The 47,790-nt window shown below is 34.8% G+C and carries 31 protein-coding genes, 2 tRNA genes and 1 pseudogene; 19 read left to right on the plus strand and 15 right to left on the minus strand.

Annotated features, from left to right (window positions below; genetic code table 11):
* Positions 1–137 precede the first annotated feature (137 nt).
* The 3 genes from zntB (at position 138) to mgtA (ending at position 6,852) form a co-directional block, all read left to right on the plus strand.
* Positions 138–1,139 carry a zinc transporter ZntB gene (zntB, locus tag B9N71_RS01825; RefSeq protein ID WP_051634328.1) on the plus strand — a complete coding sequence of 334 codons (1,002 nt, stop codon included), beginning with the start codon at positions 138–140 and terminating at the stop codon, positions 1,137–1,139.
* 143 nt (positions 1,140–1,282) lie between these two features.
* Positions 1,283–3,169, plus strand: a complete 1,887-nt coding sequence (locus tag B9N71_RS01830) for a DNA topoisomerase III (RefSeq protein ID WP_085163908.1) — start codon at positions 1,283–1,285, stop codon at positions 3,167–3,169.
* A gap of 974 nt (positions 3,170–4,143) precedes the next feature.
* The gene (gene mgtA, locus B9N71_RS01835; protein ID WP_065589908.1) at positions 4,144–6,852 is read left to right on the plus strand and encodes a magnesium-translocating P-type ATPase; all 2,709 of its coding nucleotides are present in this window, start codon (positions 4,144–4,146) and stop codon (positions 6,850–6,852) included.
* Positions 6,853–7,194: 342 nt separating this feature from the next.
* Here the strand turns inward: mgtA and B9N71_RS01840 are convergent, their stop codons facing one another.
* Entirely contained in the window at positions 7,195–7,416 is a 222-nt protein-coding gene (locus B9N71_RS01840; protein WP_034914830.1) for an HP1242/YdcH family protein, read from the minus strand.
* Positions 7,417–7,584: 168 nt separating this feature from the next.
* On the opposite strand from B9N71_RS01840, the gene B9N71_RS01845 reads away from it, so the two are divergent.
* Complete coding sequence (locus B9N71_RS01845; protein WP_085163909.1) at positions 7,585–9,108, plus strand: helicase HerA-like C-terminal domain-containing protein; 1,524 nt, start codon at positions 7,585–7,587, stop codon at positions 9,106–9,108.
* Positions 9,109–9,156: 48 nt separating this feature from the next.
* A complete protein-coding gene (locus tag B9N71_RS01850) occupies positions 9,157–10,230 on the plus strand; it encodes an AI-2E family transporter (RefSeq protein ID WP_085163910.1) in 1,074 nt (357 codons plus the stop codon).
* Between the two features lie 35 nt (positions 10,231–10,265).
* Here the strand turns inward: B9N71_RS01850 and bcp are convergent, their stop codons facing one another.
* Both bcp and hemL read right to left on the minus strand, forming a co-directional pair.
* Positions 10,266–10,742: a thioredoxin-dependent thiol peroxidase gene (bcp, locus tag B9N71_RS01855; protein ID WP_065559949.1), complete on the minus strand. Its 477-nt coding sequence runs from the start codon at positions 10,740–10,742 to the stop codon at positions 10,266–10,268.
* 61 nt (positions 10,743–10,803) lie between these two features.
* Positions 10,804–12,096, minus strand: coding sequence for a glutamate-1-semialdehyde 2,1-aminomutase (gene hemL, locus B9N71_RS01860; RefSeq protein WP_085163911.1), 1,293 nt, complete (start codon positions 12,094–12,096; stop codon positions 10,804–10,806).
* 159 nt (positions 12,097–12,255) lie between these two features.
* Between hemL and erpA the strand changes: the two genes are divergently transcribed.
* The 9 genes from erpA (at position 12,256) to tkt (ending at position 22,149) form a co-directional block, all read left to right on the plus strand.
* Positions 12,256–12,594 (plus strand): iron-sulfur cluster insertion protein ErpA, encoded by a 339-nt coding sequence (erpA, locus tag B9N71_RS01865; RefSeq protein ID WP_034914816.1) that lies wholly within the window; start codon positions 12,256–12,258, stop codon positions 12,592–12,594.
* Between the two features lie 210 nt (positions 12,595–12,804).
* A tRNA-Leu gene (locus B9N71_RS01870) sits at positions 12,805–12,892 on the plus strand.
* A gap of 18 nt (positions 12,893–12,910) precedes the next feature.
* Positions 12,911–12,986 (plus strand) — tRNA-Gly (locus B9N71_RS01875).
* Between the two features lie 956 nt (positions 12,987–13,942).
* Positions 13,943–14,869, plus strand: coding sequence for a hypothetical protein (locus B9N71_RS01880; RefSeq protein ID WP_085163912.1), 927 nt, complete (start codon positions 13,943–13,945; stop codon positions 14,867–14,869).
* 977 nt (positions 14,870–15,846) lie between these two features.
* Complete coding sequence (locus B9N71_RS01885) at positions 15,847–16,089, plus strand: FeoA family protein (protein WP_065589913.1); 243 nt, start codon at positions 15,847–15,849, stop codon at positions 16,087–16,089.
* Positions 16,086–18,413 carry a Fe(2+) transporter permease subunit FeoB gene (feoB, locus tag B9N71_RS01890; RefSeq protein WP_085163913.1) on the plus strand — a complete coding sequence of 776 codons (2,328 nt, stop codon included), beginning with the start codon at positions 16,086–16,088 and terminating at the stop codon, positions 18,411–18,413. The genes B9N71_RS01885 and feoB overlap by 4 nt, the downstream gene beginning before the upstream one ends.
* An 83-nt stretch (positions 18,414–18,496) precedes the next feature.
* Complete coding sequence (locus tag B9N71_RS01895) at positions 18,497–18,733, plus strand: FeoC-like transcriptional regulator (protein ID WP_065575337.1); 237 nt, start codon at positions 18,497–18,499, stop codon at positions 18,731–18,733.
* A gap of 321 nt (positions 18,734–19,054) precedes the next feature.
* On the plus strand, positions 19,055–20,005 hold the full coding sequence (gene tal, locus B9N71_RS01900; protein WP_065589915.1) for a transaldolase: 951 nt from the start codon (positions 19,055–19,057) through the stop codon (positions 20,003–20,005).
* 137 nt (positions 20,006–20,142) lie between these two features.
* Positions 20,143–22,149: a transketolase gene (gene tkt / locus B9N71_RS01905; protein ID WP_085163928.1), complete on the plus strand. Its 2,007-nt coding sequence runs from the start codon at positions 20,143–20,145 to the stop codon at positions 22,147–22,149.
* A gap of 72 nt (positions 22,150–22,221) precedes the next feature.
* Here tkt and B9N71_RS01910 read toward each other — a convergent pair whose 3' ends face one another.
* The 5 genes and pseudogenes from B9N71_RS01910 to B9N71_RS01930 form a co-directional block, all read right to left on the minus strand.
* The gene (locus tag B9N71_RS01910) at positions 22,222–23,793 is read right to left on the minus strand and encodes a phosphoethanolamine transferase (RefSeq protein ID WP_085163914.1); all 1,572 of its coding nucleotides are present in this window, start codon (positions 23,791–23,793) and stop codon (positions 22,222–22,224) included.
* Between the two features lie 316 nt (positions 23,794–24,109).
* Positions 24,110–25,498 carry an MATE family efflux transporter gene (locus B9N71_RS01915; protein ID WP_085163915.1) on the minus strand — a complete coding sequence of 463 codons (1,389 nt, stop codon included), beginning with the start codon at positions 25,496–25,498 and terminating at the stop codon, positions 24,110–24,112.
* Positions 25,499–25,506: 8 nt separating this feature from the next.
* Positions 25,507–25,683 (minus strand): annotated as a pseudogene (rimO, locus tag B9N71_RS01920) (30S ribosomal protein S12 methylthiotransferase RimO); the annotation flags it as partial.
* Positions 25,684–25,751: 68 nt separating this feature from the next.
* Positions 25,752–27,068 (minus strand): 30S ribosomal protein S12 methylthiotransferase RimO, encoded by a 1,317-nt coding sequence (gene rimO / locus B9N71_RS01925; RefSeq protein ID WP_370738291.1) that lies wholly within the window; start codon positions 27,066–27,068, stop codon positions 25,752–25,754.
* 329 nt (positions 27,069–27,397) lie between these two features.
* Entirely contained in the window at positions 27,398–28,324 is a 927-nt protein-coding gene (locus tag B9N71_RS01930; protein ID WP_085163918.1) for a siderophore ABC transporter substrate-binding protein, read from the minus strand.
* A 167-nt stretch (positions 28,325–28,491) separates the two neighbouring features.
* On the opposite strand from B9N71_RS01930, the gene B9N71_RS01935 reads away from it, so the two are divergent.
* A complete protein-coding gene (locus tag B9N71_RS01935) occupies positions 28,492–30,462 on the plus strand; it encodes a TonB-dependent receptor domain-containing protein (RefSeq protein ID WP_034911754.1) in 1,971 nt (656 codons plus the stop codon).
* Between the two features lie 520 nt (positions 30,463–30,982).
* Here the strand turns inward: B9N71_RS01935 and mmuM are convergent.
* The 5 genes from mmuM to mfd all read right to left on the minus strand — a co-directional run bounded on the left by mmuM (position 30,983) and on the right by mfd (position 40,016).
* On the minus strand, positions 30,983–31,924 hold the full coding sequence (mmuM, locus tag B9N71_RS01940; RefSeq protein WP_085163919.1) for a homocysteine S-methyltransferase: 942 nt from the start codon (positions 31,922–31,924) through the stop codon (positions 30,983–30,985).
* Positions 31,911–33,314: an S-methylmethionine permease gene (gene mmuP, locus B9N71_RS01945; protein WP_085163920.1), complete on the minus strand. Its 1,404-nt coding sequence runs from the start codon at positions 33,312–33,314 to the stop codon at positions 31,911–31,913. Before mmuP ends, mmuM begins: the two co-directional genes overlap by 14 nt.
* A gap of 89 nt (positions 33,315–33,403) precedes the next feature.
* Positions 33,404–34,696, minus strand: coding sequence for a DUF945 family protein (locus B9N71_RS01950; protein ID WP_085163921.1), 1,293 nt, complete (start codon positions 34,694–34,696; stop codon positions 33,404–33,406).
* Between the two features lie 313 nt (positions 34,697–35,009).
* Positions 35,010–36,521: a YdgA family protein gene (locus B9N71_RS01955; protein ID WP_085163922.1), complete on the minus strand. Its 1,512-nt coding sequence runs from the start codon at positions 36,519–36,521 to the stop codon at positions 35,010–35,012.
* Positions 36,522–36,557: 36 nt separating this feature from the next.
* Complete coding sequence (mfd, locus tag B9N71_RS01960) at positions 36,558–40,016, minus strand: transcription-repair coupling factor (protein WP_085163923.1); 3,459 nt, start codon at positions 40,014–40,016, stop codon at positions 36,558–36,560.
* 158 nt (positions 40,017–40,174) lie between these two features.
* Here mfd and lolC point away from each other — a divergent pair, with 158 nt between their 5' ends.
* The 3 genes from lolC to lolE are packed head-to-tail and all read left to right on the plus strand — an operon-like array spanning position 40,175 to position 43,325.
* Positions 40,175–41,377, plus strand: a complete 1,203-nt coding sequence (gene lolC, locus B9N71_RS01965; RefSeq protein ID WP_034911788.1) for a lipoprotein-releasing ABC transporter permease subunit LolC — start codon at positions 40,175–40,177, stop codon at positions 41,375–41,377.
* Positions 41,370–42,074, plus strand: a complete 705-nt coding sequence (lolD, locus tag B9N71_RS01970) for a lipoprotein-releasing ABC transporter ATP-binding protein LolD (RefSeq protein ID WP_065590452.1) — start codon at positions 41,370–41,372, stop codon at positions 42,072–42,074. The genes lolC and lolD overlap by 8 nt, the downstream gene beginning before the upstream one ends.
* Positions 42,075–42,086: 12 nt before the next feature.
* Entirely contained in the window at positions 42,087–43,325 is a 1,239-nt protein-coding gene (gene lolE, locus B9N71_RS01975; protein ID WP_085163924.1) for a lipoprotein-releasing ABC transporter permease subunit LolE, read from the plus strand.
* A 54-nt stretch (positions 43,326–43,379) separates the two neighbouring features.
* Here the strand turns inward: lolE and B9N71_RS01980 are convergent, their stop codons facing one another.
* Positions 43,380–44,111 (minus strand): rhomboid family intramembrane serine protease, encoded by a 732-nt coding sequence (locus B9N71_RS01980; protein ID WP_085163925.1) that lies wholly within the window; start codon positions 44,109–44,111, stop codon positions 43,380–43,382.
* A 43-nt stretch (positions 44,112–44,154) separates the two neighbouring features.
* Complete coding sequence (locus B9N71_RS01985; protein ID WP_085163926.1) at positions 44,155–44,649, minus strand: GNAT family N-acetyltransferase; 495 nt, start codon at positions 44,647–44,649, stop codon at positions 44,155–44,157.
* Between the two features lie 579 nt (positions 44,650–45,228).
* Between B9N71_RS01985 and B9N71_RS01990 the strand changes: the two genes are divergently transcribed.
* Entirely contained in the window at positions 45,229–46,830 is a 1,602-nt protein-coding gene (locus tag B9N71_RS01990; RefSeq protein WP_085163927.1) for a hypothetical protein, read from the plus strand.
* Positions 46,831–47,790 lie beyond the last annotated feature (960 nt).

The following is a 47,790-nucleotide window of genomic DNA, read 5'->3' on the forward strand; positions in this document are numbered from 1 at the left end:
TCAGGTTTAACCTGTGTCAGTATGAGCTTAACGGATTGGTTTTAATGCCTTAAATAAAATAATAAAACGCTAGTTGATGGCTCCAATTTAAGCTAAATTAGGTATATAATTTGAAAAAACAATAAATGGGATCGGTAATGACTAGTCAAAATAGTGTAAGTTCTATTTCTGTTTCACATCTTTTAGAAGCTAAACCAGCTTTTTGTTGTCAGTTAGATGGTAAAGGCAAAGCGCTACCACTTAATGAACAGAGTAAACCTTCAATTTCACAACCATTTTGGATTCATTTAGATTTTGCTAAACAAGAAACCATCAATTGGGTAAATAATACAAATCTAGTTCCAGATTTGATTAAAAATGAATTGCTAAAACCTAAGCAAATATCCAAGGAAATTCGTTTTGAGTCTGGTGTTTTAGTGGTTTTAAAAGGTGTTAATTTTGTTCCCAATGAGCTTCCCGATCCTATTGTTACCTTTCGTTTTTATATAACTGATAACATGATTATTTCAACACGACATCAACAAATTTCGGCTATTGCTGAATTAAAGGATCATCTAGAAAAGGGCATTGGTCCTGTAGATGTGGCGGATTGGTTGATTCAAATGTCTGATTTAATTAGTGATCAAGTTAATTTATCTTTTGATAGTGTTCACAATAAAATCATTAAGTTAGAGGAATCTGTTTTAAACCAACGTATCTTTTCTTATAAAGAAATTGGTCGAGTTCGTAAACAGTTGATCGTTTTACGCCGATTGTTATCACCACAACGCGATATTTTTGTAAAAATTTCGACTGAAAGAATATCGTGGATTGACGATAACGATCGCCAACGCTTGCATGATATTTCCTATCAACAAAATCATTATGTATCTGATATTGATAGCTGTTTATTAAGAATAGCTTCAATTATGGAACAAATTAATAGCTTCTTGGCTGAATCAACCAATAAAAGAATCTATTTAATGTCACTCTTTACCATAATTTTTACACCCATTACGTTTTTAACCAGTTTGCTTGGTGTCAATTTAGCCGGCATTCCTTTTAGTAGTGAAGGTTGGTCTTTTGTAGGGTTAATATTATTGCTTGTTATTATTTGTGTTATTTCAGTTATTTGGCTTAAATACAAAAAATGGTGGTAATAAAGCATCTTTAAAAATGGATGAAAATTTATGAATGTTTATAAAGTTGGGTATAAGGATATAATTGACTTTTTATTTAAAACCATAAAATTAATACTGATTCAAACTTATCTTGTTTGAAATTTTAATGAATAATTATTCTTATGCAACCTAATCAATCTTATCGTTTATTTATTGCCGAAAAGCCCAGCTTAGCAAGGGCTATCGCTGACGTATTACCTAAACCTCTTCAAAAAGGTAATGGTTTTATTAAAGCGAGTAATGGTGATGTGGTTAGTTGGTGTATTGGTCATCTCCTTGAACAAGCCACTCCAGAGGTTTATGATCCTCGATATAAGAAATGGGTGATTAATGATTTACCCATAGTGCCTGAAAAATGGATATTAATGCCTAAAGGCAATACAGAAAAACAATTTAATATTTTGGTAGATTTGATTAAGTCAGCAGAGCAAATAGTACATGCTGGTGACCCAGATAGGGAAGGGCAGTTACTAGTTGATGAAATTTTAAATTATTGCCAATTATCGCCAGATAAGCGCAAAGCAATTCAACGCTGTTTAATTAGTGATTTGAATGCCAGCGCTGTTGAAAAATCATTGCAACAATTACGCAACAATCAAGATTTTATTCCTTTATCAACTTCGGCATTAGCAAGGGCTAGAGCCGATTGGCTATATGGAATTAATATGAGTCGTCTTTGTACCATTGTTGGTCAAAAAAACGGTTATCGGGGGGTTTTATCAATTGGGCGAGTACAAACTCCTATTTTAGGGTTAGTGGTTAGGCGAGATTTAGAGATAGAGCAATTTGTACCTAAACCATTTTATGAAGTTTTTGCAGTGCTACAAACCAAAGATAATGAAATATTTAAAGCTAAATGGCAACCTAGCGAAGCTTGCTCGCCTTATCAGGACGAAGAAGGACGTGTTTTAGTTAAAAAATTGGCCGAAAATGTTTGTCAGCGTATTAATAAGCAATCAGGCACAATTGATAAAGTTAGTAATAAAAAGAAAGAACTTGCGCCACCAATGCCATTTAATTTATCGGCACTGCAAATTGAGATGGCTAAAAAAAATGGGCTAAGTGCCCAAGATGTGCTTGATATTTGCCAATCGTTATATGAAAAACACAAATTAATTACTTATCCAAGATCAGACTGTCGCTTTTTGCCAGAAGAACACTTAAAACAAATTACAGGTGTAAAGTCTGCCATTGAAAATAATTGTCCAGAACTACAAACCGCAATTAATAATGCTGATTATACTTTACGCACTAAAGCTTGGAATGACAAAAAAGTGGAAGCACATCACGCTATTATTCCAACGTTGCGTAAAGCTAAAATGGAAAACTTAACTGACAACGAAAAGGCGGTTTATCAAGTTGTGGCAACGCAATATTTAGCTCAATTTTATCCAGCATATAAATATGCTGAATTGCAAATTGATGAAGATATTCAAGGCGGAAAATTTATTTCTAAAGCTAACCAAATGCTTGATGAAGGTTGGAAAGTTTTATTTAGAACTAAAAACCATCAATCCCCAACCGATATGAATGACAATGAAAGTAATGGTTTATTAACTAAATTAGTTAAAAAGGGTGAAACCGTGCAATGCATTGATACTGAACTGGTTAGCAAAGAAACTCAGCCACCAAGACAATTTACTGACGCAACACTGTTGTCTGCGATGACGGGGATTGCCAGATTTGTTAAAGATCCCGAAATCAAAAAAATACTACGCGAAACAGATGGTTTAGGTACAGAAGCAACAAGGGCAGGTATTATTGAATTGTTATTTAAACGTCAATTTTTAATTCGTCAAGGCAAAGCAATTCGCTCAACCGAGGTGGGTAAAAATCTGATTTTATCACTACCAGATATAATGTCGATGCCAGACATGACCGCCCATTGGGAATTGCAATTAAACGAAATTAGCAAAAAAGAGTTTTCGTACCAACAATTTATGTATCAACTTAATTTATCACTGTTAGATCTTGTTAATCAGTTAAAGAATGCAAGGTTGAATATTTAAGGTTAATATCTATATAAAAAACAGGATGAAATTTAATAATACTGTTCATTCTGTTTATTAATATAGCCATACTAATTAAATAATAATTTTAAGTGCTTTTTCTTTTTGTTATTTTTATAACTCGATCAAATATCAGCATATATTAATAATATTATCCAAGTTAGCCGTTTTGAGTACATTTTTCTTAAATAAATGTGATAAAAGAAATCACAAAATAATTACCAAATTGGACTGATTATTATTGAGTAATTCAGATAGTTCCCTTTAAAATATTTACGTTAGTTAATAGGGTAGCGATTGTATATTCTATCAGATAATAGGGTTATCAATTTTATATAAAGTAAAGATGAAAACGGCGATAAGTGCCGTTTTTCAACAACTGTATTTATTTTTTCGTGATATAGGTTGACTTCTAATCCTTAAAGGAGTATAAAGAGCCCGCCTTTTGAGCTTTTCTTCCTTTTTTAGCTATTATGGAAGTTAAAAACGAGGGTGAAGGGAAGTTGAAATATAAAGTGAAGAGTTCAATTTACAGGAGAAATATGGACACTCAATCGGGTCACCCCAAGACTAGGGGAGACAAATTTAAACACATCATTATCGGTTAATGAACCTGTCTAAATAACCATTTTTTCAGTTCACAAACCGAAATTGATAAAACGGTAACGGTGAACGATATGTATTTTTTTACACGCTATCACACAAATTCAAAACACCAATGCGCGCAAAGTTTAATGGTGCGTGTTTTACATCTTTCAGAAAAACATTTAGAACCACCGAGTTGTATCTAAATTCTTAATTAATTCTGTTTGCTAATCAAATTTAATGCTCAGCCCAAGCTATAAGAAATAGCTTTATAGGCTACTTTTGATATGCACTAAATTTTAGTTAATCACAAAATTTAATTATTTATTGTTATTTAGTAACAATAAGTTGGCCTACTTTTGCCAAAATTATGAATATAGGTACTTATGATGACAAAAAATACATCAAAAACTAAAGCACAAAATAGTGTAGATATTAAAGCTATCAACGAAGCTCAAAGCAGTCTTGATAGTATTTTAGCTAAATTTCAATCCAGCCTTTCAGGATTAACACAAGAAAGTGCAAAGTCGAGAATTGAAACATATGGAAAAAATGAAGTTGCACGCGAAAAGGTACCATCAGTTTTAGTACAACTATTAATGGCGTTTAATAATCCATTTATATTTGTATTATTAGCGTTAGCTATTGTCAGTTTTGTGACTGATTTTTGGTTACCTTTGCAAAATGGTGAAGAGACAGATTTAACCAGTATTATCATTATTCTAACTATGGTATCACTGAGTGGATTATTGCGTTTTTGGCAGGAATTTAGATCGAACAAAGCGGCTGAGGCGTTAAAATCGATGATTCGCACAACAGCAACGGTGCTAAGACGTGCGCATAAAGATATGAGCCCAGAACGTATTGAAATTCCATTAAGTGAAATTGTTCCTGGGGATATTGTTTACTTGTCGGCTGGAGACATGATCCCAGCAGATATTCGATTGATTGAATCTCGGGATTTATTTGTTAGCCAAGCCGTATTAACAGGCGAATCAATTCCTGTTGAAAAGTACGACACATTAGGTGCTGTAACACAAAAAACATCCGATAATATCGAAACATCAAACATCAACAAAGATAATTTGCTTGATGTTAATAACATTTGTTATATGGGAACCAACGTTGTTAGTGGAACCGCCACAGCCATTGTTGTTGCAACAGGAGGGGATACTCATTTTGGCTCATTGGCAAAATCAATTGTAGGATCTCGTGCTGAAACTTCGTTTGATCGCGGTGTTAATAGTGTTAGCTGGTTGCTTATTCGCTTTATGCTAATTATGGTGCCAATTGTATTTTTTATTAATGGTTTTTCAAAAAATGATTGGGGCGATGCTGCACTTTTTGCATTAGCCGTGGCCGTTGGCTTGACGCCTGAAATGTTACCAATGATTGTGAGCGCTAATCTAGCAAAAGGCGCTGTTGGTATGGCAAAACGTAAAGTAGTTGTTAAAAGACTTAACGCAATCCAAAATTTTGGGGCGATGGATATTTTATGTACTGACAAAACGGGGACATTAACACAAGATAAAATTATTTTAGAGCATCACCTTGATATAAAAGGTCAAGTCGATTCATCTGTTTTGGAACTTGCATGGCTTAATAGTTATTATCAAAGCGGCATGAAAAACTTGATGGATAAAGCGATTATTCGTTTTGCCGAAGAAAAGACCAGCATGAAAAAGGTTGGTGTTAGCTTATACAAAAAAATTGATGAATTACCATTTGATTTTGTACGCCGACGTTTATCGGTGGTGGTACAAAATGGTGATGATAACCATTTGATGATTTGTAAAGGCGCAGTTGAAGAAATGCTGTCTATTGCCAGTTACGTTTATGAAAATGACGAATATTTACCATTAAACGATGAACGTAAACAAGCTTTGATCGCATTAGCACATGAATATAATAAAGAAGGTTTTAGAGTATTAGCCGTTGGAGTAAAAAACATTCCGGCAAGTGAAACAAAACCACAATACACCGTGCAGGACGAAACTGCGCTCGCCATTCGTGGCTTTTTAACTTTTTTAGATCCACCAAAAGAAAGCGCATTTGAAGCTATTTCGGCATTGAATGAGCATGGTGTGGGCGTTAAAGTTTTAACTGGTGATAACGAAATCATCACCATTAAAGTTTGCCGAGAAGTTGGTTTAGAACCAGGCACGCCATTACTTGGCACTGAAATTGAAAAAATGGATGATGTCGAGCTAAAAAAACAGATCGAACAGCACACTATTTTTGCAAAATTAACGCCGCTGCAAAAATCGCGAATTATTCGGTTGTTGCAAGATAATGGACATACAGTTGGTTTTTTAGGCGATGGTATTAACGATGCACCAGCACTTCGCGATGCAGATGTAGGGATTTCGGTCGATACTGCAACCGACATCGCTAAAGAATCTGCTGATATTATTTTACTTGAAAAAAGCTTAATGGTTTTAGAAGAAGGTGTAATATGTGGCCGCGAGACCTTTGGCAATATCATGAAATATCTAAACATGACAGCAAGTTCTAATTTTGGCAATATTTTTTCAGTATTGGTTGCTAGTGCGTTTCTACCATTTTTACCTATGCTAGCGATACATTTACTTATTCAAAACTTATTGTATGATATTTCACAACTCTCATTGCCATGGGACAAAATGGACAATGAATTTTTACAAAAACCACGTAAATGGAATGCGTTAAATATTAGACGTTTTATGATTTGGATTGGGCCTACATCGTCTATTTTTGATATCACAACTTATGCATTAATGTGGTTTGTATTTAGTGCTAATAGTGTTGAAGCTCAATCACTATTTCATTCAGGATGGTTTATTGAAGGGTTATTATCGCAAACTTTGGTTGTGCACATGCTAAGAACACAAAAAATTCCATTTGTGCAAAGCACGGCGGCATTTCCTGTTATTGTGATGACTTTGTTAGTTATGGCGATTGGTATTTATATTCCATTTTCTCCACTAAGTGGGTTAATTGGACTACAACCATTACCGTGGTCATACTTTCCATGGCTATTAGCAACTCTATTTAGCTATTGCTGCGTTGCACAATTAATGAAACGTATCTATATCAAACGTTTTGGACAATGGTTTTAATTAACTAATAACAGCTAAGTGATACTAATATCGCTTAGCTAATTTAAGAAGTATTTATTTAAAAAATACTAAAAATCAAAATGTTAAATATAAAATAATAACAAAGGAAATAATCTATGAAAACACCACATAAAAATTTAATTATGCTAATTAAAAGCCGAAAACAAAAAAAGCTCAAGCAAAATTAAGCAATTAAATATAAAATAGTTAGCGCAAGGATTTTAAGTTAACACATAATAAAAAACCCCAATTATTGGGGTTTTTGTTTAATTGTTTATTAGTTTATTAGTTTGAAATAAAACGATTAATTAAAATAATTACAAGTTGTAGGTAATTAAAAGTTTAGATAATTTCAGACGCTTTTTTTAGAATTTCATGAATTTCATCTTTAATTTTAAGTTTCTGTTTTTTTAATGCCTCTATCGTTTCAGCGGTATTGACAATAATTCCAGATTCAATATTTTTAATTTTTTGGTCGAGCTCATTATGTTGGTCGAATAATTTTTGAAAACGTAAATCGGTATTTTTTAATTTGGAAATTAATTCTCGATATTCTGGAAACATAGTGCCTCCTTATATGGGCTAGTTAGAATAATAACAATAGCAGCTATTGCTAATTCAGAATACAATATTATGCGTAGTTTTAATAGAAAAATTGTTTTAATAACCAAATATATTTTTATAACAAAACTGTTTTAATTGCAGAGTAAAAAACAACAAGGGAGTTATTCCATGAGTGAGTCGATTGTAGTTGCCAAAAGTCATGGTAAAGATTTATCAATTATTGCTGCATTAGCTAATCGTCATGGTTTAATTACTGGCGCAACTGGTACAGGTAAAACAGTGACATTACAAAAAATGGCAGAAGGTTTTTCAAAAATAGGTGTACCTGTCTTTCTTGCTGATGTTAAAGGCGACCTAACTGGGATTGGTGAAAAGGGCAAATTAACTGAAAAACTACAAGCTCGTTTAGCGAGTATTGAAGTTAATAATTGGCAAGCAGACTCGTCACCCATTGAATTATGGGATGTATTTGCTGAAAAAGGAATCCCCGTTCGTAGCACTGTGTCAGATATAGGGCCTATTTTGCTTGGTCAGTTACTCGATTTAAATAACGTTCAAGCAGGTGTGTTACAGTTGATATTTAAAATCGCTGATGATAACAATTTATTATTAATTGACTTTAAGGATCTTCGAGCATTAATTCAATTTGTTGGTGATAACGCTAAAAAATTTACCACACAATATGGAAACATTTCGCTATCGTCAATTGGCGCAATTCAACGTGGATTGTTAACTCTTGAACAACAAGGTGCCGAATTTTTCCTTGGTGAACCAATGCTTAACATTCAAGATTTAATGCAAGTTAATCCTAAAGGTTACGGTATAATTAACATCTTATCGGCCGAAAAGTTATATAACTCGCCAAAATTATATTCAGTCTTTTTATTGTGGCTATTGTCAGAACTTTTTGAGCATTTGCCAGAAGTAGGTGATCTTGATAAGCCGAAACTTGTCTTCTTTTTTGACGAAGCTCACTTACTTTTTAATAACATTTCGCCTGCATTATTAGAAAAAATAGAACAAGTGGTGCGTTTAATTCGCTCTAAAGGGGTCGGGGTTTATTTTTCTTCTCAGAATCCGAGTGATATTCCTGATACAGTTTTAGGGCAATTAGGCAATCGTGTGCAACATGCCTTACGCGCATTTACCCCAAAAGATCAAAAAGCTGTAAAAGTGGCTGCCCAAACTATGCGTGCCAATCCAAGTTTTGATACTGAAAAAGCAATAATGGAATTAGGCGTTGGCGAAGCTCTTATCTCGTTTCTAGATGAAAAAGGCAGTCCAAACATGGTTGAACGTGGTTATATTATTGCACCGAGTTCAAAAATGGGACCTATGTTGCCAGAAGATCAATTAACTATTATTCGCCAATCATGTTTTTACAACAAATACGCACAAACCATAGATCGACAATCCGCTTATGAAATACTGAAAAATGGATTTTCGTTAAATAACCAATCCGATCAAAACAGCAATGGTAGCGATATAAAAAGAGACGATGATAAAAATAATAAACAAAATAATGGTGGATTGCTAAATTTTTTAAGCACACTACTTTTTGGTACTAAGGGGCCAAGAGGTGGACAACATGATGGTATCACCCAAAAAATAGCTAAAAGCGCAACAAGGCAAGTTGTTAATCAAATCGGTAAACAGATCACCCGTGGTATATTAGGTGGTTTAAAAAAATAACCAAAACGAAGTTATTACTTAAAAAGTCAGCAAAATAGGAGTATTTTAATGTTAAAAATGTTCATAGAATGGTATAAAAAACGCTTTAGCGATCCGCATGTTGTTTCGCTAATGGCTGTTATTGTTGGCTTATTTGTTATTATCTATTTTTTCAATAAAATTCTTCTACCGGTTTTAATTGCGATTGTACTATCTTATTTACTTGATAGACCGGTTAACTATCTACATAAAAAAAACATACCAAGAACACTGGCAGTTGTAATGGTGTTACTGCTTTTTTTAATGATTGTATTAGTTGGATTTATGATTTTATTACCATTAATTTGGCAACAAAGCATTAGCTTAATCACTAATATTCCAAACATGCTAAATTTTGCAAACAACTTTTTAACCACCTTGCCTGAACACTACCCTGAACTAATTGATGTTGGCTTATTCGACTCGATCATCCAAGGTATTACCAACAAAGTTGTGCAAACTGGTAATTCGTTATTGCAATTTTCCATTGTGTCTTTATTAGGGCTAGTATCTGTTGCAATTAATGGGGTATTAGTGCCCATAATGATGTTTTTTTTATTAAAGGACAAAACAAAAATATGGGGATACTGTTCAAAAATCTTGCCTAAGAACCGTACAATTTTGAACAAAGTTGCTGCTGAAATGGATATGCAAATATCCAATTATATAGTAGGCAATGTACTACATATAATTATTTTATCCATTTGTGTCTATATTCCTTTTTGGTATTTTGGTTTAGATTATGGACTTTTATTAGCAGTGCTTGTTGGATTATCTGTATTAGTGCCTTACGTTGGTATTATTATTTCAAGTATTCCGGTTGTATTAATTGCTCTATTTCAATGGGGATTAAGCGCACAATTTGGTTATTTATTGTTTTTCTATGTATTAATACAAGCATTAGATGGTAATTTATTGGTACCTTGCTTATTTTCTGAAAAACTTAATTTACATCCATTAGTTATTATTTTAGCGGTAATTGTGTTTGGTGGTTTATGGGGATTTTGGGGAATATTTTTTGCAATACCTTTGGCTACATTGGTTAAAGCAATTATAAATGCATGGCCAAAATCAGACGAATTAAATACTATCAATAGCGAGTAAAAGCAGATTAATGGTTAATCTGCTTTTAATCAGAACTATTTGCTGTGTTTTTTAAGATAGTCTAAAACTACTTCGTGATGGTTAGCGGTTTTGAAATCATCAAACACTTTTTCGATTTTACCGTCTTTGCCAATTAAAAAGCTTATACGGTGAATCCCATCGTAGGTTTTTCCCATAAACTCTTTTTCGCCCCAAGTACCAAATGCTTGAGCAACTTCATGATTTTCGTCAGAAAGCAGCGTGAAATTTAACAGCTCTTTTTCGATAAATCGAGATAACTTCTCAGGTTTATCGGTACTTATACCAAGGATCACCACATTATATTTTTTGAACTCATCAGAACAATCTCGCAAATTACATGCTTGCACAGTGCAACCAGGTGTCATCGCTTTTGGGTAAAAATAAATTAAAACACGTTTGCCTTTAAAGTCATTTAAGCCTACAAGCTCTCCATCTTGGTCTGGCAACGAAAACTGAGGTGCTTTTTCACCTTCTTTAAGTGGATTAACCATATGATTATTACCTATTTTAATAGTTTAATTTTTAATTGGAAATATAAAAAGTGCCATACATCTAAACTAAGTTATTAAAAAAACGACTTGCTGCATCAATGGTATGATTGATCTCTTTATCTGTGTGCTTAAGTGACATGAAACCAGCTTCGAAAGCTGACGGTGCAAAATAAACACCTTCATTTAGCATATGATGATAGAATTTCTTAAATAATTCAACATTACACTGCATCACATCTTGATAAGTGGTTACTTCAGAAGCAGTTGTAAAGAATAATCCAAACATCCCTCCTACATAATTCAACACTAACGGCACATTATGCTTTTTAGCTACCGATAATAAACCATCAGCAAGCGATGCGGTTTTATCTTTTAACTCTTGATAGATTCCAACTTCCATTAACTTGGTTAACGTTGTGTAACCAGCTGCCATTGCAACGGGGTTACCTGAAAGCGTTCCAGCTTGGTATATTGGACCAGTTGGTGCTAATTGCATCATAATATCTGCACGACCACCAAACGCTCCAACAGGCATACCTCCACCAATAATTTTGCCTAAACAAGTTAAATCGGGCACAACATCATAATAATCTTGAGCTCCGCCCAGCGCGACTCGAAAGCCTGTCATCACTTCGTCAATGATTAATAACGTACCATACTTATCGCAAAGTGCTCGTAAACCGTGCAGAAACTCTTTTTGAGCTGGCACGCAATTCATATTGCCCGCAACTGGCTCAATAATGATGGCGGCAATTTGGTCGGGATATTGCTCAAATTGTTTTTTAACCGATTCTAAATTATTATAATCACAAACTAATGTATGCTTAACAAAATCATCAGGTACACCTGGTGAAGTTGGGTGACCAAAAGTAAGGGCACCAGACCCCGCTTTAACTAACAAATAATCAGCATGACCGTGATAACAGCCTTCAAATTTAATAATCTTATCACGTCCAGTAAAACCACGTGCAACACGGATGGCACTCATGGTTGCTTCAGTTCCCGAATTTACCATACGCACCATTTCAATTGAAGGCATTAATTGAGTAACCAAATTAGCAACTTTGGTTTCAATTTCGGTTGGTGCACCATAACTCAAACCGTTATGAACAGCGTTAATTACCGCATTAGCTACATCGGGGTCATTGTGTCCAAGGATCATCGGCCCCCAAGAACCGACATAATCAATGTAGGCTCTTTCGTCCGCATCATAAATATACGCACCGTTTGCACGCTCGATAAATAAAGGTGAACCACCAACGCCATTAAAGGCGCGAACAGGCGAATTAACGCCACCAGGCATAACTGATTGAGCCTGATGATAAAGTTTTTCTGATTTGAAATTGTTTTGCATAACTGAGATGATCTCTCTATAAAAATTTGTTGTATTTATTCATAAAATCAAAATAAATTCAAGCCAACTATGAGAAATTTATTTAATAGAAGTTTTCTATTTTGTATTTTCATTTAGCAAAGGTATATAATGCAAAGATCAATATATTAGGAGAAGAATATGAGCGATGCTTTACCGATTAACTTTACTGATGCTGCAGCCAACAAAGTTAAATCATTAGTCACTGAAGAAGAGAACCCAAACCTAAAATTAAGGGTGTATATAACAGGCGGTGGTTGTAGTGGATTTCAGTATGGTTTTACTTTCGATGAAAAGGTAAACGAAGATGACTTAGCTATTGAAAAAAATGGTGTATCTTTAGTTATCGATCCCATGAGTTTACAATATCTAGTTGGCGGCACTATCGATTATGTAGAAGGTTTACAAGGCTCTCGTTTTGTGGTTGATAATCCCAATGCAACAACAACATGCGGTTGCGGTTCATCTTTCAGTGTTTAAGCCATATTTAAGTTTTAAAAATACCAATAACGTTATGGGAAGATAATAAACCATAACTTTAATTTTTATAGAAAGATTAATAAAATCCATAAAAAGTGACAAACATTGAGCAGTTAAACAATAATTTTTAATTTTTAGTTGACGGCAAAATTAAGATGGGTAAAATGCACAGCATTCGAAACGCAATTACCTTTTGGTAATAAGTTTTGAGCCCGGGTGGTGAAATCGGTAGACACAAGGGATTTAAAATCCCTCGGCCTTTTTGGCCGTGCGAGTTCAAGTCTCGCCCCGGGCACCACTAACAAACAACTCTCATGCGGGAATAGCTCAGTTGGTAGAGCACGACCTTGCCAAGGTCGGGGTCGCGAGTTCGAACCTCGTTTCCCGCTCCAATAAAACATCTATTTAGTATAAAAGTAAATTTATATCCCATAGTGTGTTAACTAACGAAAGTTATTAGTTGTGTGCGAGGCACAAAAAACACAGCAAAAACATTGTAATAAAAACAGAAATTAGCTAATAATTACTTAAATTAAGTAAAATAAAAAACTTCAATAAAATCAATAGTCTACCTGAGCTATTTTAGAGAAAACACACAACACGGCAAGGTTAATTTACCTATCTTTTAACTGTGTCGGAGTGCTTTGCTGATAGACTGAGGGCAGCACGCCAAATAGGACTGTTTGGCGAGTTTGTGCTTTGTTATGGATGCCAATTTATCAGGAACAATTTGGCACTTCTGAGCAAAGCAAATAGGCTTAAAAAAGGCGAATTTCATAATGATTTGAGTAAATCATGCCGATGGTTAAGAGCGAGCGTGGGCGTTGGGTACCGTAGTTTATATTTTGTAGCCATGTGATTTGTAAGATGTTACGCTCAAAATTCTTAAATTAAACGTTATCACCAATATCAGTTATTCCGACAAAATTCAAAAGCTATAAAGCTAACACCCTATTTTAATTATAAAATTAACCTATCTATAAGACCAAATCGTTTTCATCTTTACATTTCTTTACAAAAAAGTCCGCTAAAAAACTAGCCAACTATTTTTTTATGGTTACACTTTTATCGCTATAGGAAAACAAGCTTATTAAATAAGTAAATAATTATAAAAATCTAAATAAAACAAATCATTACTTGACAGGTTAACCATAATGCATTATCATTTTAGACACCAGACACCAGACACCAGCACTGGCAAACCTATGTCTTAAATTTATCAAATAATCCTATTCGACGAGTTTTTTCACGAAACTTATTTATACCTTCCAAATTATTTCTCAACGAATTATCGAAATTATCGCTCAAATCACCTAAAACAGCTTTGTTAGTATCAGCACTGTTATTATTGTCATCGTCATGGAATGTACAGGCAAATGGTAAAAAGGTTAGAGCGGGTAATCGTAGTGATGCAATAATAATACCGTCGCCAGTTATCAATTATGTAAGGCCAAATCTAAATTTTGGTGACGACGAATATGCAGGCCAAGCTAGCTTATGGAATCCTGATAAGGGCTTTTTAGTACAATCAATTGATTTTGAATCAATTCATCCTGAATTATACAACCTCAATTTCCCGACCACAGGTATGCATAATTTATATTTTGATTTACTTATAACTGGAGTAAATATAAATAAATTGACATGGGAACCCGTTACTTTGGGGGGAATCACTGCGACAGTGACAAATGTTGTAGCTAATGATAGGTGGATCCCTGATGAAGATAAGGGACAAGTTGTCGCCCGTGTTAAGCTAACAGGTCCAGAGGCTAGAAATCAATGGTACAATCCTCATCCTAACCCAATTGCTAAGCCAAGGTTACCGCAGACGTTTGAGTTAGTGGGTAGGGATATTAGTACCGCTGATGAGGTAGTAAAATATGGATTTGTGTTAAAGCAGTGGTTCGTCAATCGGGGTGATCAATTGAAAACTTATAGTGACCAGTTAGCATGGTGTAATAGTTTGGGGTATCGAATGCCGAGGATAAGGGATTTAACCAATTCGAAGTGTGGTGTAGATAATAATTATTTCCCATGTATAAATAACATAGATGGGGCTACGCCGTCATCAGGTACTCTATTTTACCAGCGTCACATAAGAGCAGGATTTTTTACGGAATGGGGCCGCATGGACGACTACGCTGGTGCGGGCTTCGTTTTTTACGGCTACTGGACAGGCGACGCGGCAGGTAGCACCCGGTTCGCTGTCGACTCGGACGACGCCCGCGTCCGCCCAGCTAGCCACACCAATTATGCTGTTTGCATTGCGCCTTAGCTTTTAGCATTTAGTTCTTAATCTGTATGAAAACGCCGAGTTGTTTACACTTCATAATTAAAATAATCCTCTAAAGACTCATAAGGCGTTTTGCCTGAAATCGCTTTATGGGGTTTAATGATATTATAAAAATTAATAAAGCGTTTAAGTTTTTGTTTTCTATCTTTTGAATCGCTAAATATTTGCCGATTATGCTACATCGCAATTCAAAGTTTGTATCACTCTTTCGGCTTTCACATCGGTTTGACAGGTGGGATTGGTACATTTTTGCTTGATACAGCGATTATCACGCAGTTTATCTAAACAAATATTTATCTAACAAACAAAGACTGTCCAATTTTTGTCAAAAAGTTTCAGGAAAACACCGTGTTTAAGTAAAAAAACAAAAAAAATCATGTTAATACTAGAAAATAATTTTTCTAGTTTGCTGTTTCGTTTGATTTATAAGTAAAGATAAACCTTTGGTATCAACCTGTAGCATTTTGCTTGGATAGGTTTTGTAATAGCGTTTAGCCAAATCAATGGCCGTCGTTTTTTCTTTATGATATAAACGCCATATCGCTTGCTGGTGATAAAGCGCTAATTTTGTTTTTTACGACTAATTATTACAGTAGTTTCTCAAATTACCGTAAACAATATTAGTAATATCTTACACATAAGACATCAAATAATATGATGCCTATTGAATTAAAAACACGAAAACAGGCAGCTTAATTTTCTACGTGAGAGTGTACTAAGTTTGGGGTATTTACATCGTGAGTATTTATTTTACCTATTTAGAAACACAACACAGCGAAGGTTTGAGTTTGTATTTTTTATTGTTTAATTATATTTACTATTTTTTTACTGTTTATTTATTTTTGTTGAGAATAATTCGCATTTTTACACTAAAAATAACTTCATTTCTTTCTAAAATATGTATTTTTAATTTTATATGATTATTTATATCAGCACTGTTGTCATTTTTAGGAAGCGTAATGTCATTTTTTACTCTTAACCAGTTACCTTTAGGCCACGAGGCGGTTATTACTAGGTTGTTACCCGAATCGTTACCTTTTCGTCGAAAGTTACTTGCAATGGGGATTACACCAGGGTGTAAGGTTCTGGTTGTGCGAGTTGCACCATTTGGTGATCCGATTGAAATTAAAATGCGTGGATTTTGGCTTTGTTTGCGTCGTAAAGAAGCACAAGCTATTGAAGTTATGGAGGTAAGTAAATGAAGATAGCATTAATTGGTAACCCTAACTGTGGTAAGACGACATTATTTAATTTATTAACTGGCTCAAAGCAACGTGTAGGAAATTGGCCTGGAGTGACTGTTGAACGTAAGACAGGTGTTTTTACTTATCATAATGCACAATATGAAGTCGTTGATTTGCCTGGTACATATTCGATCGAACCAGACCCACTTAGTGTTTCACAAGATGAGCTTATCGCACGTCAGTTTGTGTTGTCTGATAGTGATAGTGTTATTATTAATATTATGGATGCAACTAATTTGCAACGTAGTCTGTATTTAACTTGTCAGTTAATTGATTTGCAAGTGCCAATGATTGTTGTATTAAATATGATGGATGCAGTTAAAGCCATGGGCGAACAGATTAATGTTGATATGTTGTCAACACTGTTAGGTTGCCCTGTTGTGGCATTATCATCAACCCAAAAAATGGGGCTATCGTGCTTTTTTCAACAAATCGAAAACATGGTAATCACGCCACAAGTAGCTCAACCGTCGATTGATTTGCTTGGCGATGATCAGCAAGCGGTGATTAATCGTTGTATTTGTGAGTTACCAGATGATAGTGTTGTGCATCAATTCAATCGTTGGCAATTGATGGATGCGTTATTAGATGATTCGCGTTATAACTTACTCGAATGCGAAAAAGAGATGTTTGCAAACTGCCGTTCATTGCTTGCAAAATGGTGTGATAATGAAATTGATGTGGCGCTTGCTAGTGCACGTTATGATACGATTGATACAATTTGTAAGAAAGTGATTGATAAACCACGTGAACTTAGTCGTCGATTTTCAGATATATTGGATAATATTACTTTAGGGCGTATTACTGGTATTCCGTTCTTTTTACTCGCAATGTATGCCATGTTTATGCTAGCAATTAATTTTGGGGCTGTGTTTATTGATTTTTTTGATGTGCTGTGTGGTACTATCTTTGTCGATGGCACAACGCAGTTACTTCATGCTATCAATGCACCGAATTGGCTTACGGCTGTTTTAGCTAATGGGATTGGCCGCGGCATTCAAACTGTTTCAACTTTTATTCCTGTCATTGGGGCGATGTTTTTTTGTTTATCTTTTTTGGAAGATTCTGGTTATTTGGCGCGAGCAGCAATGGTAATCGATCGGCTGATGCGTTGCATTGGTTTGCCGGGAAAAGCATTTGTGCCAATGTTAGTGGGATTCGGTTGTGGTGTGCCAGCCATTATGGGCACGCGAACGTTAGAAAGTACACGTGATCGTATTATGTCGATCTGTATGATTCCTTTTATGTCATGTGGAGCAAGATTGCCGGTGTATGCTTTATTCGCCGTGATATTTTTCCCTAAAAATGCTTCTTTAGTGGTGTTTGCCTTATATTTGCTTGGTGTAGTTGTGGCAATGATAACCGGATTTATACTTAAATTTACGCTATTAAAAGGTTCATTAACACCGTTTATTATGGAAATGCCAGTGTATCGTATTCCGACTTTAAGTAGTCTAATTAGTTTAACTTGGCAACGTTTAAAGTCGTTTATTTTTAAAGCAGGTAAAGCCATTGTGTTGATGGTAACAATATTAAGTATGCTTAATTCATGGGGGAGTGATGGTTCGTTTAGACACGAAAGTTCGCAGGACTCTATGCTTTCTGTTGTTAGCCAAACAATCACTCCAGCATTTGCACCAATGGGGATTAAACACGATAATTGGCCCGCAACGGTGGGAATTTTTACGGGTATTTTTGCTAAGGAGTCGGTGATTGCAACGCTTAATTCGCTTTATTCGATGGGCGATGACAATGAGCAAGCAACCAAGTCATTTGATTTATCACAAGGGATTGTAGATGCGTTGGCAACGATTCCTAAGAATTTAGTTGATCTATCAGATGCAGTATTAGATCCACTAGGGTTTAATACAGTTTCACAAAATATTGATTCACTTCAGTCTGATTTGGATGTAAATTCGGTAACAATTTCTCAAATCAAGGGCGCTTTTGGTTCGTCTTCGAATGCGATGAGTTATTTGATCTTCATTTTACTTTATACACCTTGTGCTGCTGCATTAGGAGCTGTGTACCGAGAGGCTGGTTTTAGATGGATGATATTTGTGGCAATTTGGACTTTTACTATCGCATGGCTAACAGCAACGATTTATTATCAATTTACTTTGCTTGGGCATTCTACTATGGCAGGTTGGTGGCTTTTGGGATGTAGTGTATTTATTGTTGTAGCACTATTGTTTATGCGTACTTTAGGGCGATATTCATCATTTAACCAACAAACGGAACCGAATCTACAACAGTGTAAAGAATCATCATGCTGTCAGTAAGTAGCTGGCTAGCTAATTTGTAAAAATATAGATAGAGAAAAGATTTGTGATTTTTCTGTAACTTTAATTATCGGATTATTGCTATGTTAATAACGTCGATTCGTGATTATGTACAATTAAAAGGTCGTGTACCATTGCAAGATGTTGCACGCCATTTTCGTTTACCTGAAAGTGCAGCTGAGCAGATGTTAGGGTTTTGGATTAAAAAAGGGATGATAAAGCTCATAGTACAAGATCAGCTATTGTTTTGCCAAACTAATAAGTGTCACTCTTGTTCAAACTGTCACTTAGCTGGTAATGTTGAATATGTTTGGGTTTAATTGAATCATGAATCAGTAACTTTTTACATTTATAATGTGTTGTCAATTATTTTGTTGCATCATAGATAAATGATGCTAATTAACGCTGATTTGATTTTGTGATTAAATTCACAAAATTAATTTTATTTGTATGGATAAGCTAGCAAACATGGATAAGTGATTCTATATTATCAAAGTCTGAGGCTACATTTTATGTTTTCAGCCTATCTGATTTTTGACAACAAGATAGATTAATGACCACCTCATGACAAAGTCGTTTTATTGTTGAATAAATGTTATTATACTTTCATTATAGTAAAACGTTGTATGAGGATAAGATGTATGAGTCAATTAGATGAATTTAAAAAATTAACTGTAGTGGTAGCCGATACTGGTGATATCGATTCTATTAAGCAGTTTTCCCCCGAAGATGCAACAACCAATCCTTCCCTCGTTTTGAAAGCAGCGCAACTTCCTCAATATCGTTATTTAATTGATTCTGCAGTTGAAACTGCGAAAAAAATTGGTGGCAGTAAAGAACAACAATTAGTTAATGCGTGTGATCAGGTTGCAGTTAATATTGGCGCCGAAATTTTAAAAACAGTTCCTGGTCGTATTTCGACCGAAGTGGATGCCCGTTTGTCTTTTGATAAACAAGGATGTATTGAAAAGGCACGTAAAATTATTGCACTTTATGAAGAAAAGGGTATCGATAAGTCACATATCTTAATTAAAATTGCTTCAACTTGGGAAGGTATTAAAGCGGCTGAAGTGCTAGAAAAAGAAGGGATAAACTGTAATTTAACTTTGCTATTTTCGTTCGCACAAGCACGTGCTTGTGCTGAAGTAAATGCATTTTTAATTTCGCCTTTTGTGGGCCGAATCTATGATTGGTATCAAGCTAAAAAATCAATCGAACCTTATGTTGCGGATGAAGATCCGGGCGTAATTTCTGTGCGTAATATCTTTAATTATTATAAACAACACGGTTATAAAACTATTGTTATGGGGGCTAGCTTCCGTAAGGTCGATCAGATTTTAGCATTAGCAGGTTGTGATAGATTAACTATTTCGCCTAATCTATTAGCCGAAATGCAACAATCAAATGCGCCTGTTGTACAGAAGCTCAATCCAAATCAAACCGTAGTTGCTCGTCCTGCGCCAATGACTGAGGCCGAATTTAGATGGCAACATAATAGCGATGCTATGGCAGTTGAAAAATTAGCCGAAGGGATTCGTGCTTTTGCCGTTGACCAAGGCAAATTAGAAGACATGATTAGCGCATTGTTATAATCGTATAAAACAATTGGGGAGTATGCTCCCCATTTTTATGCTATTTTCTTTCGTTAATTTAAATAACGATTTTGCAAGTGATGTTAACCTTGCAGGTATTAACAAATTTAAACTCAAAATTTTTTGGAGATGATGATATGAATGCAACCACACTATCTCACCGCGAACTGGCGAATGCGATAAGGGCATTAAGCATGGATGGCGTGCAAAAAGCAAAATCAGGCCATCCTGGTGCGCCAATGGGTATGGCGGATATGGCCGAAGTACTTTGGCGTGGCTTTTTAAAACACAATCCAACCAATCCTAAATGGGCTGATCGTGACCGCTTTGTTTTATCAAATGGTCATGCATCTATGTTGATTTATAGCCTATTGCATTTAACTGGTTATGATGTGACGATTGATGATCTTAAAAATTTCCGTCAGTTGCATTCAAAAACTGCAGGACACCCTGAATATGGTTATGTGCCAGGTGTCGAAACAACCACAGGTCCACTTGGGCAAGGTATTGCCAATGCTGTAGGTATGGCAATTGCAGAAAGAACATTAGCGGCACAATTTAATAAAGCAGGTCATACCATTGTTGATCACCATACTTATGTGTTTATGGGCGATGGTTGTATGATGGAAGGAATATCGCACGAAGTGTGTTCATTAGCAGGCACGTTAAAGCTAGGTAAACTAATTGCATTTTATGACGATAATGGAATTTCAATCGACGGTGAGGTAGAAGGTTGGTTTACTGATGATACCGCAAAACGATTTGAAGCATATGGCTGGCATGTTATTCGTGGTATTGATGGCCATGATGCCAAAGCCCTTAAAGAAGCAATCGAACAAGCTCAAGCCGTAACCGATAAACCATCTTTATTAATGTGTAAAACGGTAATTGGTTTTGGTTCGCCAAATAAAGCAGGTAGCCATGAAAGTCATGGTGCACCTTTAGGTGATGCTGAAATTGAAGCAACCCGTAAATCATTAGGTTGGAATTATCCTGCTTTTGAAATTCCTAAAGATTATTATGATGCTTGGGATGCGAAAGCAAAAGGTAAACAAGTAGAAGATGAATGGAATGCTCGTTTTGATGCTTATGCTAAGGTCTATCCTGAATTAGCGAAAGAATTCAAACGTCGTGTTAATGGTGATTTGCCAGCAAATTGGACTCAAATCACTAACGATGTAGTGAATAAACTACAAGCAAATCCAGCAACTATTGCAACTCGTAAAGCATCTCAAAATGCTATCGAAGCCTTTGCTCCTGCATTACCTGAGTTTTTAGGTGGTTCAGCAGATTTAGCACCAAGTAACTTAACCATGTGGTCAGGCTCTAAAGAAATTTTAGCTAATGCTGATGGTAACTATATCCATTATGGTGTGCGTGAGTTTGGTATGTCAGCAATCATGAACGGTATTGCCTTACATGGCGGATTTATTCCTTATGGTGCAACATTCTTAATGTTTATGGAGTACGCACGCAATGCTATTCGTATGGCTGCGTTAATGAAAATCCGTTCATTATTTGTTTATACACATGATTCAATTGGCTTGGGTGAAGATGGCCCAACGCATCAACCTGTTGAACAAATGGCAAGCTTACGTGTTACACCAAATGTGAGTACTTGGCGCCCATGTGACCAAGTGGAGTCAGCTATTGCTTGGCAGTATGGTATTGAGCGCAAAGATGGTCCAACTGCATTAATCTTCTCAAGACAAAATTTAAAACAACAAGAACGTACTGCTGAACAATTAGCCAATGTCTATCGAGGCGGTTATATCTTAAATGATTGTACTGGTACTCCAGAGTTGATAATTATTGCTACTGGTTCAGAAGTAGAACTTGCAGTTGAAGCTTATCATCAACTTACACAAGCAGGTAAAAAAGTGCGAGTTGTGTCAATGCCATCAACTGATGCGTTTGATAAACAAGATAGCACTTATAGAGAGTCAGTATTGCCATCATCAGTGACAGCTCGCCTAGCTATTGAAGCTGGTATCAGCGATTACTGGTATAAATATGTTGGTCTTAACGGCAAAGTCGTTGGCATGACAAGCTTTGGTGAGTCAGGTCCAGCTGATCAACTATTTAAAGCATTCGGCTTTACTGTTGAAAATGTAATAGCTCAGGCAAATAGTTTATTAAAATAATAATAGAATAATTATCAATCAAATGCCATCTGATCTAATGATGGCATTTTATATCTGTCTATGATTATAAACCTAATAGGGATTAGGATCTTTTTTTAGTTTATCAAATTGATATAATTTATTGTTATCCCAGCCTTTAACTTTGATATTTTGTTGTTCTGGTATTTGAGAAAGTTCGTTTTCCATATAATTATGGTTTACGTCTAATTTTATACCCATCCAGTTACTCAATAGATAAACTAATTGGAATCCCGATACTTGTTTATTAATTTTTTGCTGGGGTGTTTTATCTGAATCAAAAAAGATAAATGGGACACGATAACTATCTTGATATTCTGAATTGTGTCTTAAGTCATTATGTTGATCTGCATGCGCAAGCCCATGATCTGCAAAGTAAACAACTGAATAATCTTGATTATATTTTTTTAGTATACTGATAGTTTGTGCAATAAGATCATCTGTTTCTTTAATACTACTAACATAACATGATATATTTTTATTATTCAGATCAAACTGCACATTAAATTCTAATCGCTTACAAAAGTTAGAGTGTGAACCAATTAGGTGCATAACAATAAGTTTTGGTTTGCTATTTTCTGTCGATAAAATATTATCTAATTCAGGTAATAATAAAGTATCATGTTTTCCTCTCGATGATTTACCATTATATTCACCTTTTTTAGTGTAAAATGAATGTTGTGCATAAGAGGCAATACGGGGTACCGTAATTTCAATTGTGCCTAATTTACCTTGATTTGAAAGCCAATAAGTTTCAAATCCTGCCTCATTAGCAATGCTAACAATATTATTATTTAGTTGTGCATTGACTTTTTTGTCGTCTAAAAAGATTGATTGACTAATTAAATGTGGAATTGATGATTGGGTATTTGGTGCAGGTGTTATTAATCCATCCCAAATAATGCTGGCTTGGGTGCGAGCAAAGGGAGTATTGTCAAGTTTAAAACCATAAGCGCTCATATAGTCTTTACGAACACTTTCGCCAATAATAATAATATAGTTCTTTTTTTGAGGATTAATAGATAAAATTGGGATAGTATTTGTTTGCTCAATTTGTTTTAATTGTTCTTGTTTTTCTTGAAAATAAAGTTTTGCGCTATCGTAAAATGAGAGAGAAAACTCAAAAATAGGATACTTTAAGTTATTCAATAAAGTAGTTGATATTGTATTGAAAGAATTTGGATTATGTTTTATTACAGCTTTAATTGGTCTATAAAAACATAGCCCTAATACAAAAATAAGTAAATAGAAATTGTTAGTTTTTGGAAATGAAAATCTTTTAAATAATATAATAAAAATTAATGCTAAGATTAGAGGAGCAAAATAAAAATAAACTGATAGTTGTGAACAGAATTCCGTTATTTCTTCAAAATCTGTTTCAGCAATAGCACTAATTACGGCAACATTAGGTGGACCATAATAAAATCCAATAGGAAAATAGATAGCAGCTATTACAAACCAAATGCAGAAAAAGATTCGAAAAAAAGTAAGTCGAGCTAAAAAAGTAAGAGAAAAGTAAGTTAGAAATATGCGATCAAATCTTTGCTCGTAACCTAATAAGTAAACAAGCAAAATAGAAAGACAAAGACACACTCCGTGTGAAAGTATATTTTCTTTTTTTATCATAGTAACTATATTTATTATATCAATTTTTGGTTTCAATAATTATAAATTTATTCAAATATTTGACAATAGGTTTTGATAAAAAATATCCAATATTTTAATTGTGAGTATTAGTATCGACGAGGAGAAAGTGATGAAGTTTCCTATGTCTAGGGTTTACCACCATGGACTAATGTTAGAACTTCGATGGGATGGTTGCTTGTCCATAATTATTGAAAGATTAACCTATTTATGTTTATTTATTGAATAATCAATAAGTTGTTATTAATAAAATGAGGTTAATCTTTTTTATTTTATTGAATGTCTTTAATAAATAACTTTATCTTGATGCCTGCTCTAAAATAACTTCAACAGGTTGTTTTTGAATATAGATCATCCTAGCTATTAATAGTAATGCCGCAACAGCAAGTCCTGATATAATACCTATCCAAAAACCAGCTGCGCCAATTGGCTGAATGATTAGGTCGGTTAATCCTAGAACATAACCAACCGGCAATCCGACTACCCAATAAGAAAGTAGAGTAATAAAAAAAATGCTTTTAGTGTCTTTATAACCTCGAAGCACATTACTAGCTACTACTTGTAAATAGTCAGACGCTTGATAAATAGCGAGTAAAATAATAAGTTGCATACAAATAGCAATTACAGCATTTTCTTGTGTAAATATGGTGATGATTTGTGAACTAAAAATAACTAAAATTAATGCAACTATAATGGCGATTGCTAAGGATATGGCTAAACTAATGTAAGAAGTTTGTTTGGCTAAAACTGGTTTTCTTTTGCCCAGTAAATAACCGACACGAATACTAGTAGCAACCCCAAGAGATAATGGAATAGCGAAGGTTAAACTGCTGATGGTGAAGATAATTTGATGTGCAGCAACGGTTATTTGACCTAATGGGGCAATTAATAATGCAATCACAGCAAATAAGCTCATTTCAAAAAAGTAAGCGAGAGCAAGAGGAGTACCAAGCACAACAATTTTTTTGATTATAGCACAATCAACTAGTTTGGTGATTGGTGTTAGGCGAATGTCGCGTTGGCTTGCGCTAGTGAGTGTATATAAGCGTATTAATATAAACATGAGCCAAAAGATGATTGTCGCTGTAATGCCACAGCCGACCCCACCAAAAGCAGGTAAGCCTAATTTTCCATAGATTAAAACGTAATTAATTGGAATGTTGGCAAGAAGGGCAATGAATATAATCACCATGGCTGGCTTTGTGTTTGATAGCCCTTCACATTGATTGCGGTAGACCAAGAAAAGCAAGAATGCTGGCACACCCCACATTATGGCACGTAAAAATTTGGTTGCCACGTCCATCATTTCTGGATCAATAGGGTGATCGTCCGAGCTTCTTAAGTTTATTATTAGGTCGGAATGATAGAGAACTAACATCATAAGCACTGATAATACCAATGCGATGACAACGCCTTGCCGAGTATGATCGGCAACTTGGTTTCGTTTAGCTGCACCATTTAGGTTTGAAATAATTGGCGTTAAAACAGTGAGTAAACCTTGCCCAAATAAAATTGTTGGTAACCAAATTGAAACTGCAATAGCCACTCCAGACAGGGCGGTTTTACTATAATTTCCTGCCATAATGGTATCGACAAAAGTGATTGCGGTTTGCGATACTTGCGCAATTAGCACCGGAACTGCCAATTTAACCAGATTTTTTACTTCGTGTTTATAATGTTGTTTCATGGTGTTAATTAACGTTTAACCGTTCCCCATAGATCGTACTCATCGGAATGCTCAATGTTAACCTGAACAATATCACCGACTTTGACTTGGTTTTCTTCGTTTAAATAAACAACGCCGTCGATTTCAGGGGCATCAGCCATGCTACGACCTATTGCACCTTCATCATCAACTTCATCAATAATGACAGCTACCGGAACTGCCAATTTAACCAGATTTTTTACTTCGTGTTTATAATGTTGTTTCATGGTGTTAATTAACGTTTAACCGTTCCCCATAGATCGTACTCATCGGAATGCTCAATGTTAACCTGAACAATATCACCGACTTTGACTTGGTTTTCTTCGTTTAAATAAACAACGCCGTCGATTTCAGGGGCATCAGCCATGCTACGACCTATTGCACCTTCATCATCAACTTCATCAATAATGACAGCTAGCGTTTTGCCAATTTTGGCTTGTAATTTTTGCGTTGAGATTTTTTGCTGTAATTGCATAAAACGATCAAAACGTTCTTGTTTGATTGTTTCTGGAATTTGGTTTGTCAGTTCATTCGCAACAGCCCCCTCTACTGGGCTATATGGGAAACAGCCAACGCGATCTAACTGTGCTTGCGATAAAAATTCGAGCAGTAATTCAAAATCTTGTTCTGTTTCACCAGGGTAACCAACAATAAAAGTTGAACGTAACGTGATATCAGGACAGATTTCTCGCCATTTATGGATACGTTCTAAGGTTCTTTCAATGGTTCCAGGTCGTTTCATTGATTTTAAAATTGTTGGACTTGCGTGTTGTAATGGCACATCTAAATAAGGCAAAATTTTACTATCCGCCATTAATGGAATTAGATTATCGACACTTGGATAAGGATACATATAATGCAATCTGACCCAAATACCCAAATTTGATAACTGTTCGCAAAGCGTTTGAATATCAGTTTTTAATGGCATTCCATTCCAGAAACTGGTCCTGTTTTTGATATCAACGCCGTAAGCTGAAGTGTCTTGTGCAATAACTAATAATTCTTTAACACCACTGTCGGCTAGTCGTTTTGCTTCATCAAGTACGTTACCAATAGGGCGACTAATCATTTCACCTCGTAATGATGGAATAATGCAAAATGTACAACTATGATTACAACCTTCAGAAATTTTTAGGTAAGCATAATGTTTTGGTGTTAGTTTTATACCTTGTTGGGGAACTAGACTGGTAAATGGATTATAAGCAGGTTTTGGTGCATATTTATTAACATGATTTAGTACCGCTTCATAGCTGTGTGGACCTGATATTTCAAGTACTTTTGGGTGTACAGTCCTAATTTGATCTTCTTTGGCACCAAGGCATCCAGTTACAATGACTTTGCCGTTTTCATTAAGAGCTTCGCCGATTGCTTCTAGAGATTCTTGTACTGCACTGTCAATAAATCCACAAGTGTTTACAATGACCAGATCGGCATTGTCATAGCTAGGTACGACTTGATAACCTTGTGTACGCAGTTCGGTTAAAATTCGCTCAGAGTCAACTAAATTTTTAGGACAGCCAAGGCTCACAAATCCAATTGTAGGGGGTAACATATTCATAGTATTTATAATAGTGTGTTATATTAAAGAGGTATTGTTTGAGAATTCAATAAACTATATTTGTTAATTATCGTTTACAAATCAAAATAAAGTCGGTATTTTATCACATTTCATCATAGTTAATATACCGATTTTCTAATTTCAAATTTACATTAACAATGCTTTGGCTTATCTATTAAGTATTAGTAATAAGTCGGAAAGTAGTTCGTTTGAATAAAAAGGATTATTTATTAAGTATTTCTCTGATATTTATCAGTATAAAATAAAGCCTTTATTGACAATAAAGGCTATTTAAAAAATAGAAAGTTAACAATCAAGTTATATTATTTTAATGCATTAATGATTTCGTCAATTTGACGATCTATGCTTTCAGCACCACCACCCGACAAATACCAAAGATCAGGAGTTAAATAAACAACCTGTGTTTTGCTTTTGTTTAATACTTTTTGTGAAAAAAAGTGCTCAGCCATACCTTGATTGCCGATTGCTTTGCTACGATCAACAACAAAAATAATATCAGGTTTGACTGATTTAATGTAATTATCATCAATAAAAATTGGTTTTGGTTTGCCTATTAAGTTATTTGCGGGCATAACGGTGAGTGGTACCGCTCGTTTAACATCTAGTACATCGTGAATCAATGCCGCGCTGGAACTTGAATTGATAAGAATCATCTTCCCATCGTTATGAATAGCAACAATAGCTTTTTTAGAACTAGCTTCGGCTACTGCTCGGGCATGTTGAATTTTTTCATCTAATGACTGAATAATATTATCAGCTTTACTCTCAGTGTCTGTAATATTTGCTAGTAGGTGGATATGATTTTTGGTTGATTCAACATAATTTTGGGCGTTTACACTTAAATTAATGACTGGTGCAATTTTAGATAGATCTTCAGTTTTACTAGCTTGACGGCCATCAATAATAATTAAATCTGGCTTAACTTGTCTGATTGCATCAATATTGGGTTCTTTCATATTGCCTGTATCGGTAATTGATGTTTTGTTAAATTGTTGCAAATAAGAAGGGATAACTGATAGTGGAGTTGCAACAACTATCGAACCTTTACCTAATGCATCTAAAGTATCTAATGCCCCATAGTTCATGACAACAACTTTTTCGGGCGACTTAGGAACTTGTACTGTTTGGTTGTTGGCAGTTACACTCATTGTTGTCGTTGATTGGCAACCAGTTAAACTTAATATAATCGATGCAATACTACTTAAAAATATCTTTTTCTTTTTATTCATCTCAATTTTCCTGTTTTTATATAAATGATAATTATTATCATTTAACAAAAAGGATTTGTCTAGCTATAAATAATTTTTTAAAGATATTGATAATCATTCTCATATAGTGTAGTCTTCATATATCTTATAAATCTATAAATGTCATTATAAATAATAGGGTTATAACAATGAAAGCAAAGAAGAAGATTAAATTGGCTACAAATGTCATTAATACTAGTATTTTGTTGTCATTATCGACAGCTGCTATAGCAGCTAGCAATTCAGATACTGACACCATGGTTGTTACTGCATCGGGGTTTTCTCAACAAGTCAAAGAAGCGCCGGCTACCATTTCGGTAATTACACCAGAAGAAATTGAAAAAAAACCTTATCGTGATGTCACAGATGCGTTGAAGGATATTCCTGGAGTAAATATTACTGGTGGTGGTGATTCTACTGATATTAGTATTCGAGGCATGGATGCCAAATATACCCTAATATTAGTAGATGGCAAAAAGGTTAGTACCCGCGAAACAAGACCAAATAGTGATAATTCAGGATTTGAACAAGGATGGTTACCACCATTAACGGCAATTGAACGTATTGAGGTTGTGCGAGGCCCTATGTCGTCATTATATGGTTCTGATGCGATGGGAGGGGTTGTTAATATTATTACCAAAAAAGTGTCAAATAAATGGCAAAGTGGTATACGTTTAGAATCGGTTATTCCTTATCGTTCAAAAGAAAAAGATACATATACTGGCAGTTTTTCGACCATGGGACCGATTATTGATGACGTTTTAGGTATACAACTTTATGGGCAGTATTCAAATCGTCATGAAGATAAATTTCTTGCTGGTCATGCAGGACAAAAATTACGTAGTTTAAATGGTAAATTGTCTTTAAATGCTACAGACACACAAAAATTTGATCTCGATTTTGGACGAGCTTTACAAAATAGTAATGCAACTGCAGGAAAAACAAGAGATAAATCTAGAAGTGATTTTAATAGAGATAATAGACGAAATACGTTTGCTTTAACACATAATGGTTTGTTTGGTGATGTTTCTACAACTTCATTTGTCTCTTATGAAGGAAATAATAATCCAAAAAGGAACATGAAAATTCGTAATACGGATGTAGATACACGTGTTACTATTCCTTTTAGTATTAACATGCTGACTTTAGGCGGAAAATATAATTATCAAGAGTTGCATGACGAAGGAAATCAACTAAAAACGACATTATCTAAAATTGATCGTTGGAATTATGCGTTATTTGGAGAAGATGAGTTACGTATTTTAGAAAATTGGAGTTTAACATTAGGATTACGTTATAACAAAGATGAAAATTATGGTAGCAACTGGAACCCAAGAGTTTACAGTGTGTGGAATATTGATGATAACTTTACGTTAAAAGGCGGTTATTCTACTGGTTATGCTACACCACAATTACGTTATGTGGTGACAGATTGGGGGCAAGTTACTGGTGGTGGATATTCTGATGGTGTAATCATTGGAAATCCAGATTTAAAACCAGAAAAAACAAATAATTTCGAAATTGGTATAGGTTATACCAATGATTATGGTATTGATGCCTCTGCAACTGCATTTTACACAAAATATAAAGACAAAATTCAATCATATTATATTTGTAATCGTAAAAAAGGAAGCAAGTGCTTGTTGAATGGTTATAGTAAAAAATTTGACTTTATACAAGGCCGTGAAAATGTTGGCAAAGCTGATCTTAAAGGCTTTGAATTTTCATTTAAAACGCCTTTATTTACTGATTTCCTATTAACATCTAACTATTCTTGGACAAAAACAGAACAAAAAAGTGGGCAATTTAAAGGACGATCTTTAAATCGAACCCCTAAACAAAAATTCAATACTCAATTAGATTGGTATGTCACCCAACAATGGGATTTATGGACAAAAATGGCCTATTATGGCATGGAATCGTCTAATAACCGTGATGGCACAAAAGTTGAATATCCTGGTTATACTTTCTGGGACATCGGTGCATCTTATCAAATACATAAACAAGCTAAGGTTTATGCTGGTGTTTATAATCTATTTGATAAAAATGTAACTAACGATGATTTTGGTAAAACCTTAGAAGGTAGACGATACTTTGTTGGGACTGAGGTTAATTTTTAATCACTAAGTAAATTTAATTTTGTCTATAATTTTAAGGCGGCTTTTTAATATAGCTGCCTTTTTAATGATATTATTCAATTAAATATTATTTAATCTGATCTTACAATTAAATTTGTGTATTCATTTATTTATAAATTGCTTAATACGGTAATTTATTAAAAAATGGACATATTCATCCAAAACAAGAAAAGTGAAACGAGTCGGTTTATTTTAGAAAAGTTAATTGCTTCCTTCAAATGATAGATAGTAAAAATTTAGGATGGAACATTGCACTTATTTGTAGTGCTATTAATTGCGATTTATAATCAAATGAATTAAGTTTAATAATTAATTGTTCAGTAGCTTTTCATTGTACTAGGGAATTATTGACTGGACTATCAGGCTTTAACTTGATAGAAGATAAAAATCAAGTGTTTAACTGATGGTTTTGTTGGTTTAATTTGATTGGATTTGAAGCCGTTTAAGATATTATGGCAAAACTACAATAGTTCTTCATACTCAAAATCCAATCACAATAAAATTAATAATCCTTTAATAATCTCACAATCTCTTTAATATCATTCGGTGTTGTTTGGCAGCAACCGCCAATTAATTTTGCACCTAATTTTGTCCAGATTGGTAGTTGATTTTTGAAGGTGCAATCATGTTGATGGTTCTTGTGCCACTGTTTTGTTATTGGATCATATTGTTCACCTGAATTTGGATAAACAATTAATGGTTTGGTTGTAAGCTTATTTAGCACTTCTAATGCTGGAGTAACACTTTCTAACGCAATGCAGTTAATACCAAGGCTTACAATTTGCTCGAAGTTGTTTAAATAATCTATTACTTGTGATAATGGTGTGCCATCGCTAAGATGCTGGGCATCTTTTAATGTAAACGAAAACCATGCATTGATAGTTGGAAACTGCTGTATCAATTTAACTAACGCTTTAATTTCAGCAAAAGAAGGTAGAGTTTCACAAGCAAGGATATCAACTTGGGCATTAATCAAGGCTTGAATGCGATCACGGTGAAAATCAATAAATTCAGCTTCAGTTAGTTGATATTCGCCAGTATATTCTGACCCATTAGCAAGATATGCTCCATAGGGGCCAACTGACCCAGCAATCAGTAATGTTTTATTTTGTTTTGTTTCATTCAAATACTGCTGTTTAGCTTGCTGTGCAAGTTCAACGCTTTTTTTTATTAATTTGATAGATTCATCAAACGTAATTCCTTTTTTTTCAAACCCTACTGGTGTGGCTTGATAGCTGGCGGTGATAGCGCAATCGGCGCCAGCTTTAAAATAGTCATAATGAACTTGATAGATCAGTTCGGGCTTTTCAATTAATACTTTTGCCGACCATAGGCTATCATTAAGATCGCATCCACGGCGTTGTAGTTCACTGGCTAGTGCACCATCAATAATAATGTGATTTTTTTGTTTGAATAGTGCACTAATTGGATTATAACTTGTCATTTTTTACTGCTCGTTTTTGATAAGATTGGGTAAAGTGATGCGCAATAAAACAGACAATTACAAAAGGAATACCGCAATAAAGCGCAATGCGTTGTTCTGGATCGAATGCTAAACCAATGCAAGCAATCAAACACAGAATAAACCCTAAAATTGGCACAAAAGGGTAAAATGGTGCTTTATATTTTAAGGCATTTTTTTGATTTTCAGATAGTTGCTTTCTAAAAAAGTAATGTGAAATGCAAATACTTAACCAAACTGCTACCACGGCGAAGCCAGAAATAGCGGTTAATGCTACAAATACAGTATCAGGAGCTATCACGCTTGAAAATAACGCTAACAATCCACCAAGCATACTTACTGCAATAGCGATCATTGGAATACCTTTATTGGTTAATTTAGCAAAGCACTTTGGTAGTGTACCTTGATTAGACAACGACCACATCATACGCCCAGAGGCATAAAGTCCTGAATTAGCGGCTGATAAAATAGCGGTTACAATAACAAAATTAAATATATCAGCAGCATATGGAATACCGATATTTTCAAATACCATTACAAATGGACTAGTAATAACGCCAGCTTGATCCATAGGTAGTAGAGAGGCTAACACAATAATGGTTCCAATAAAAAAGAGAATCAATCTTAAAATTGTTGTTTTAATGGCAAGTGGAATCGATTTTTCGGGATTATGAGTTTCGCCCGCAGCAATACCAATTAACTCGGTACCAGAAAAGGCAAAATTAACTGAAACCATCGTCATGATAATTGGTGTTATACCATTAGGAAACCAGCCATTATCGGTAATATTGTGTAAAAAAGGTGCTGGCATGTCATTTTTCATAGGAACAAAACCAAAGATAGCAGCAGCTCCAGCAACAATAAAAATAATAATAGTGATGACTTTAATGATTGAAAACCAAAATTCACTTTCGGCAAAGAATTGAGCGGTTATAATGTTTAATGCAAAGATTACGATACAAAAAATTAAACACCAAATCCAGACCGAAACAGTAGGGAACCAATACTTCATACATAATCCAGCTGCGGTTAGACTTGAACCAAGTGCCACTGTCCAAGTTAACCAATACAGCCAAGCAACGGTATAACCAGTGCCAGGACTAATAAAGCGAGAAGCATAAGTGTGAAATGCACCTGTTTCAGGCATAGCGACAGCCAGTTCGCCTAGGCACAACATCACTAAATAAACAACTAATGCACCAATTAAATAAGCAATAATAGCGCCAATAGCCCCAGCAGTAGCAATAATATAACCAGTATTAAAAAATAAACCTGTGCCAATAACGCCACCCAGTGACAACATAATTAAATGACGGGTTTTCATGGTTCGTTTAAATTGGTTTTCTGTTGTGGATGATGAATTTGTATTCATAAATTTTTTTGCTTAAGTTAAAAATAATAAGATTCCGCCAAAATTAGTGGCGGAACTAAATAGGTTAATTTGAATAATAAATTAGCTAATTATAATTGTTCAAAGAATTCTTCTTTTGTTACTTTTTTACCATTTACGTTAACTTCATCACTATCTTTGGTTAGGCTTATATCAGAATAGATACCTTTGGTTTTACCATTGCTTGAAGTAAAATATTGAGAGCTACTAATGAAAAATGCGGACATCATTTGTAGGTTTTGATTTGCTTTAGCAATTTGTTCTGGTGTTACCGTGTTAGAGTTAGGGTTTTCGATCTGTGCGGACGTATACGCTAATACATCAAATGGTGCTTCAAGTTTTAATTTTAGTGAGTCAATTTTATCGTAATCAGCTTCATCAATAGCTGTACTATCTACATCAGACATACTGAAAATTAGGTTAAGATTAATATCGCCTGCAGGATTGTGCCAATTCAATTTATTTAACGAAAAATTAATATAATGCTTTTGTTCTGTATCATCTGAGTCAGGATAACCTATTCCCAATTGATTAGTGAATAGATGCTTATCAAGTCCTTTAAAATCAATATTTATCGAGCCATAACCTAGATTTTGTTGTCCATAAATAATTGAATCTACACTACTTGAAAATGATCCATCGACAGTATTAGTGACATCATTTAGGACATTTTTTTCGTCCATAACGAATTTATTAATAACAACCGAAACTGGTTTTGAATTAAATGATGCAGGGTAGGTTAATAAAATTTTATCAATTTCAATTTTAGTTGATATGTCAGAGCCAGTAGTATAACTACCAAAGGTGTACTTGCCTTCACCAAGTTCTAATGCACTATCAATTCTTGGAAAGAATGGAACTTCATTTTGGGTAACTTTTATTGCTTTGCTTGCTAGTTTAACAGTGATATATTCGCCATAACTTATACCTGCATGTCCTGTAATAAAAGGCTGATTGCCCGCTAGCTTCCAAAGTGTCGGATTAGTTTGTTCGCTCATTTCATATTCTAACCAAGCCATTTTAGGCGCAAAACTTCCTTTGGCGAGTGCAGCGATAGGAAATGGACCATGATGAATAGTAACATCATCAGAAAATAAGGTTTTAGGTTGAGCATCGTCGCCTGTAGCATTTTGGAGTGATGCTGTAATAGTTAAATGCAATTTAGTTGAAAAGATATTCTTTTCATAATTACTTTTTATAATATTAAACGTGAAATCGTTTTGAGTTTGATTAATTTTGTTTGTAATTTGTACCAATTCATTATCGATGTTATTTTCGATCATGTTGCCTGTATGCCATGCAGTGCCTACGTAAGCAACCCCTAATACAGCAAATATTCCTATAGCAAGTGTGGTTTTTTTCATTATAGATCTCTTAGTTATTTATTATATTTTAAATTATCATTCCTGATGATTTATAAAATCAACTAGAAAATTTTTAACATATTCAACGTGATAAATTAATTGTAATCCTAGTTGTTATAATTTTAATCGATTTGAGCTTTCTAGGCGATAGTTTTTTGATGTTTTGTAAAATGCACCTATACAAGTTTAAATAAGTACCTTAGCATATTATGGTGCATATATTGTTAACTACTACGCTTGAATCTAAAATAATCGCCAAATTAACCAATATCATTGAAACATTTTATAATTTTTTTAGTGTCGCTAAAATAAATTAGAAATTTCCAAAAAAATCTTTTTTATCTAGTAATTGTCCATTTACCTTTACGCTTTGATTGCCTTTTGTATACTCCACATTAGAATAGATACCTTCTGTTTGATCTTTATTAAAGATAAAAAATGGTGATCTACTAAAAAACATTTTGGCATTGTTTTTTATTACAGCGCTTTCTTTTGCAATTTGTTCTGATGTAACTTGCTTAGTGTTAGGGTTTTGGATTTGTGCGGACAAACTAGCTAAAACATCAAACGGAGCTTCGAGATTGAATTTAAGTGTATTTATTTTGTCATAGTTTTCTACATCAGTATTTGAGCTATTTATTTCTGATATATTAAACAATAAGTTAACATTAATGTCGCCACTAGCATTGTGCCAATTCAATTTATTTAACGAAAATTCAATATTGTGTTTGTCGCTCTCACTTATGTCAGGATCAGTTGTTTCAAAGTGAGGATCGAAAAATTGTCTACCAACCCCTTTGAAGTCAATATCAAATGATCCACTACCTAGATTTTGTTGACCGTAAATAATCGAACCAATACGACTTACAAGCGAACCTTCAATTGTATTATTGCTGTCATTTAAGATATTTTTTTGACTCATCACAATTTTGTCAATAATCACTGATTCGTTTTTCGGTGTGGATGATTTGAAATTTAATGTAATTTTATCAATACTGCTTTGCTCATCAATATTTCGATTTTTGTAGTTAGCACGACCTTTTGATTTTAAGTTGTCAATATTAAAATTCCCTTTTGAAAGATAGCTATCAAAACTGTAGTTAATATTGCCAATATTAAATTCATAATCGATGTCTTCTGTGGTAGTCAGTGGCTTTAATGACAGTTTAAAGTCATCAAAGTTAAAATGATGGGTATCGTCAGAAAGAAAAACTAATTTATCCAGTTTGATTTCAGCCTTGATGTCAGAACCATCGGTATAGCTACTAAAGGTATAACTGCCGTTACTGATATCTAAGATACTATCATGAATGGTTGGGATTTCGTTTTGCGAGGCTTTAATCGCTTTGCTTGCTAGTTTAACGGTAATATATTCGTCATAACTCACGCTTGTATGTCCACTAATAAACGGTCGATTGCCCGCTAGTTTCCACAGTGTTGGATTTGCTTGTTGACTCATTTCATATTGTAACCAAGCCAATTGTGGGGAAAAAGTCCCTTTTGCAAGCGCAGCAATAGGAAAAGGACCATGATGGATAGTGACATCGTCATCAAATAAGTTTTTTGGATAACTACCTTGAATAGTCGATTCACGTGGTGATACGGTCACTGTTAGATGTACTTTTGTTGAAAAAATACCTTTGTCATAATGGTTTTTAGTAACGGAAAATGTGAAAAGATCTTGGGACAGGTTAACTTTGTTTGTGATTAGTGCTAATTGGTCATCAATATGCTCTTCAATCATATTACCGCTGTACCATGATGTACCTGCATAAGCCATACCTAATACAGCAATTATTCCTATAGTAAGTGTGCTTTTTTTCATTGTGGCTCTCTTAGTCGTTTATTGTAATTATAGTTATCATTCTTGATGACTTGCAAAATCAGACAACAAATTTTTAATATATTCAATGCGATCGATTCGTTGCAATTCTGATTTTTGTAATTTTAATCGATTTGAACTTTCTAAGCGATAATTTTTTGGTTCTTTTTGAATTATTTCAATTAAGTAATCGACTGACACCTTATTATTATTACCGAATTCAATATAACCGCCTTTTTCACCAAATTCAATCTTAGTAATGCCTAATTGAGTTGCGTGATAACGGATTTTGGTAGTTTCTAGTAAAAAAAGCACTGCATCGGGCAATTTACCAAAACGATCTCGCATTTCAACTTGAATATCGGTGAGTTCGATAAGATCGGTGATACTCGCAATACGTTTATATAGTGATAAACGTGTATTAACATCGGGAATAAAATCATCAGGAATAAGTGTTGGTAAGCGTAACTCAATTTCTGTTTGTTGATTATTGAGTAATGATTCTAGTGTTGGTTCTTTGCCTTCTTTTAGTGACTTAACAGCGTCATCAAGCAGTTCAATATAAAGATTAAAGCCGATAGTTTCGATTTGACCACTTTGATCACTGCCAAGCAGCTCGCCAGCACCACGAATTTCAAGATCGTGTGTGGCTAGAGCAAAACCTGCACCTAAATCTTCAAGTGAGGCAATTGCTTCTAGGCGTTTTTTTGCATCTTTAGTGAGTAATTTAGGATGTGGAGTTAATAGATAAGCATAAGCCTGATGATAAGAACGTCCAACTCGTCCTCTGAGCTGATGTAACTGGGCTAAACCAAATTTATCGGCACGATCAATGATAATGGTATTGGCATTAGGAATGTCGATACCAGTTTCAACAATGGTTGTACAAACAAGTATGTTAAAACGTTGATGATGAAAGTCATTCATTACGCGCTCTAAGTCGCGTTCATGCATTTGCCCATGACCAATGGTAATTCGCGCTTCGGGCACCAGCTCTGCCAGTTTTTCGCTTACTTTTTCGATATCAGAAATATCATTGTGTAAGTAATAAATCTGACCACCACGTAAAATTTCACGCAAAATGGCTTCTCTAATCACGAGATCATCATATTCTCTAACAAAGGTTTTCACTGCTAAACGGCGAGCTGGAGGAGTCGCAATAATAGAAAGATCCCGCATACCACTCATTGCCATGTTGAGGGTTCTTGGAATTGGCGTTGCGGTTAGTGTTAGAATATCAATGTTTGCTCGCATTGCTTTAATTCGTTCTTTTTGGCGGACGCCAAAACGATGTTCTTCATCAACAATCAACAGGCCTAAATCTTTCCATTTGATATCTTCTTGTAACAATTTATGTGTGCCAATTACAATATCAATTTTGCCTTCACCAAGAGCTTCTATAATACTTTTTTGTTGTTTGGCGGTTTTGAATCGAGACAGGCTTTCTATGCGAATTGGCCAGTTTGCAAAGCGATCACAAAAGCTTTCGTAATGTTGTTCTGCAAGTAAAGTTGTAGGAACTAAAACTGCTGTTTGTTTATGATTAATAACGGCTAAAAAAGCAGCTCGGATCGCTACTTCTGTTTTACCAAATCCAACATCACCACAGACTAATCTATCCATGGCATAAGGAGAGCACATATCGCCAATTACTGCCCCAATGGCATTTTGTTGATCATCAGTTTCTTGATAAGGAAACCCTTGGCAAAATAGTTCATACTGCTCTCGGTCTTGTTTAAATTCAAATCCGGGTTTACTTTCACGTTCAGCGTAAATATCTAGTAATTCAGCTGCAACATCTCGTACTTTTTCGGCCGCTTTTTGCCGTGCTTTGCTCCATGCATCAGTACCTAATTTATTCAATGGTGCGTTCTCTTCATCGCCACCAGAATAACGGCTAATTAGATTTAATGATGAAACAGGAACATAAAGCTTGGTGTCATTAGCATATAATAGAATAAGATATTCAGCCGTAATCCCACCTGTTTCTAATGAGGTAAGTCCTGCATATCGACCAACGCCATGTTCTAAATGGACAACGGGTTTGCCGGGTGTTAGCTCAGCTAAACTACGAATAAGTGAATCAGTATTGATAGCTTGTTTATTTTCTTTTTTGCGACGAACTACTCGTCGTCCTAATAGCTCATTTTCAGTAATAAAGGCAAAATTATCTTGCTGATTGATAAAGCCCTGTTCACTAGCTCCAACGATTAAATAAAATCGGCTATCACTGTTTTTTCTTTCATCAAGTAAATTGATGGTAGTGGGATGAATACGAATTCGTCCAAGAATTTCTTGTAAAGCCTCTTTGCGTCCTTCTGATTCAACCGAAAAGATGATTGTTCCTGCAAAATTTTCAACAAATTTTTGAAATTGCAAATAAGGATCTTTTTGTTGGATCTCAATAGCAATATTAGGTAATGCTACATAAGGCAAATTAACGTTTTTATTTGATTCAATCGTTATTGCATGCGATAAAACCATTCTTGGGTAGTTTTTGAAATTGGCAAAAATCTCGTCAGTTTTAGACCAAATAACATTTGGTGCAAGTAATGGTCGCATAGGATCGACTTTGCGACTTTCATAACGTTGGGTAATATCTTGCCAATATTTGTTAGCACATTGCTCAATATTAACTGTATTGATAATTAAGCTATTTGTTAAAAAATAAGAAAATAGAGGTGTTAATGGTTCGTTAAAAAACAGTGCTTGCCAATATTCAATACCGGTTGGCAAAATATTTTTACTAACTTGTTGATAGATGCTTTCTGAGTCTAATCTAACCTCAAATTGTTCTCGCCATTGACTACGAAACAACTCAATAGCTGTTTTATCGAAAGGAAACTCATGGGCTGGTAGCAATTGTATTTCAGCAATTTCACCAAAGGTACGTTGAGTTTCGACATCAAAAGTACGGATACTGTCGATTTCATCATCAAAAAAATCGATGCGATAAGGCTTATCACTGCCCATGGGGTAGATATCAAAAAGTGCTCCACGAGTAGCATATTCGCCATGCTCCATAACTTGGCTGACTGAACGATAGCCAGCAGTTTCAAGTTGAAGGCGTAAATGTTCTCGGCTAATTTGTAAGCCTTTTTTCATCATAAAAACATGTCCACCCAAATAACTTTGTGGACAGACTTTTTGCATTAAGGTATTAATGGGTAAAATTAACGCCCCTTTGGTTAAATGTCCAAGATGATAAAGGCAAGATAAGCGTTCTGATACGATATCTTGATGAGGAGAAAAGCTGTCATAAGGCAATGTTTCCCAATCTGGAAAGATAATAGAAGGGAAGGATGTAAACTGCTTTAGTTCTTCATGAATGCGCGAAGTTTGTTGCATATCATCAGTGACAATCACAACTATACCTTCATGTGCATCTATAGCTTGAGCGCAAAATTGTGATAAGGAAGAGCCAACTAGCTGCCCAATTTGCTTTACTTCACCTGATTTTTGAGGAATTAAGTTTGAAATATTAACTGTTTTAGACATGATGAGTTCGTTGATGTCGCTGAAAATTTATTGTCAGATTATAACGTAAGTATGAGGTTGTTTTCTATAACTGTTTAATCCTGTATGATAAGCACCTTGCATTTAACTAGCAAAACTTTGTAAAAAAGTTTCAGGTAATATATACGTTTATGTCAAAAATATTTCGTCCATTAGTATTTTTTATTGGTTTGCGCTATGTATACGGGCAAAAAACGGATGGGTTTGGTCGCTTTGTATCATGGTTGTCGATGATTGGGATTATGTTAGGTTCAATTGGTCTAATTGTGGTCTTATCAGTCATGAACGGGCTTGAAGATCAGATGCAAAGTAGTATTTTAAAGTTTTTACCTCAAGCCCAGATCACAACACCACAAGGTAGGATAGATCCTAAGGTCATTACTCGTGAGCAATTTAATCAGATTCAAGGTGTTAATCGTATTAGTTCTTTGGTGTCGAGTGATGTGGTTTTGCAAAGTGAGCAAAGTATCACTGTAAGTACACTAATGGGCATTAACCCAGAAGATGATGATCCTATTAATGATTATATCTATAGTGGATCGTTCTTAGATCTTCAAGCAGGGCAATACAATGTTATCATAGGGCAAACGTTAGCTAATCAATTAGGTGTAACCGTTGGCGATAAAATACGTTTAATGGTAACAGATGCAAGTCAAATTACCCCAGTTGGGCGTATACCTTCCCAGCGTTTATTTAATATTGTAGGACTGTTTACGGTTAACCACGATATCAATCAAACGCTTATTTATGTCAATCAATCTGACGCTAAAAACTTATTACGTTATCCTCCTAATATGATTAGCAGTTGGCGCCTATTTTTAGATAAACCACTTGATATTGCCTCGATAACCAATACCCCATTACCTGAAGGATTAGTCTTTAAAGATTGGCGAGCTAAACGCGGTGAATTATTTCAAGCCATTAAAATGGAAAAAAATGTCATGGGATTACTTATTAGCCTGATTGTGATTGTTGCGGCTTTTAACATTATTACTTCATTAAGCTTGTTGGTGATGGAAAAGCAAGGCGAAGTCGCTATTTTAAAAACACAAGGTCTGTCTCGCTTTAAAATTATGTTAATTTTTATTATTCAAGGTGCAAGTTCAGGAATAATTGGCACGTTATTAGGTAGCGCCTTAGGACTGCTACTTGCTATTAACTTAAACGAAATCATGCAATTGTTAGGTTTATCTTTAGCTGGTATCTTGCTACCTTCATTGGTTGAACCATCGCAAATTATTTTAATTATTATTGGATTGCTTATGTTATCGCTAATTTCAACACTTTATCCTGCATATCGTGCAGCCAATATTCAACCTGCCGAGGCTTTACGTTATGAATAATTCACAAATATTACTAAGTGCCAAAAATCTTTATAAAACTTATAACGAAGGCAAAATGGTGACCGAGGTTTTAAAAAATGTCTCGTTTGACATTTATTCACAATCATTACTCGCCATTATAGGTAGTTCAGGATCAGGTAAAAGCACTTTACTGCATTTGCTTGGTGGCTTAGATAATCCCACATCTGGCGAAATTATTTTTAAATCACATCAGTTAAATCAATTATCTGAACAAGAAAAGGCACGTCTACGCAATCAAGAAATTGGCTTTGTTTACCAATTTCACCACCTATTGCCTGACTTTACCGCGCTTGAAAATGTAGCCATGCCACTATTAATTGGCGGCGTTTTACCCAACGAAGCTAAAAAACGGGCTATGGCAATGCTAGAGTCGGTTAATTTAGTCAAACGAGCAAATCATCGTCCTTCCGAGTTGTCTGGTGGAGAACGCCAACGAGTGGCAATAGGGCGTGCATTAATTAATAACCCCGCTTTAGTAATGGCTGATGAGCCAACAGGTAACCTTGATAAATCAACAGCCGATTCTATTTTTGAGCTACTGATTAAATTAAATCGTGAACACGGAACTGCGTTTTTGGTTGTTACACATGATCTTGAGCTTGCCAATAAACTTGATAAACAAATGGTGATGAGAGATGGTCAACTTTCTGATAGCGCATCATCAGATAACAATTAATGGATAATTAATATGAATTTATCTTTAATTACCGCCATAAAATTTCGAAAAGGGCGTCGTAAAAGTGGTATGGTGTCATTAATTTCGATTATCTCAACACTCAGCATTGCTATTGGTATTGCGGCATTAATTATTGGCTTAAGTGCCATGAATGGCTTTGAGCGTGAATTACACAATCGAGTGTTATCGGTAGTGCCACATGGACAATTCTATCCAAAATACGGCAATTTAGATAATTGGCAACACGTTCAACAAGAACTTAAAGACAATAGTAATATTGTATCAGCCTTACCATTTGTTAATTTTACTGGATTAATTGAAAACGGTAGTAAGCTTGGTGCAGTACAAGTACAAGGTCTTGACCCTGAACAAGAAATGCAATTTAGTTCACTACCGAATTATGTACTGAATAAAAAATGGCAAGATTTTAAGCCCGATAGTCAACAAATTATTATTGGTGCTGGGCTTGCTAAAAATTTATCAGTGAGTGAAGGGGGATGGGTTTCTTTATTAATTCCTGTTTCGAGTAGTCCAAATCAACTCAAACCACCTAAAAGAGTCCGTTTGCAAGTAGTAGGGATTTTAGAATTAAGTGGCAGCTTGAGTAATAATATGGCAATAATTCCATTAACAGATGCGCAGAAATTACTAAATATGGGCGATAGCGTTACAGGCGTTATGGTAAATGTAAAAGACGTTTATCAATCCAATAACCTTATTGGTCAAGCAGCATTAGGGCTTGACGAAGATCTGTTATTTAATAGCTGGGAACAGACGTTTGGCTTTATGTATCGTGATATTCAAATGATTAGGCAAATCATGTATCTGGCCATGATTGTGGTCATTGGCGTGGCTTGTTTTAATATTGTATCCACTTTAGTCATTGCCGTAAAAGATAAACAGCGTGATATTGCCATATTAAAGACCCTAGGCGCAACTAATCGTTTAATCAAACATATTTTTATATGGTATGGGGTGATTTCAGGGTTAATTGGCAGTCTAATTGGAGTTATTTTAGGCGTAATACTGTCATGGCAACTTTCTAACATCATGGGCTTTATTGAGTCATTAATGGGGCATAAAATCTTAAATAGCAATATCTATTTTATCGATTTTTTACCATCCGAAATTCATCTGTTTGATGTGGTGATAGTGTTTATAACTGCCATGTTACTTAGCTTAATTGCTAGCTATTATCCAGCTAAACGTGCTTGTAAGATTGAGCCTGCACGGATTTTAAATAGCTTTTAAATAGCTTTTGTATAAATTAGGCGCTGTTTAATGATAATCAGCGCCTTTTTATTATTAATAATAGACATAATAACCATTAGGTAAAGCATAGTGCATATATTGCACATAGATCCCCAATGCAGTCACAATAAATACAAGACCAATAATAAGTAGAGTTAACTTACTTGGGTATTTGAACATTTTAATACATAACGAAACAGCCCCACCAAGTACAAAACCAGCACAAGCACCACCAATATGCGCCATATTATCGATAGATGGCAATAACCCTAACCCAGCAGTTAATACTAAACTCACCAGCATTGCTTTGACTGGCATTTCTTGTATATTGGTTTTAAACACCAAACAATAAGCCAACAATGCGGTAATAATACCCAAAATAGCACCCGAGGCACCACAGCTAATCACATTTTGATTGATGGTGGCAATATCGCTTGATAAGCTTCCTACTAGCCCTGAAAAAAAGTAAATGCCAACAAAAGCAAGGCAAGGAATGCGCTGTTCTAAAATAGGACCAATGCTCCATAATGCCAGCATATTCATAGCTAAATGAGTAAAACTGACATGCATAAATAAATTAGTAAACATGCGCCAATATTGGCCAGAAAAAGTTAACTCCGCAACATCGGCTCCCCAATCAATCAAAAAATGATTTTCATATAATGGCGAAAACCCACGGCTATCAACTAGCCGAAATGCAAAAAAACACAGAATATTGATTACTACCAGCGTTGTTGTGATTTTAGATTGACTGGCGTAATATTTAATATCATTAAAGGTGCTCATTAAAAATCCTTTTGAATAGGTAAATTTTATCGATAGAGGTCAGTTAATCTAACCGTTTACCTAATATCACTAAATCACGCTGAACATTATCTAATTCAGCAATTTTTGGAAGAAGCCCCCATTGTTGATACTGCATTTTTTTAAATAAATTAACACTAGGTAAGTTATGTCGAAACACATAGCTAAAAATTGCCTCAATTCCAGCTTGTTTAGCAAATTGTTCAATTTTATCCACCATAAATTGACCAATTTTTTTGCCACGAAAATCTTGATGAAGATATAAGCTAATCTCAACGGTTTTATAAAAAGCGGGGCGACCATAAAACGAAGATAAACTAATCCAACCACAAGGTTTATCTTGATATTTAATTAACCAAAGTGGACGATTGTTAGGGTTATGCTGGTAAAACCATTCCAATCGACTTTCAACAGAAACAGGTACTGTATCGGCAGTAACTTGGCGACCAGCAATTGTTGAATTATAAACATCAACAATAAATGGTAAATCTTCTAATGTAGCATCGTGGTAAGTAATCATTTTTTTTTGCTTTAAGTGGTTTAAAGTGAAATTATTGTAATTTTATTATTGTTTATTGGCAATAAAGCATATTTTTTATAGTGAGAAAAATACAGCGTAGAAATGGTTAAATAAAAAATATAGTAAAGTTTTTTATTTTATTTTATTTTTTGTTGTTTTTAGCCAAAAACACCACCAAGACCATTTCCAAAAGCATACCAACAAAAACTTAATTTTATTTATTTAACAAAAAATTACAAATTTTTAACAAAAAACTAGTGAATTTCCATTTAATAGATTATAATTCCACCGCTTTTAATGCAAGGGAGTGCTCATTAGCTGAGGAATATGAGGAATAATTATAAAAAATAAAATTAGAACAATAATTTAAATGGTTGAATAATCGTTATGCGCTATAGTACTTGGTATCTAACCTGCCAAACCTGTGTCCTAAATCTTTTTCAATTTCATCATAGTCAAAATCAGACTCATTTCCTATTTTTATTGCCTAATATAGCGAAATTGCTAGATTTATCGGCCGAATTGCCACCAAGGCTATTACCGATTTCCAAGTTGTTATTCAAGTTCCCACTGGTTTTTATGGCACTGTTATTACTTTCGTATTCGATGAGTTCGCAGGCATTATCGGCGCAGACTTTGCAGGATATTCACGGCACGGCGCCTTATTTAACGTTTGATGGTGGGGTAACAAAAGCAAATGATATTAGTTCATTGTTGGGTATTACGTTATCGGATGGAACAATAATTAAAGCGAACAAAGATAACTCAAGTACAACCAGTCCGATTGAATTACCGAACGCTTTGGATACCTTTGAAACGGTACAAAGTATGGTGCCTTTTCCTCGATCTGGCAATAATAACTACCCGACTATTAATCTCAATGATGTCGTTAATGCCCCATATAACTATGGGCGAGATGATGATGGTGATGATGATGATGGCATCAGTGCGACAGGAAGCATAACGGTAAAGTGGGAAAGTAAGAACGCCAATAATGCCTATGAGGACATTACCTCAATCGTTAAGCGTAACCCTAATAGTTTGCTAAATGTTTGTGATGCGCCATATAGGTTAACTATTAGTTCATCGGGAGGTCTGTTACAGACGCGATCTGGTGTACCAGATCGTATCGACTTTGCCAGTGGAAGTCATACCTATTATATCAATCCTAATAAGGCAATTGTATCGGTGTGCTATGCCCAACCTAATTTGGCTTTTGGCAGTACTTCTAATGGGATGGGGCTTAATGTTGATGGTTCGACGTGGGTGGCTAATAAGGGGTATAAGGTATTAAGTGCTTCGAATAGTGGAAATTATAATGGGGCGTCATCAGTTACTAGCAATAACTTTCCAAGCACTGGTTCGCATGGGTTGTTTTTTTATTTGTTACTTAAAAATATAACCCCAGCTCAAGTGTTAGCAGCTAATGGTAACGTGGTAAGGGCAGAAGAAGGTGGTAATGTCAGTTTGACATTGAGTACAGAGAATACACCACGTTGGCAATATAAAAATTATAATAACTCAGGGGCATTAGGTAATGCCGAGCCAAGTTTAAAAATAACCTTGAAAGGACCAAGATATAACTCAAATAATAAAAGTTTTACACCTGTCACATTCAAACTATATGCCGATAGTTCGAAGACAAAATTATTATATGAATTTAAAATAATGCGCTGGTATATAGCTCAGCCAAATGTTAATTATCGTGGTACAGGTAATGGTTCTAATGCCCAAACACAAGTTAGTAATTATTGTGCAAGTTTTGGTAGTGGCTATCGAATACCAGATGTAAATGACTATACGAATGCAAATGCAAGTCGTTATGGTTGGCGAGGCGGTATTCCAGGAAGAGCCGAAAATAGTGCTCGCGTTGGTTTACCTGTTCGTCAATTAAGCTATCAAGAAAGCACAACAATGTGGCAGGGCGGGCTATTTAATGAATGGGGGTGTATTGTTAACAATTTTGATGCAGAAGATTTGGAAAGCGTTAGATGTAGCGGTTATCCAGGCAGTGACTGGGATATCTATATAGGGTATTGGAGTCGAAGTGTAGGGGTGAATGCAGGAGATTCTCATCGTAATGGAAAAGGACTTGGTGTTCATTCAGCTTTAGGGTTTCCTTATAGTTATGATTTTTACAATGCTAGTGCCATTACTCGTGCAGTTTGCGTAACACCATAACAGAAAAATTCAAAATCACTAAACAAGCCGACGGAAAAATCGGCTTTTATAAAGCCGTATCATATTATTCCACATATGAAATTTTAAAAGTTACCTAAAACGACTTTAGATCTTTAATTTAGTTAGTCCATTTTCCTGTATTAGTTAGTCTACTAAGTCTAACCATTTTTTTGTGCAAATTTTGACAATTTAAACTATCGCCATCTATTTCTCCGTTTATACATTTTTTACGATATTCATTTAGTCTTTCTTTGTTATTTTCAATAATCTTCTACAGTATAAGTTTTTTCATTACATTCAAATAAAAACATGGCAGTAATAAGTACTAATATTTTTTATATAATTCCTTATGCTGTTAACTAATAATTTAAGGTACATAGTAAATTTGCTAATTATAATTGGTTAGTTTTTTAACTCAAAAATAACTTGTCCACCAAGTAATATTGTTAATATTTTTTGTAGTAATAGGGAGTTATCTCGTGTTATATCTACTGTAACGTCAAAACCTAACACCGTATTCTAATTAAAAAATTGCATAAAAAACTAGCCAAGTTTTTTTTAAATGGCTATACTTTAATCACCTTAAAGGAATAGATTATTAAACAATCAAATAAATATAAAAATTAAAATAAATCACTAGGTTACTTGACGGGTGAACCGTAATGCATTATCATTTTAGCCACTAGCACTGGCAAACATATGTCTTAAATTTATCAAATAAACACACTAGTTGGATTTTTAGCCCCGCCACGTTTATATTTTCAAAGTTATCTTCCAAATTATTATCAAAATTATTCCGATGGATTTGTTCTACAAAAGTGGTTTGTGAATCGTGGAGAGAGCGATTGGCATGTCCACACTTTTTAGTACCAAAAAAAGATAAGGTCATCGATTTCTTTTGTATTCAATCGGCGACTGGTAATTTAATGTTGAATGAATTCGATTATAATTAAACCAATC

This window comes from Gilliamella bombi, from assembly GCF_900103255.1.
GTDB classification, from domain to species: Bacteria; Pseudomonadota; Gammaproteobacteria; order Enterobacterales; family Orbaceae; genus Gilliamella; species Gilliamella bombi.

What these genes read in the sequence shown, in the direction of transcription:
- zntB (WP_051634328.1), top strand. Translation starts at nt 138, where the DNA reads ATGACTAGTCAAAATAGTGTAAGTTCTATTTCTGTTTCACATCTTTTA.
- B9N71_RS01830 (WP_085163908.1), top strand. Translation starts at nt 1,283, where the DNA reads ATGCAACCTAATCAATCTTATCGTTTATTTATTGCCGAAAAGCCCAGC.
- mgtA (WP_065589908.1), top strand. Translation starts at nt 4,144, where the DNA reads ATGACAAAAAATACATCAAAAACTAAAGCACAAAATAGTGTAGATATT.
- B9N71_RS01840 (WP_034914830.1), bottom strand. Translation starts at nt 7,416, where the DNA reads ATGTTTCCAGAATATCGAGAATTAATTTCCAAATTAAAAAATACCGAT.
- B9N71_RS01845 (WP_085163909.1), top strand. Translation starts at nt 7,585, where the DNA reads ATGAGTGAGTCGATTGTAGTTGCCAAAAGTCATGGTAAAGATTTATCA.
- B9N71_RS01850 (WP_085163910.1), top strand. Translation starts at nt 9,157, where the DNA reads ATGTTAAAAATGTTCATAGAATGGTATAAAAAACGCTTTAGCGATCCG.
- bcp (WP_065559949.1), bottom strand. Translation starts at nt 10,742, where the DNA reads ATGGTTAATCCACTTAAAGAAGGTGAAAAAGCACCTCAGTTTTCGTTG.
- hemL (WP_085163911.1), bottom strand. Translation starts at nt 12,096, where the DNA reads ATGCAAAACAATTTCAAATCAGAAAAACTTTATCATCAGGCTCAATCA.
- erpA (WP_034914816.1), top strand. Translation starts at nt 12,256, where the DNA reads ATGAGCGATGCTTTACCGATTAACTTTACTGATGCTGCAGCCAACAAA.
- B9N71_RS01885 (WP_065589913.1), top strand. Translation starts at nt 15,847, where the DNA reads ATGTCATTTTTTACTCTTAACCAGTTACCTTTAGGCCACGAGGCGGTT.
- feoB (WP_085163913.1), top strand. Translation starts at nt 16,086, where the DNA reads ATGAAGATAGCATTAATTGGTAACCCTAACTGTGGTAAGACGACATTA.
- B9N71_RS01895 (WP_065575337.1), top strand. Translation starts at nt 18,497, where the DNA reads ATGTTAATAACGTCGATTCGTGATTATGTACAATTAAAAGGTCGTGTA.
- tal (WP_065589915.1), top strand. Translation starts at nt 19,055, where the DNA reads ATGAGTCAATTAGATGAATTTAAAAAATTAACTGTAGTGGTAGCCGAT.
- tkt (WP_085163928.1), top strand. Translation starts at nt 20,143, where the DNA reads ATGAATGCAACCACACTATCTCACCGCGAACTGGCGAATGCGATAAGG.
- B9N71_RS01910 (WP_085163914.1), bottom strand. Translation starts at nt 23,793, where the DNA reads ATGATAAAAAAAGAAAATATACTTTCACACGGAGTGTGTCTTTGTCTT.
- B9N71_RS01915 (WP_085163915.1), bottom strand. Translation starts at nt 25,498, where the DNA reads ATGAAACAACATTATAAACACGAAGTAAAAAATCTGGTTAAATTGGCA.
- rimO (WP_370738291.1), bottom strand. Translation starts at nt 27,068, where the DNA reads ATGTTACCCCCTACAATTGGATTTGTGAGCCTTGGCTGTCCTAAAAAT.
- B9N71_RS01930 (WP_085163918.1), bottom strand. Translation starts at nt 28,324, where the DNA reads ATGAATAAAAAGAAAAAGATATTTTTAAGTAGTATTGCATCGATTATA.
- B9N71_RS01935 (WP_034911754.1), top strand. Translation starts at nt 28,492, where the DNA reads ATGAAAGCAAAGAAGAAGATTAAATTGGCTACAAATGTCATTAATACT.
- mmuM (WP_085163919.1), bottom strand. Translation starts at nt 31,924, where the DNA reads ATGACAAGTTATAATCCAATTAGTGCACTATTCAAACAAAAAAATCAC.
- mmuP (WP_085163920.1), bottom strand. Translation starts at nt 33,314, where the DNA reads ATGAATACAAATTCATCATCCACAACAGAAAACCAATTTAAACGAACC.
- B9N71_RS01950 (WP_085163921.1), bottom strand. Translation starts at nt 34,696, where the DNA reads ATGAAAAAAACCACACTTGCTATAGGAATATTTGCTGTATTAGGGGTT.
- B9N71_RS01955 (WP_085163922.1), bottom strand. Translation starts at nt 36,521, where the DNA reads ATGAAAAAAAGCACACTTACTATAGGAATAATTGCTGTATTAGGTATG.
- mfd (WP_085163923.1), bottom strand. Translation starts at nt 40,016, where the DNA reads ATGTCTAAAACAGTTAATATTTCAAACTTAATTCCTCAAAAATCAGGT.
- lolD (WP_065590452.1), top strand. Translation starts at nt 41,370, where the DNA reads ATGAATAATTCACAAATATTACTAAGTGCCAAAAATCTTTATAAAACT.
- lolE (WP_085163924.1), top strand. Translation starts at nt 42,087, where the DNA reads ATGAATTTATCTTTAATTACCGCCATAAAATTTCGAAAAGGGCGTCGT.
- B9N71_RS01980 (WP_085163925.1), bottom strand. Translation starts at nt 44,111, where the DNA reads ATGAGCACCTTTAATGATATTAAATATTACGCCAGTCAATCTAAAATC.
- B9N71_RS01985 (WP_085163926.1), bottom strand. Translation starts at nt 44,649, where the DNA reads ATGATTACTTACCACGATGCTACATTAGAAGATTTACCATTTATTGTT.
- B9N71_RS01990 (WP_085163927.1), top strand. Translation starts at nt 45,229, where the DNA reads ATGGCACTGTTATTACTTTCGTATTCGATGAGTTCGCAGGCATTATCG.